The sequence below is a fragment of the Holdemanella sp. MSK.7.32 genome (assembly GCF_024460475.1).
GTDB lineage: Bacteria > Bacillota_I > Bacilli_A > Erysipelotrichales > Erysipelotrichaceae > Holdemanella.
On record NZ_JANFYN010000014.1, the window covers coordinates 1 to 48,190 of the forward strand.

Sequence of the window (48,190 nt, forward strand, 5' to 3'; positions counted from 1 at the left end):
AACAGTTGATAATCGGTGATTGATTATCAACTATAAGCACGACTGCCTGTCGTACAGAAAAGCTTGAGCATGTGCCCAAGCTTATAGTACTTGCGATAAAAATTTGATGGTTCTTGGATTTTGTGGATGTTCAAAGATATCTTCTGGAGTTCCTTGTTCTTGAATAATACCTTCATCCATAAATAATACGCGATCACTTGTTTCACGGGCAAATCCCATTTCGTGTGTTACGATCACAATTGTCATTCCTTGATTTGCCAATTCTTTAATGACTTCAAGTACACCTTTTACCATTTCTGGATCTAATGCACTTGTTGGTTCATCACATAAAATTACATCTGGATGCATAGCTAGAGCACGAACAATAGCTAGACGCTGTTTTTGTCCACCAGATAATTTTCTTGGATATTCATCCTTCTTATCTTCCAAGCCTACTTTTTTAAGCAATTCAATTGCTTCTTTTTCAGCTTGGGCCTTTGGTGTTTTAAGTTCTAGAATTGGTGTGATGGTAATATTTTCTAAAACTGTTAAATGTGGAAATACATTAAAGTGCTGGAAGATCATTCCAATCTTTTTACGATGTGTATCAATATCAACATTTTCAGCTGCAATATCTATACCTTCGAAAATGATTTGTCCACTAGATGGTTTTTCTAATAAGTTAAGACAACGTAAGAAAGTAGATTTTCCTGAACCACTAGGTCCAATAATACTAACAACTTCTCCTTGATGGATTGTTTGATCAATTCCTTTTAATACTTCAAGATCTCCAAAATTTTTATGTAAGTCTTTTACAACAATTAGTTCCTTAGTCACTGACACTCAACTTCCCTTCCATGTATTTAATTAATTTTGATAATGAATATGTAACAATAAAGTAGATCAAACCAACAATTACTAATGGTTCAATGGATTTATAAGTAGCCGATTTAATAACACTGTTAACAGTCATTAATTCTCCAATATAGAATGTACTTGCCAAAGATGTTTCCTTGATCATCATAACGAATTCATTACCTAAGGCAGGCAAGATATTCTTGATAGCTTGAGGAATAATGATTTTAGTCATCATATGTACATTTGACATACCAAGTGATTTGGCCGCTTCTCTTTGTCCTTTATCCACTGACTGTATACCTGAACGAATAATTTCAGCCACATATGCACTTGAGTTAATAATCAACGCAATGATAACACTAACGATCATCGGCATATTTCCATTTGTCAAATAAGAGAAAATATTGATGAACAACCATAATTGTAGTAATAGTGGTGTTCCACGAATCAATTCTACATATACACCCGCAATCACTTGTACGATTTTATTCTTTGATAGTTTTACTAGGGCAAATAATCCACCAATAATTGTACCAAAAATAACAGTAATAGCAGCAAGTCCTAAAGTGATTCCTAAACCTTTTAATAATTGTGGCCAGCAATATTGAACGATTTGAACACATGTTCCAAAGAATCCAGTCGCTGTTAAAGTAAATTGTTCACTACTCTGTTTCTTTGCCGCTTTATACCACTCTTCATATAAACCTTTTTTATTGACTTCCTTTAAAATTTTATTGACTTCTTTCATCAATCTCTTTTCACCTAAAGGAGCACCTACACGATTACCTGCATAATCTTGATCAATATTGAATAATTCATCTAACTTCGCAAGTTCAGAGTTCTTTTCAATATATTCATCAGCTGTACCTTCAGAGCATGCAACAGCTTGTACCGTACCATTCTTTAATAGCGCAACACCATCATCAATACTTGAAATAGATTGTAGTTTTGCGTCCGGAATTTGATCTTCTGTATATTGTTGCTGGATTGATCCTTGTTGAGCAGCCACCTTTAAGCCAGTTAGATCTGTTAACTTCTTATACTTATCTGCATCTTTTTTTGCGATAATAACAGCTTGTCCACCAGTATCCTCTGTCATATTGTATCCAATAGACATTTCCATCTGTTGCGCACGTGCTGGTGTATAAGCCAACCCAGTAATTGCTAAATCAATTTCTTCAGTTTGAAGATTTGCCAAAACTGTATCAAAACTTGCGGCTTTGATTGTTAATTTAACACCCATCTTTTTCGCAATATATTTTGCTAATTCAATATCAGAACCTACATATTGCGCTTGTCCTGTTTTTGTTGAGTCAATAAATTCATTAGGTGGAAAATCAGGAGATGTACCTACAATCAATTCTCCTCTTTCTTGAATCTTGTCTAATAAATCGCCTGTTGTTGATGTGTCTGTTTCATCGGCAAATGCAGGCATAATACTAGACATCATAATCATAAAACTTACTAAAAATGCCGAAATTAATTTAAATCCTTTTTTCATCTCTACCATTCCCTTCTAATAAAAAAAGCCGTCCTTGAATATACAAGGACGACTATAAAATCGCGGTACCACCTTATTTCCTGCACGAATGTACAAGCCCTTAACTCATAACGGGAGTATCCGAAGCTTCCTCAATCTTCGAAAGCTTAGCTCTAAGACACGTTCACCCTGTGCTTACTGTTCCATTTCCACCATCAGGAACTCACTATCAGCAGCATCCACGACTACTTCTTCTTTTCATTGCCTTTACAAAGGATGGCTTTATTATAAACAAACATTTTTTTAAATGCAACAGAAAATTTATGATTTTATCAACACCTGAATTTCATCCACATTTAGTGAACAATATGCAGAAATTTGTTCAAGACTAAAACCGTCTTCATACATCTTGCAAACCATTTGTTTCACTTGTTTATTTGCTGCTTCTACTTTCTTGTCAGCTTTTTCCGCTTGTTTTTGAGCTTTTTCTTCTGCTTTTCGAGCATCTTCTTCTGCTTTTCGAGCATCTTCTTGTGCTTTACGAGCCTCTTGTGTTGCCTGTCTTGCTTCTTCTTTTGCTTTATGAGCCTCTTTCACTTGTTTTTGAGCTTCTTCAAGTTCGAGCTGCAGTTCGATTCGTTCTTCATTTTCATGCAGTTTTCTAAAATCTTCTATTATTTTCTTCCAACGATCATCCGATATCGTTTCTACACGTTTCTCTAACATTTGAATCACCTCATCCTCTTCTACCATCATCTTAATTTTACTATCATCCATTCCTTTATGGCAATTCAAAAAATAATAAATCATCTTTTCCTGTTCATTCATATCACTCAGTGGTTTCTTTAAATCTACTTTTGGCATTTCCACTGTAATTAACTTCATACAATCTTCAGATTCTTTCACAAAAGGTATACCACTCCATTTTCTCATTGTGAATGTGCTACAAATCTCATCATCATCAACAAGAATCAAATTAAAGAAGATCATGACAATGGTTTCCTTTAACTGACTATAGCTTTTCCCTTCCATATCTTGTGAACCATGAAGCCTAGCTAAATAATAATTAAAGCGATTGGGTAAATGATCTTTGGTTTGTCTTAACTGCATTTCTAAATCCACCGTCGTTTGATCATCAAATTCAACCAATAGATCCAATCTCGAATTCTTCATTTTACTATAGTCTTTTACCATTTCTGAATTCTTTACAACTACATGATTCACTTTCCGTTCTAAAAATACCGTAAGTAATGATTTTAAAGCATCATTAGCCTCTTTACAATCTTCGCCAAAGACATACTTAAAGGCGAAATCATTTAATAAATTTGCGCTTCTCATGAGCACCTCTTTCTAGTAGGCATTTCTTACATACTCATATACGAAAAAAAAGATACTTTTTCGAATAATTTTTAGATTTTTGCACAAAAAAAGCGCCTTTCGACGCTTATTCGGCTTCAATCTCCTTAATGAGACACTCATTACCTTGAAGAAGAACTGTATGTTCACTCTTACAATATGGACACTCTCTTCCATATTGAATCGTATCATATGTTTTTTCACATTCATTACAAATCGTAATGGCTTCAATCCATTCATATTCTAGTGTTGAGTTTTCAATTAAAGGAACTTTTTTCTTATAATATTTCCAACAATCTACTAAATACTCAGGAACAATTCCACTTACTTTTCCTATCTGCAAAGTCACTCTACGAATATCTGTAATATTATTTTCTTGTGCAAGTTCTTCTAATGTTTTTGAAATATGTACAACAATTCCTAATTCATGCATACTATTTCTTCTTATTGCGAATAATCTTGATTTGGCGTTTAGCCGCATACGGCAAGATAGCTTTCATTTTATCTTCCGCCTTAACCATTCTTGCTCCATCTTTGATATCACGCGTTAAGTGGATCGCATCAAATTCACATTTTGTCGTACACAAACCACAACCAATGCACTTATTGGTATCCACAATACTTGCACCACATCCAAGACATCGATTGGCTTCAATCTTAACTTGTTCTTCTGTAAATGTCGAGCGTAAATCTCTAAAGGATTTTTCACCCAACCCCTTTTTTATACCAGGTATCTGTCGTTTGGCATGATCAAAATCAATATCAATCAATGCGTTATTCTTATCAAATTCATTAAATAAATGTAAGTTTCTTCCAATTGTTAGAGAATGCCCCTTATGAACAAAACGATGCATAGATTCAGCCGCTTCTTTACCATGACTAATCGCATCAATCGCAAATTTTGGACCTGTGTACACATCACCACCCACAAATACATCTTCAACAGATGTTTGTAGTGTTGTACCATCCGCTTTGATTGTTCCATTTGGATTGACATCTACATCCAATCCTTGAATTGGAATAATACTTTGTCCAATTGAAAGTAATACATGACTACATTGTATAGTTTCCAAAACACTATCATCATAGCTTGGATTAAATCTTCCAGTTTCATCCTTTACACTTACACATTGTTTAAATACAATTGAATCTTCTAAGATTTCCTTTGGACCCCATCCACAATGAAGAAGAATTCCCTCTTCTTTAGCTTCTAATACTTCCTCAGGACTAGTCGGCATTTCGCCTTCTTGTTCTAAAGAACATAAATGAACCTTTTGTGCCCCACTTCTTAAAGCTGCACGAGCTACATCTATCGCAACATTTCCACCACCAACGACAACCACATCGCCAGAAATTAGATTCGAATCTTCTACTTTATTCACCTTTCGCAAGAAATCAATTCCAGATTCAACCATCGCATTATCTTCTCCTGGAATATTTAATTTTCTTGATCCTTGAGCACCAATGGCCACATAGAATGCTTCATATCCCTCATTTCTTAAATCATCCAAAGAAATGTCTTTACCTACTTCTATGCCACACTTGAACTCAATGCCCATAGCTTTTAACACTTCAATTTCCGCCTCAATCACAGACTTTTCTAATCTAAAAGAAGGAATACCATATACCAACATACCGCCTGGTTTTTCTTCCTTTTCGAATATTGTGACAGGATAGCCCATTATTCTTAAATAATAAGCGGCACTCATACCAGCAGGACCTGCACCAATAATGGCCATCTTATTTGTAAAAAATTTGCCTTCGACATTTTCACATAAAGGAATATAACGCTTATGTTCATGAAGTTCTTGTTCGGCAATAAACTTCTTGATTTCATCAATAGCCAAAGGCTCATCAATCAATCCGCGCGTACACTGTTGTTCACACCTTCTATTACAAATAGCTCCACATACGGCTGGAAATGGATTAAAGTCTTTAATTAACTTTAATGCATCCATATAGCGACCTTCTTTCGCCATCTTAATATAGCCTTGTACCGGTAAATGTGCAGGGCATGCACTCTTACAAGGAGATGTTCCCGTTTCATAACAGTTGACTTTAGCTGTATCTCTAAAATTCCAGTTCCACTTTTCAGGGCCCCACTTTACATCATCACAAAGTTCCTGTTTAGGATACGATACAGGTCCATCCTTTGTACAAAGTTTTTGACCCAATTTTGCCGCTCCTACAGGACAAATTTCCACACACTTTCCACACGCAACACACTTTTCACTATCCACATGAGCCCTATAAGCACTGGCCGACATATTAGGCGTATTAAACAATTGACTCGTTCTTAATGCGTTACAAACACCATGTGCGCAGTTACATATCGCAAAAATCTTATCTTCTCCATCAATATTCGTAATCTGATGTACATATCCTTTTCTTTCACAACGTTCTAAAGTCTCAATAACCTCTTCATACGTACAATAATGACCACCCTTGTTTGTCTGTACAACGTAGTCAGCCATATCACCTACCGCAATACAAACATCCGCTTCAACATCACCAGTTCCTTCACCTCTAACACGTTGTTGTCTTCTACATGAACATGGAGAAAGTGCGTATTTATCGTATTTATTCAACCAATGCGAAATCTTTTCTACACTTACCGCTTGCTGATTTGCATGAATCGCCTTTTCTACAGGAATAACATGCATACCAATGCCTGCTCCTCCAGGTGGAACCATTGGCGTTACCTTTTCAAGTGGTAATCGCGTCATCTTTTCAAAGAAATCCGCAACAATTGGATGTTCTTCTACAAGATCTTTATTCATAACCATAAATTCAGCTGCTCCAGGAACAAATTGAGGAAGCACAAACTGTTTATGATGATTCTCATTTTCCCAGTTGTATTCAATCATTCCAATATTGCATACTTCATTTAATACACGATTCACTCTTCCTGCTGGCCACCCACTTCTTTTCACTACTTCTTCAAAAGAAAGTGGTTTACGCACTTCAAAACACAAACATAAATCGCATTGTTCATCATTTAATATTTCATTTAAGCACTCATATTCAGGATCCGTTTCCGATAATTTTTTTACTTTAGCTGGAATACGATCCGTGATACGCCTTGCCAGTTTATCAATATTATCTCGATATGTCATATTATTCTTTCCAGGCCTTTACTTCGTTTTCAAGCCAATTACACCAATCTTCAATTCCCTCACCTGTTTTAGCACACACTTTAAAAATCTTCGCATTTGGATTACGGTACAAAATATTCTTTTTACACTTATCTACATCAAAATCAAAGTATGGCAATACATCCATTTTATTAATTAAAACCACATCACACACTTGAAACATCAATGGATATTTTAAAGGTTTGTCATCTCCTTCTGGAACACTTAATATAGCCACATTTTTAGTGGATCCCGTGTCAAATTCAGCAGGACACACTAAATTCCCTACATTTTCAAGTACAGCCAAATCTAAATCTTCCATACCCATTTCATGCAATCCTTGACGAGTCATATCTGCGTCTAAATGACACATACCACCTGTATGTAGTTGAATCGTGCGTACGCCATATTCACTGATGGTTTTGGCATCTACATCACTATCAATATCCGCTTCCATAATACCAATTCTCATTGTATCTTTTAGTCTTTCTAACGTTCTAGATAGAGTTGTTGTCTTCCCTGCTCCTGGACTTGACATAACATTCAATAAGAACACACCTTTATCTTTACATTCTTCTCTCAATTTGTTCGCATCTTTATTATTATCTTCAAATACACTTTGTTTTACTTCTATAATTTTATACATGATAAGAAACCTCCTAAAATGATTGTAAACGATTTCAAATCAGTAGTAAATAAACACATGTTAGTCTTTGCACACCTTGAAAAGTAGTCACTTTTCGCCTATCATAATCTATATGAAGATCTGTATGTACCAAATGTCTGTTTCAATGGATAACCAACAAAATATAGCTAAACTAAAAAATATTCCAGACTGTGATATTTTAGTTCTTTGTGAAATGTGGAATTGTCCCTATCATAATGATGCACTTAAAACAGCGTATTTGCGTCATGATGAAAGTTTGATAGCTTTAAAAAAACTAGCTAAATCGCATAGGATATGGATTGTGGCTGGTTCCATTTGTGCTGACAAATACAATCGCTGTTACATATTAAATAGCGATGGCGACATTGTTTGTTCGTATGATAAAACACATCTTTTTGAATTCCACAACAAACAAGATTATTGTGAAAATGAAGTGTTTGTACCAGGAAATCACCTACAATGTTTTGATACGCCATGGGGAAAATGTGGCATTTTATTATGTTACGACATTCGCTTTCCAGAAGTATCCAGAGTTCTATCTCAAAATGGAGCACAAATTCTATTTTGTCCAGCCGCTTTTAATGAGCAGGCTACAAAGAAACATTGGAAGCTATTTACTCAGACACGCGCCTTAGAAAATGAAGTCTTTTTGTGTGGGGTTGCCCCAGCTAAGTATACGTATAAGAACTATACTTCAGGAGGCCATTCTATTCTTGTGGATGGTTTTGGCAATGTTGTAGTGGAGTTGGGTGAAGAAGAAGCATACAAAGTTGTAGATATCGATTTAAACGACATTGAAAAAGTAAGGAAAAGGATGCCTTATTGGAAGGTACGTAGAAATGATTTATATGAATTAAAGGAGATCAAAAATGAAGACAATTCAAATCAATGAGATCGAAGGATTTCAAATTGGTAGTGCACAAGATACAGAAAATGCGACTGGCTGTACAGTCATCTTATGTAAAGAAGGAGCTACAGCTGGTGTAGATGTACGTGGTGGTGGTCCAGCCACTCGTGAAACAGATTTATTGAATCCAAAGAACATGGTTCAAAAGATTCATGCGGTTACATTATCAGGTGGTAGTGCTTTTGGTTTAGAATCAAGTAGTGGTGTTATGCAATATTTGAGCGAACACGAAATTGGTTTTGACATGAAAAACATCTATATTCCAATCGTATGTGAAGCTTGTCTATTTGATTGTGGTGTAGGTAATTCTAAAGCGTATCCAAACAAACAAATGGGTTATGATGCTTGTATAGAAGCTGAAAAAAATGATCCAAAACAAGGAAATGTAGGTGCAGGAACAGGGGCTAGTGTTGGTAAATTCTTTGGTCCTCAATATGCGATGAAGGCAGGACTTGGATTTTCTGCCCTACAAATGGGTCCATTAAAAGTAGGAGCTATTGTAGCTGTGAATGCATGTGGTGATATTTTCTATCCAAATTCAGATAAACCAATTGCAGGTATCTATGATCGAAACACAAACACAAGATTGTTTAGTGAAGATGAAATCTTAAAGGCAGCTGAAAAGATGATCAATTCTTGTGGTATGAATACGACAATTGGTTGTATCATCACAAATGCGGATTTAAATAAAGCACAAATGAATAAGATTGCGAGTATGGCACATAATGGATATGCAAGATGTATTCGTCCCGTCCACACTTCAAGTGATGGAGATACTATTTTTGCGATGACATCGAATAAAGTGCCTGCAGAACAAGATCTAGTTGGAATCATGGCCGTAAAAGCAATGGAACAAGCTATTGTCAATGCAGGTACACTTGCAGATAGTGCTTATGGTCTAGCTAGCTATAAAGAAATCACAAAGGAATAATCATTAAAGTATCGCTACGGTGATACTTTTTTCATATCAAAAATGACAAAAGTGCAATATCTGATACGTTAATTGCACTTTTTTTAAGGTTTAATCTAAGATTTTTCCATCAATTGAAATTGTGACAACTTGCCAAGGAATGAACTTTTTGCTTTCCTGCAAAGCTTTTTTTACCGCATTTTCAAGACCACCACAACAAGGTACTTCCATACGTACAATGGTTACACTTTCAATAGAATTCATACGAATAATATCGCAAAGCTTTTCTGAATAATCCACACCATCGAGTTTTGGACATCCAATTAGAGTCACTTTATTTCTCATAAATTCCTGATGAAAATTGGCATAGGCATAAGCTGTACAATCCGCAGCTATTAAAAGCTTAGCATGTTGAAAGAATGGTGCGTTGATAGGTGCTAGCTTAATTTGTATAGGCCAAGATGTTAATTGACTTGTTACATCAATCGATGGACTTGATACAACTGGATTCAGTGTATGCATCATAGATCCAGGGCATCCTGAATGCATGGTGCCTGATTCTTTCATGCGCTTTTCCATATTCTTTTTTACAGCCTCTTCATCATAAGCTAGAGTATCTTTTTCAATAAATGAAATAGCACCTGTAGGACATGTTGGTAAACAATCCCCTAGTCCATCACAATAATCATCACGCATTAATTTTGCTTTTCCATTCACTAAGCCAATGGCTCCTTCATGACAGGCATCCACACAGATACCGCATCCTGTACATTTATCTTCATCAATTTGAATTATTTTTCTTAACATAGAATCATCCTCATTTCTTATGAACTTATTATAGTGTATAATACATTAAATTTATGTTGTTTAAACCACGAAAGGGAGATATTTATGGATTTACAATTTAAAAAATACAAGAAAAATGAAATTATTTATCATATAGAAGATATTCCTCAAGCCATTGGCATTGTCAAAGAAGGAAGTGTTGTCATAGAAACTGTAGACTTTTTAGGCAATGTTTCCTTATTGTCACATATAGGTCCCAATCAAATGTTTGCGGAAAGCTATGCCCTAACCAAAACACCTATGCACGTCTATGTAAGAGCCATCGAGGATTGTACGATTCAATTTTTAGATGTTCAAGCCTTAGAAAAATCCCCAGAATTAAAAGATCAAATGATTCAAATACTTTCAAATAAAAACAAGATGTTGTCACAACACATATTCCATATTTCCAACAAAACCATTCGCAATAAAGTATTGTCATACTTATCGTTTATGAAACTAGAAACACAAAATTCTACCTTTAAGATTCCGTTTGATCGTCAACAGATGGCTGACTATTTAAACGTAGAACGAAGTGCCTTATCAAAAGAGCTTTCTAAAATGAAAAGTGAAGGTTTAATTGATTATCACAAGAACACCTTCACTGTTTACTCTATTTAATTTTCACTGGTACAAAACCATCATTGGTTAATATTTGCAGTTCTTTAAATCCACAAGATTGAATCAAGTCTAAACTGGATTCAAAAGCACAATCCAAATAGTTCTTATCATGACAATCACTGTTTAGACAAATACGCGCATTCTTTGCGCATAAATATTCCAATATATTCTTAGATGGATATGGTGTTTTACGATAGCCTCTGGCGATAGCTCCTGTATTCACTTCAAAAATCTTATCGTTGATCAACAATCGGTCCATGCAATCGCAAACAATGTTCATATAGTCTTTATCATTAAATTGAAAATAAGACTCGTCCTCATTATATTTGGTAATCAAATCCAAATGTCCAATGATATCCACTTCTTGCCAATCATACATATTCGATAAGTCTGAATAGTAGTCTTTACACATCTTTTTATAGTCGCCAGAATACGATTCAAACAAGGAATCAAATACAGGCTTTGAATAATCCACAGCTGCTTCACCTAAAAAGTGTTTACTTCCAATCACATATTCAAATGGAGCTTTTTCAGATATTCTTCCTAACATATCTTCTTCAATGCCTAAATGGATTTGAATAGATGAAGAATATTTCAATTTAATTCTCTCAACCTCTGAAATATATCCTGAAGTATCTCGCATGGAACTTGTATCCACGTCCAAATATCCATGGCCAGAAAAGCCTAGAATATCAAAGCCCTTTGAGATGGCTTCTAAAGTCATTTCTTCAATCGTATCTTTTCCATCACAAAAGATGGAGTGCGTATGTAGATTCTGTTTCATGATAATTTCTCCAACCAGGCTTTACAACCCTCATTAATATCATTATAAGCTGTTTCAAAATCATTACTATACCAAGGATCCGAAACATCTCTTGATAATAATTTATAGATCTTGTGATCTGGATCATTATTGAACATACGATTTAGATTACGCATATTATTTTCATCCATACAAATTAAATAATCATATGACAAATAATCACTCATTGTAGCTTGTCTTGCATAATGTCTAGAAAATGGAATCCCCTTTTCTTTTAGTTTACGCTTAGCCGGAGGATAGATATCATTACCAATCTCTTCACGACTTGTAGCTGCACTAGAGACATATAGTTCTACCCCATTTTTCTTTGCCAAATCTTTCATAATGTACTCAGCACTAACACTACGACATATGTTGCCGTAGCAAATAAAAAGCACTTTCTTCATAGTCAAAAACCTCGCTTTTATATAATTTATCATATCAAAAGAAATTTAAAAAGCAGTTAATCAGCTTCAAATTATACATATATTTATCATTTATTTAACATCTGCCAATCTAATTCATCTCATGACTAAAGTCATGAGTGTTCTTAGATTGCATTATAATCGGCAATGTAAACCATGATTTTTTCACTTCTTCATCAGGAATTATACTTTCGATATATACAAGTAATTCTTTCATACTCGTTTTTCACGTCCTTTCCGCTGCTTTTTCACAGTCTTTTTTTGCTTGCATATCCTTAAAAAAATCTTTCATTTCATCTCTCCAATCTAAAATTTATGCATAGAAAAAGCAGCCAATCTTAAGACTAACTGCTAATTACTACACTATATTCATTTCTTGTTGTGATTAAATTTTCTTTAGCTGTTCACTTATATCACGTCCGCCATACATCACTGTAACGATACGCACAATTTTTTCTTCCAAGTCAGGAATATATAAAACAACAAAGTTATCTATCGGAAGAACTCGCATACCTAAACTGTGCCACGGTTCAGTTTCATAACGGCGGTATCGTTCTGGTAATTCATCAAGAGAGAGAATTGCATCCCACAAACGACTGATTTGTCTTTCTGCGTTTTCAGGTGCATTTAAATCAACCGTAATATAAAGGAAAATATTCCTTAAATCCCTGTCGGCTCTTTCTGTTAATTCTACTTCAAATTGCATATATTAAAATCTTTGCGCATTTCGGCAAATGCCTGTTTTGCGGGCTTTGTTCTTCCTGACAAAATATCCGCATATCCTTTCTCAAGTTCTGCGTTCAATTCTTCTTCACTAAGCGCTCCCATGCAGACGGGTTTTTCATATGGTAAGCGTACTTCAAAAGGAAGTCCTTTTTTTAAGACAATCTGTTTGAAAAACATATCAATCGCATTAGAAGTAGGAATACCAAGTGCAGACAATATTGTTTCTGCCTGTTCCTTTAATGCAGGGTCAATTCTTGCATATACGCTCGCAGATTTTGCCATAATAATAGCTCCTTTCATAGAAATAATATACCTTTTTCTATGTCAATTATACTACATTGTATTGATATGAGCAATACACCGATAACCCAAATTTTCTGCAAGAGTCTTACCAATATCGTGTCCTTTTCTAGTATCAACACCTGATAGCCTTGTCTTTTAAAGCAGGATATCTAGGCGTGATTCCTAAATATGGATTATCTTCCAATAGATAAATATTCTTTTCTAAATCATCTAATTTTTTTAATGCAATATCCTCATCGAAATTTCTTGCGATATTCATTACTTTTTTTCGAATACCAATATCTGCAGTATCTGTACGTACAATAGTATATTTTATTTTCCTTTTAACATAGCTCTTAAATCATTAAAAGTGTCTTGAATAGGTGATACTCTTCCGTTCGCAACATCTTCATCTGCTTCTGCAAGCAATTCCAACAATTCAATTCTTGACTTCATACTTTTGTATTCATCATAAGATAAAGAAACTGTATCACCACGTCCATTTACTGTAATAATTACAGCTTCATTCTCTTCCCGACATTGTTTTGAAATTTCATTATAGTGATTTCTTAAATCAGCAGATGGCCTAATAGATTCTCGTATATGATACATAATATATGTAAATTATGTCATAAAATGACTATATGATCCATTTATATCATCTTCGAACTGCTTGTATTTGTTCGAAAATAAGACTTCCATATTTGCATAAACATTCCTTTATCGGTATAATACAGATACAGAAAGGCTACTGGATACAGTGGTCACTCTGAATTAAGGTCAAAAGACGCTAGTAATCCATTGGTGAGGGTGAACTAGTGTCTTTTACATTTTTCTATAATAATCAATGTGATTTTTAGTAATTCAACTAAAGCCAATAAAACCATGGCAACATCAATGTATAGATAAATATACATACAACACGTTCTCCTAAAAAAATCGAAGGATCTGCCGAGAACTCAAGCAGATTTCTTTTTTTAATTCAGAGGGTTCACCATTACTACATCCAGTAGCACTTCTAATTATAAAATTTCAATGTGAAAACATTGTGAATTATGTTCAATAGTTCCTATTTGATCTAAAACGTGTTATTTTCGTTGAATTAGATACGATTTAGCATTCTAAAAGAACACAAAATCATCCTTTTGCACAATATTAGTACCATCTCAACTGACTTTAAAAAGCAGTTAGCCTAAAATTGACCAACTGCCATATTTATTATTCTTGTGAAGTTCTAGCATCTACACGAGCTCTAATTTCATCCATTTCCGGTTGAATAGCTTCGTATTCTTTTTTGAACTCTTCATCCTGCAATTGTTGCACAAGCAAGTCATCAAATGTTTTCATTTTATTTAATTCTATATTTCGTTCCTTTCCCTTTACCTTCAATAGTGATTACACCTTTTTGTTCCATATCTTTCAATAACTTTGTTGTTTTGGATTTACCAAAAGATATATATGGTGCAATTTCACTCATTGATTTCAACATATTTCTACTCAAAAGTTTATACACTACTTTTTCATCTTCCGTTAAATTCGCATTCTCTTCATATATTGGAAGAACAATTTGAATCGCATTCTCTGATACTTCAAAACTTGGTTTTACCGATGCTTCAGAATAGATTTGTTTGATTCTTGTAATACCTGTTCCAAATATTTCTACAAACCCCAATCTGTAAAATACATTCGCAAGATTTCTGTTTCTTAAAACCGAAAGTTTTCCTGATAAATATTCATCCTCTGTGATTCCAGATGGTAATCCACCTGGAGATACAACTTCTATTCTATCATCAAACATAGATACTCTAATTTGTGAATCCACATCCCATACTCGATGAATTAAAGTGTTCGCAATAGCTTCTCTAAATGCAGCTTCAGGTATCTTTTCCACCATCTTTCGATCAGCTCCTTGAATTACTTCATATTGATAATAATCTCTAAATACACTAAGAGCTTTTTCATATATATCCAAGACGGATGTATTTTCAAAAGTAATCCTCTTTTGTATAATGCTGATATTTTCTCCAAATTTCACAATATCAATTCCGGGAAAATGATTTTTATCCGCTAAAAGACCAGCTGCATTATTAAAGCCATTCACGTCATCATATAGGTTTAATGTCTTTAAAGTATCTTTATTAAAAGTTTCAATCTGAATTTTCTCTTTTAGATTACTTTGCAAAATTTCAAAAGACAACTTTTGATCTTTACAAGGCAATTCTTCAAACCGAATATTTTTTCCTTCTAAGACAAGTCTTGAAAACTCTAATGTATCTACTTCTATTGTTGATGTATCATTTCGTTTATATGCTTTTGATTTATACAAATACGGTTTCTGAAGACCACTCTTTACATTTAATTTTATCGTTTGCTCATTATTTTGGATTTCTAAAGTATAGTTTGGCTGAGACGAAATACTATCATTGATTTTATTTTCAATATCTAAACAAGCTTGTTTCGCATTAGACAAACCTTTTATATTTCCATCATCATCCACACCAAAAAGAATCACTCCACCATCATAATTCGAAAAGGCACTCACTGTTTTTAGAAAAGTATTCGTAATTTTTTCTTTAAATTCTAGTATTCTTGTTTCTCGCATATAGACTCCTTTCCACTTTTATTAATTATATTATATGTATAATCACGCATAAAAACAATCGTATTTATTTATGACTGCTTTTATGCGTGATTTCAATCATATTTTTTTATTTTCGACCGTATTTTTAACTGGAATCAATACATAAATATTGTAAAAGACTTTTATAATTCTTTTTTAGATGAATTGATTTTTTACAATCACGATTTTTAAACCAGCTTTTACAATACTATGAATCCGTGTTAAAACATTAACAACAATCCAAGTATAGACACACAATTTAAATTTTCTCTAATTTGATTTGTTGATGAAGTTATCCAAAAGGTGCATTTAAGGTGCACAAATCCTCTTAATTTCATTTATTATCCTTTATATAAAGTGCCTTATGAAGAATAAAATATCATACCGTGGCAAATAAAAAGCACTTTCTTCAAAGTCAAAAAACTTCACTTTTATATAATTATCATACTCAAAAGAAAATGATAAGTCATGAAGCTAAACAATATTTCTATTTAGTTTATTTGCACAAAATAAAAACAATCGTATGTTTTACGATTGCCTTTACAAATTCTTTAAATAATCCTCCACATTTTTTATTCATAATCTTTTCTTCTCTTTCTTCAACGCAAAAAGAGTTTCTTGTTCATGCCACAGAAACTCTTTTGTACTCTAATGCATATCCATAATCGAAAAAGAGCTATTATCAATTGCTTTAAAATACTATATTGGTCAGCATGTTTACATCTCAAGCTTTCACTGAATTTGCCAATCGATAATGTCAAATTCATTATACATACAAAATTTTAACATGCCATCGTTTTTCTAACTTATATAGTTATTTATTCGATTTAATTATCGTTTTAATTTAAAAACACTATACGCTTTTATAACCACACAACTTCGATATAACTCGAATCAGTATATCTTTATCTAAAGGTTTGGATACATGTGCATTCATACCTGCTTTTTTAGCCTTTATTTTATCTTCCATAAACGCATTGGCTGTCATCGCCACAATTGGAACATTTAAATCCATTTCACGAATCATTCGAGTTGCCTCATATCCATCCATTTCCGGCATCATTATATCCATTAAGATAATGTCAAAAGATTCGGGTGCGTTCTTATAGATATCCACCGCTTCTTTACCATTTGTAGCACAAGTAACTCTAGACCCTTCGTTTTCGATAATAAACCTGGCAATTTCCATATTCAATTCATTATCTTCTACAAGTAAAACGCTAAGTCCTTCAATCGATGCGGAAGCGGATTCTTTTACTCTTTCATTTTTATGTTCTTCATCGATTTTAAATGGAATGCGTATCACAAATTGAGAACCCTCACCTTCTTGACTTGTAAACGCAATGGATCCACCCATCTTTTCGACAAGGCTTTTTGCGATTGGCATACCCAAACCTGTCCCCACATATTTAGAACGACTTCCCATATGTTCTTGGGCAAAAGGCTCAAAGATTTTGTTCTGGAATTCTTTAGACATACCAACGCCTGTGTCTCGACAAGTGAATTCAATTACGGTCGAGTTTGAATGATTTAAGTCCAACTCTTTATAACTTACATAGATAAATCCATTATCCTTATTGTATTTAATGGCATTGGAAAGAACATTCATTAATACACGCTTTACATGGATTGGACTTCCCATCAAATATGGATGGGTAATACTTTTTTCTTCTTCGACAATTTGAATATTACGCTCTTTTGCGAGTTCTTCTACTATTCCAATCGTTTCATCACTCAACTTATCTATATTAAATCCAACTTCTTCAAGGACGATTTCACCCGACTCAAGCTTACTCATGTCTAATACTTCATTCACTAATTCAAGTAATGTATTGGAAGCATCTTTGATCTTTGCACGACAATGGGCCTGCTTTTCAATATCATCACTATAATGATCACCAACTTCAACCATACCAATGATTCCATTGATTGGAGTACGAATATCGTGAGACATTCTTTGAAGAAATTCGGTTTTGGCAACATTAGCCGCCTCTGCCTTTTTAGCTGCCTTTAATAATTCTTCTTGGTGCACCTTCTCTTTTTCTTGCTCTTTAGCCTGTCTTATACGATTATTGCGATGACCAATATATCTTAGTACAAGCACAAACAATATATATACAAGTAAAATCGCAACTAATTTTGTGAAAACACCTTCAAATACCACATGATCTGGAATATAGGCAAAGATATAATAATTACTTTGTTTCAACATAATGCCATAATAGCCTGCACCTTTATTATTAAAATGATACATATGTTGACTATCCTTGTTTCCTTTTAATAATTGAACAATTTCATTCTTCTTTGTCGAAGCATGAAGAAGTGATTTATCATTACTGGCAATGATGTTTCCTTCATCGCAAACAAGAATCGTTCCATCCAATTTTGTACTATATCCTTTCAACAAATTTTGAAGTGTTAAATTATAATTCTGCGCAAAATAAGCGGAAGTATAAAAATAAGAAACGACAATACCAGGTGCATCACTTCTTGCACATGTCGCAATATCTAAATGAGACCCATCATCCAATTCAACGCGTTGTGCATATGTTCTTTCTGGACAATTCATATAATTCAAAACAATATCTTTACGGATATATTGATGAACTTGTTTTAAAATGGAATCATTTGTACTATAGGAACTTTCTATATTCCCATTTTCATCCAATACAAGAATCCCATCCATCCATAATGTACTAAGATTATCCTTTAGAAAAGCTTGATCTATAAGTTTTCCTGCATCTACTTTACTTTGAAGATTCGTTTGAAGCTGACGACAACTCTCAATCGTTCTTAATAGACTCTTCGATTCACTCGCCTCATTATAATGGGTATATGTAGAACATTGTATCTTTACATAATTTACAATTTTTACCAACTTAGTTTCTGTTTCATCTTTTTGTGTTTGGATAAAATAAAATGCAGAAGAAAAAATCATACAAACCCCTAGTAGTACTGTCAGTATATGGTAGTAACAATTTTTAATACGCAAAATCATCCACCTCCAAATACTTTTCTGGATTCGTTAGATATTTACCTATAATCTTTTTAGATGTGCCATCTTGTCTCATCTCATTTAATGTTTGATCCAACTTCTCACAAAGATCACGCTTATCATTTTTTGAGAAAGCTACACCAATGCCTACTCGCATCAATGGCTCTTCTAGAATACGAAAATTCGCATTATAGTCCTTTATATATTGAATAATCGATTCTTCATGAGCGCCAATCGCATCCACATATCCTTTTTGTAGGAATGTAAAGATCAATTCTCTATGGTTTAAACTAATCAAATTACCTACATTATAATTACCCTCTAATAAAATGCCTTCTGGCTTTGTGGTCGATTGTACAGCTACATTTTTACCTTTTAAATCATCCAAAGTATAAATATCACTATCATTATTGACCGCAATCACCTGACGACTTGCGATATATGGACCAGCCCACTTGTAGTCATTCAATCTTCCTTCCATGGAAAAACATGCCATGATACAATCGATTTTTCCACTTTCTAAAAGTTCCTTATTCTTTTCCCAATCAATATAAACCACTTCAACTCTGTATCCCAATCGTTTAAACGCTTCGGTTGCCAAATCCACATCAATACCTGTAGGATTTCCATCCTCATTCAAATAGTTGTATGGAGGATAATTATCACTGCCTAAAGTAATAACAGGTAAATTGGATGCATCCGATTCTAAATTCCTTGTCTTACATCCGCTTAGTAGACAAACAAGTAAAGATAGACTCAATAAACTTGTAATTATTCGTTTCCCTTTCAAATCATATCCTCCTATCTATTTGACCAATCACGCCAATATATTGATCTGTATCCAAACCAGACCACAACGTATGAAATTTTATATTTAACTCTTTAAATTGTAAAGTAAACTCTTTATTTTCCACAGAAGTTTCATTTTATGTTTTTTAACTTCTTCCACCACTTCGTCATTCACATCAAACGACTCAAATTCCGAAACACTCTTTTTATACTTTTTATTTTTCTCTCGATCTATAATAGTTAACTCACCAATTAAAGGATTATAATCAAATAAGACTTTAGATTGACTCAATTCAAAAAAGTCCATCTTTTCCTTTAAAAAATCAATAATGCGCTGTGAATGATCACTGTATGGCAATGTTTCTGATTTTAATATTTCACTAGACAATTTTTTTGCCTCATGATAATCTTTATAATCGTCCTTTTGCGTTTTAAAAGCCAAATACATATCTGTACCCACCTCTTTTAAACACTCTACTAACAATGGATTGAAACATCCACACTTTCCATCCAAAATCATTTGAATGGCTGTTCTATAATCATAGGCCTTTTTATATACACGCGTACTTGTCAGTGCATCAAAAACATCCGCAACCGATACAACTTGGGCAGAAATAGGAATATCATTACCCACTAAACCATCAGGATAGCCCTTTCCATCAAAGCGTTCGTGGTGCCATCTACAAATTTCATAAGCCATTTGAGCCAATGGATTATCATTCGGATATTCCATACTACGAATCATTTTTGCGCCAAGTAAAGTATGTGTCTTCATAATTTCATATTCTTCATCCGTAAGCTTTGTCGGTTTATTTAAAATCTCTTTTGAGATTGACACCTTACCAATATCGTGTAAAGACGATGCCGTCGCAATCAATGTAATATCAGACTCCGTTAAAGGATACGCATCCGTTTTCTCAACTAGCCTTCTTAAAAGCATCTGCGTGGCAATACGAATATGAATAATATGTTCACGACTCTCCTTATTGTATGTTCCTACAACACTACTCAAGATATTGATCATTACTTTATTGTTTTCTTCTTTTTCATACACCTGATTCACTACTACATTGGTCAATCGTTTTTGATTGGCATATAAAACAAGTGCATTCATAACTCTTCGCTTAATAATAAACGCATCAAAAGGACGTTGAATATATTCAACAGCTCCTAGATTATATGCCTTTTCAATAATTGAAGTCTCTTCTTCTGCAGAAATCACAATTATCGGAAATTCTTCAATCCACTGATACTTATTCATATATTCCAAAACTTCAAACCCATTCATTTTTGGCATATTGATATCCAACAACATTAAATCAATTGTCCAATCCTTTTGTAGAATGGAAATGGCTTCTAAACCATCATTGGCCAATATATATTGATAGTTCTCACCCACTATTTCCATCAATAGTTCCTGATTGAATTTGGAGTCATCCACAATCAAAATTTTCTGTCTTTCTTCTAAACTTTTCATAACCCTATTCCCACTTCATCCATTGTTTCTAACACAATTCATACCTAATTTGAATATATTAACACAAACTTACCTCACTTGTTTTCTGTAATATCCTTTTGGGGTACCCCCCCCCCGCCAGATTTTATGTTTTGTACAACGCTTTTCAAAATCTGCATATCGACTGGTTTTGAAATATGTGCATCCATACCTACTGACAAGGAATGTTGAATATCTTCACTGAAGGCATTGGCCGTCATCGCAATAATTGGTATATTTTGATCAAATGAACGAATCTTTAATGTTGCCTCATATCCATTCATGATTGGCATTTGAATATCCATTAAAATCATGTCATATTCGCCTGGTTTGGATTGTTCAAACGTTTCTACGATCTTCTTACCATTTTCACAAATGACACACTTTGCTCCTTCATATTTCAATAATTCCTCAAGAATTTCAGCATTCAATTCATTATCTTCTGCACACAAGAATTTCATGCCAGAAATACTCTCCATACTATTTTCAATTTTTGTGCTCACTACTTCATGATCTTTGACAATCTTTAAATCCAATAAGATTTCAAAACAACTCCCCTTACCTTTTTCGCTTTCCACTTCAATCGTTCCGCCCATCGCATCCAATAAATTCTTTGTGATGGCCATACCTAGACCAGTCCCCTGAATTCGATTTGTCACGCTATTTTCTTCTCTTGTGAACGCATCAAAAATCTTATCTTTAAAACTTTCTTCCATACCCATACCATTATCGACGACTAAAAAGCGATATTTGGCATATACCGAAGACTTTGAAGATAATTCTTCTAACCAAAGCTGAATGTGTCCACCGGCTTGTGTATACTTAACGGCATTCGATAATAGATTATTAAATATCTGCATCAAACGAACACTGTCTGCATGTACCCATTCATGTGAAATGTTTTCCACGTGAATTTCAAACGATTGCTGTTTTTCATCCATTTGAGGACGAAAGATCGTATTGATTTGTTCCACAAATTCTAAGATGGAAAAATCTGTATAATTCAAGGTCGTCTTACCCGACTCAATCTTATTCATGTCTAGAACATCATTGATAATGCCCAATAAATGTTTTGAAGATAATTCAATCTTCTTCGCATATTCCTTCACTTTTTCTTCATTACCACAATCTTTTTGAAGAAGTGTTGTCATACCTACGATTGCGTTCATTGGCGTACGAATATCATGCGACATATTCGCTAAGAAATCGGTCTTTGCCCGATTGGCATTTTCAGCCACTTCTAAAGCTTGTGTAGTTGCACTTTGTGCGATCTTTAAATTCTTATTGATGTTCGCTAATTCCTTTAAGTTTTTTTCTTGAATCTCTTTATTTTTTTCTTCATATTTCATTTTTTGATCTGTAAGCTTCATTTTTGAAACGCTAAAAGATAATCCCAAAATCAAGAAGAAAATCAAAATAACCATAATAAGTGCAATGAACAATACCATGCGTTGATAGCTAACTAAACTATTGTCTACAACATATTTTGAAACAATGCATATAAGCATGGAATCATTATTTTGAATAGGTCGATATCCTAAATAAAATGGTTTATCATTCCCTAATAACTCAACGCCATGTTCATCATTTTGAATTGCTTTTTCAATTTTTTCTGCCTGCTCATCACTGATCGCATCTTCCATTTTTAAATGTTTGATCAACGAATAATTTTGTACCAATTCCTTTTTTGACTGGTTTGTATAAATCACAGTGCCATCTTTATTTACCATGAAAATAAAGGCTTTTCCATCATATCCATTTAAGTTAAGTACGGAATTCAACTTTTTACTATCCATAACAGAACCTATGGCTGTATATGACTCACCATCAATATCATATTTTTCACATGGTACAGCCATTAAGAATCCACTTCCGGATTCTTGTCTAAAACTTAATGGAATTAGTTTTGCGATATTCTTATTATTTTTAAGATTCATTAATAACGGATTGGAAATATCCAATCTACAACGAGTGCCATCCGCCGTTATAGCTGTGCCGTTCTCTTTTATAAATAAGATTTGACTGTCCAATTCATTTTGCCAGCTATTTAGAAACTTTTGATTTTCTACAAGAGATATATTTGAATCATGAATCAAATAATTCTCAATTAAATGAAGTTGACTATAATACGAATCCAACTGAAGGTCATATGTCTGTTGAAGTTGTTCATCCACCGCGTCTAGACTCAATTTTCCATTTGTTTCAATATATGAATTCATCTTCGCAAAAAGAATTTGGGATACAACAACGATTATAATCAACAGCGCAAAAAGAAGTGGTACAAATCTATTTTTACTCTTCATCTTCTGCATAATTTTACTTTCCAATCTCTATATAATCTTCTGGTTTTGATGGTTGATCCTGTTTTGACATAATACTGACCCATGCACTTGCCAAAGAAGGATTCGATACATCCGTACTATCTGAAAGCAGAATCGAATACTTCTTATCAAAATCAATCGATACGCCATCTACCAATATGTCTTTTAATTTATAATTTTGATCATATACAAGCTTCATTCCAGATGCGATTGGTAAAGAGTATTTGTCTTTGACATCCAATTCTTTTACCAACGCATAAATTTCTTTACCACTCATTTTTTTAACATGAACATAAGTATTGGAATCGTGACAAAGCATTAAATCCAATTGACTGGCCGTACAATCCCCTTTATAGATGGATGAAGTAAAATAATAATAGGGTACAAATGCCAACTTGACATCATACGCCTTTCTTATCGTAGTCAAAATCGAAGATGGTGCATCACGACCATTTTTATCATTTAAATAAATGGAATAATCCTTGTCAAAATGAACAATTGCCTTTTCTTTATCACTCTTCGCATTCATGAGTTCGCAAAAAATATCATACGCACTATTTTCATCCATTTGTCCAGTTAATAATCCATGGACAACTTCTTTGGCAGCCGCAAACGATTTTTGTGCTGAATAACGAATATAAATATTATTATTTTTTAAAGATTCCTCGAGTCCTTTGACATCATTCATCATAGATTCAACATCTGGATTAAATGAAATTACACCCGTTCCATTCGCAATCAACTGTTGTCCTTTTTTAGAAATCATACAATCCAATACTTTTAATGCCGAATCTAATTTTGTCTGATCGTTCTCTAAATCTTTATTCAATGCCACATTTAAAGAAGGATGCATATAGATATATCCATCATTTGAAGTTTGTGAAAAATAAGGTAAACGAACAAGTTCACTATCACTCATTTGACTAGAAAGAGTTTTATAGATGTCTGGCGTACCATGAAATATAGCTGATTTTTTCTCAACAAACATATTTGTACCATCATCAATCGATAAATTTACATCTTCGGCCGTAAAATAAGAATCCTTTAAAAATTGATAGGTCTTCGAAAAGATTCGGTGTCCCATATCCTCATCAAAAGAGATCTTATCCTCTGCACTTTCCGCCTTACTTCTCCACTCTAATCCTTCAAGACTTGTGAATTCATCAATAGCTCCACCCTGAATGGCTTCTAGACAAGACCAGTCTTCCCCCATATCCATGGAATTGGGTTTAATGCCTAAAGCATTCAATTTTTGACAAGCCTCTGCATACTCTTCATAATTTGTCGGTAAAGCAATACCATATTGATCAAACAACGTTTTATTTGCGATCATTGTTTGTGGAATTCCACATATAGGAAGCCAGTTAATGGATTGATCCTTATTATAGTAATACTGCAAAGCATACGAATAATATTTTGAAACAATATCATACGAACTTAAATCCAATAAATACGGTTGTAGTTCTTTTGAATCTGTACCCGAAAAGCGACGCACACTCATAATATCTGGTAATTCGCCATGTTCTTGGTAATATTCATATAAATCTGTATTATTATTTCCCGAAATAAATTCAATATCCATATCTGGGTATTGAGAACGAATGTATGGTGCTAAATTTTTTACAAGACGACTCTCCCATAAAAAGACGGTCAGATGATGATCATCCTTCGTTGTATCTGTCTTTGCACAACCAGATAGAATCATCGAAAAAGCAAGCAGGCCCACTAAGCATTTTTTTAATCTATTCATAATGTTTTCCCCATTTTAATAACATATAACCATATAGTTAGTTAGATTAAGTATACATCGAAGAAAAACTTGTTTTCAAGAACAAATGTAAACATTTCACAAGCTTATTTATAACCAAAAAAGCCTGGCATAGTATGCCAAGCAATTGTATTTATTGACCTATTTTGTTCATTGCCAAGATTTCATTTTCAAGTATTTCTTTATAAGAATCTAACTGTTTCGTTCTAGCGCTTTCATATACTTTGATTTCTTCACTTACATCATCTCCATCTTCTTTATTTAATAAAGATGTTGTAGCATTTTTTGTGTTTGTGAAATAGTAGCCTTTATCATTGCCCCACCACTTATTGTTTTCAACTGCCTTATCTGCATGCGCATCAATTTTAGCAGCCGCATTCGGTGAGAATAAGTAATAATTGTATTCACACAAACCATTTAATTGGTATGCCACATCTAGGACATCATTTACTTTGTCTTTCTTTAAATCTTGAATGATTTCATCCATATATTCAATGTTGTTTTGATATCCCACGTGTTTCATCACAACATCACTCGAGAATACAATTCCGACAAAGTTATCTTGTACATATTTAAATAAGTCTAATACTTTCTTATTGTAGGCTTTTCCATCTTTTTGAATCGAAGTAACATCCGATTTAGAGTTCACCGCCTTTACATAACGATTATTAATATCTTGACCCTCTTTATTTAGTGCATCCACTTCTTTTTCAAAAACAGCTAAAGCCTTGTCCCAATCCTTTTTAGAAACACCAGCTTCCAAAGCTAAATCTTCATTAAAGCTTTCCTTTAAATCATCAATGGTAGCCTGCATATTTAAAGACATAGCTGGAAGCTGATCGATGGCGATAGCCATACTTCCAAATACCGCAATATTAGCCTTCATAACCTTTTCACTGTACGTATCTGTATTATCGGATTCTGTATGATAATGCAGTTGTGTCCAAGTATATTCACCATCATCCTTTGTTTCTCCAGAACAAGTATCCGTTGTATTTAAGAAATAAGGAACTCCCGCATTACGATAAGAAACACCATCTTCCATTGTCGTTGTATCATATGTCTTTGTAGAAATACCATTCTTATATTCTTTTACAGCATCATCCAATGCACCTGAATCGACTAAGCTTTTCACTAAAGACGCATATTCAGGAACACAAGTCACCATGAATGTATCTGAACCATCATCATAAGCATCCAATTCAAAGTTAAATAAAGCTAAAGTTTTATTAGCCCACTCAGGATGTACATTGTTGATCAATTCATAAGCCCCTCTTGTCCAGTCAAATTCAGTTCCTGTTGCACCCCATTCTTCAGCACCATGCGCAACAACCACAATATCATTTTCAGGCACATAGCCACTATCGATCATCGTTTTAGCCATCGACATTATGGTTCCAATGGCACTACAGTCATCTTGAAAACCAGTAAAATACATATCATAATGTCCGGCAAAAATAATTTGTTGATCATGTGACTTACCAGGAATATAGCCAACCACATCATAACTTGTACCATTGCCTTCTTCCATCACACTATCCACTTTTAAAGTGGCCATATCATGACCTTGTTTTAAAGCTTTTTTGATTTGTTTGTACTCACTCATTGTGATGATTGTCGTAGGCATAATATCTTCTGCACAAACATCCTGAATCTGATGATCATCATCACTAAATCTTCCATATCCATCCAAATCGTATGTGACTAATGCTTTTGCGCCATGCTCATAAGCCTCATAGATATAGCCGCCAATCCAAGACTCATTAAATTGATCCACACCTACTAGAGCAATCTTACCTTCAACGTCCTTGCCTTCATAGTCTTTCGCAAAACCAGTACCACAATCTACGATTTGTGCTGTAATCCCATTTTCATCTGTACCATTCACCATATACGATACGGGCATCATATCAATATCTGTTCCTTCAATCGTAAGTGAAGCATCATTATACTGCCACTTATCCACATTCACAGGTATCTTTTCTACATTCTTTAAACCAATGGCCTTCATTTCCTTAGCCAAATAATCGGCTGTTCTATGTTCTGCATCGGAACCACTCGTTCTAAATCCAAGTGAATTATCATGTAATGAAGTATCTGTAGACAATGTTTTTGTGAAGTCATACGCATAGTCCATATCAATTTCATTCACGTAGGCATCAATCGAATCTTGATAGATGGCCTCATCTTTTGTCGAACCACAACCCACTAGGCTCAACACCAATACTGCACTAAGGCTTGCTCGTAAAATCTTTTTCATATTCCTCTTCTCCTTTACCAACACAAAAAAAGATAGGCGCACAATATACACCTATCTTCGTCCATCATCTATCTGCATACTTTTCGTAACAGAAATTCCAGCTTATTGACCATTTCATAAGGTATATTGTACTTTATAAAACTGAGCTTTTAACTCAATCAATAAGGGTAAACACCCTTCCGTATTCCCTAAATACGGTTCTTGCTTCTTCAACAAGTCTTCGGCATTTGACCCGGCCGTCCGTGTAGCCTTAGCCTATATCTAGGCGGTCAATTTCTGTACGATTTGTACGCAAAAAAATATACAGGAAAATGATATTTTTTGTCAACTAAAATTTTTAAAAATATGTAACCCATCCACTTTTGTCTCTAGCTTTTTAAAATAATAGGCAAGAATTAAAGTGGAAAAAATGCATACTATTAGATAAATCCAGTCATTTAAATATGGATCAAATAAGTTCATTGAAATTCTTTGAAGTATATAGATTTCAAATACATATTGACCTAAGAAATGAAACAAACTATTTTTAATTTCTTTATATGCACATACATCTACAATCAAGAAACAAAACGCAATCGAAATTATTTCATATGCGAGTATTGGTAAGTGAAGACAATATAAACTAAAAGCTAAAATCATCAAGAAAATAAAGAAAATTGGTTTTTGAATAATGGAACAAACTCGATCTTTATATTTAGATAGAATCATACCTGCTGGAAAACAAAGAATGATATTGTACCACCAAGCCTGATCCTTTATTACATCCATCAAAATTATATATAGTATGGTAAATACTACACATGAAGTCATACTATGTTTCTTACATTGTTTAAACGAAATATATACAATACTATACATAGCTAATATCGCAAATACATACCAATTACTATTTCCAATGGAACTTAAAGCCGTAAATGAGAATACAATACGAACAAAGGAATAATCCTTTCTTAATAAGAATGACAAAGCCAAGTAAATACATAATGCCATACAAAAGTGAATATAAAACTTCAATATTCTTTTTCTTGGCATGCTGTCAATATACACAATACCTCTTCTTTTAATTTGTTCCATAATGCCATATCCCGAATAGAACAAGAATGGTGCAACCATGAGTTGTCCAATTGCCAATAAAAGATTATTCCATGGCATAGTTTCATATTGTCCAAAATGTGATAAGAACACAAACAACACAAAAATTCCATTGATACATGTCGTCTGTTCTTTATTTAATGCCCTTTTAAAATCCATTTCATGCCCTCACAATAAGATATTATATCACCATATTATCTCCTTCAATGGAATATTTATTTTAGTATTTCCATTGATAAAACATTTCAATGTGGTACAATATGAATGAAAAGAGAGCACCCAATAAGGAGTTCTCCTGGAGAAAATTTATAGTTTTGAAATAACTACCTTGGTTTCCTGCAAGAATGATGAGGTAGTTTTTTCTTATGTCTTTTCAGTTTATGTATTTGTTTGTCCATATCTTCAATTATATGAAGCAGATTTAAGATTGCTTCAGCAATCTGAACCAATCTGTGGACAATTACTAACAAAATCGACAAGAATATTGTCACAAATATTAAATATCCATACACAATATCACCTCCTTGAGGCTATGGAACTCAAGTGTTTTCGTAACTTGGAGCCCCTGTGACGGTATTAATACGATTAATACAGCCGTTCCCTAGGAGAACTACCTTAGGTCTATTTGGACCTATCCTATTGTTTACTCTCATATAAATTGTATCATGTAGCATAGATATTCAAAAGAATATTCTTTGTTTAAAAGATATAAGAAATCTTTAATTTCATACCCTGAATAAACCAAAAGTGGACATTTCTGCCCACTATTTATTACGACTAATATAATTTGCGAGTGCACCCAGTAAGTTAGCATCTTGACGATATGTACAACACTTTAAGTTAGGTGTGATGATATCCATACCCATCTTTTCACGAATTATATTATATTCTTCCATTAATCTTTCAACAAAATCATCTCTTTGACTTATCGCACCACCAAACAAGATCATTTCAGAATCTAGTGTATGTTGTACATTAAATACACCTATAGCTAAATTGTGATAGAACTGTTTAATGACTTGTTTACACAATGCATTTCCGGCATTTGCCTCTTCAAAGATTCGAACTCCATCCCAACTTTCATTTGTCGCCTCTTCCATCTTACGAACCATACTTGAAGTAGACGCCATCAAGCTAAAGTTTTGAATGTTTCCTGCCTCATCCTCTACAAGCATCATACCAAATTCACCGCCATAGCGATGTGCTCCAGGACATACTTTTCAATCTCTAATAATGGCACCACCAACACCAGTACCAATCACAAAGAAGGCCATATCTTTAATGTCTTGTGCTTTTCCAAAATATACTTCAGATAATGCTGCACAATTCACATCATTTTCAATTTCACAATGCAATCCAAGCTCTTTTTGAATCACATCTCGCCAAAGAATGCCTTGTAAGAAAGGAAGTGCCCATACGGCATCAATCACTGCATTTTCTACGTCAATAGAACCACAAGAACTGATTGCGACACCATCTAGTTCATAATCATCTTTAAACATTTGATGAAAACACTTCATACATGCCAACAACTCTCCAAAAGTATCTGTCATCGAATATGATTTTTTCTCAATGATTTTCCCCTCACGACTAAGAAGTCCACTCTTCATCGAACTTCCACCAATGTCAAATCACAAATAATTTTTCATAATTTCCTACATTAAGCCAACATCTGCATAGTCTATCAATACAATTATATGAAAGTCCTTTACGTATATTAACCTAATTCATTTCCTAAGCGGATTCGCTATTTTCTATGAACATATGGTACACCATTAAGATACCATTTCTGATATACTAACTCGGTTGGATGAGAAATAATTTACGCCAATGTAAACAAATGGTATTACGCCAACACCCATTTGAGTTCCGCTCATCTAACGTCGATTAGAGAACTAGACTTCTCCGTAATATATGCATAATATCTAGTTCTCTCCTCTAAAATTTGTTGTCCAACGGTTTAGATTCGTGCTAGAATAATATTGTCTAGAGAGTCATTCTAACACATTTGATATCTAACCATTCTTATACTTTCCTGACTCTCTAAATGTGGACCAGTTGTTGCTGGTCTTTTTTTTCGCATTGAAAAAGGCTCAAATCCTTTCGATTTGAACCCACTTTATTATTCCATTGGACAATCACAAACAATAGAAGCAGTATCCACTTCAATTTTTGTCACCACAAATGGCAATTGCGTTTGGTCCACATCCATTCCATACAAGATCAATGATAATGTATGTCCTTTAGGAATTGTATAGTCGTTGCTGACAAAGTCAAATGAATATGTATACCAAGTATCTGGATCAATGGCTTCCTTTGAATAATTATTCAAACGATTTTGTGCATTCATCCAACCTCGCGTAATCACAAAATAATCGGATGGTTTTTCTTCCATTTTAAAGACAAAAGAATGATTTTCATCCCCATCCAAATCAGATGTCAAACGAATTTGTTTTCCCTTTTCCACAAGCATTGCACTCAAAATAGCCGTAGGCTGTTGAATTCGAGCCCTAAAAGAAACTTTGGCTCTTCCCGCAAAACGCGTATCTTCCTTCATTGTTTCTAAATCAAAAGAAAGCGAATGCGCATTTTGAGTTAAAACCAACTCATCTAGCCATGCCTTTGTGTTTTTTTGTTTACGATCATAAATCGTTTGCGACAAATCATCCACAATCATCTGATTTCCATTCTCTTGTACACGATAGGACTTATAAGATTTAGGTGGCCAAACCTCTTCTTCCATCCACAATTTTTGATCTAAGTTATTCTCAATATAAATCTTAGACTCATTTTGAATACCTGTATCAATCCCTTTTAAATAATAATCCAACCAACGATCGATCAATCCTAATGTAGGACTATCCTCAAGATGATACGTATAAATATGTTGTCCTTGATGCAACAACATCATGCGATCTTTACCAAGTTCTTGTAGCTTTTCATACAAACGAATCCCTTGATCTGGTTTTACATTCCAATCATTTAAGCCTTGAAGAATAAATACCGAAGCTTGGATACGATCGGCATGCTGCAAATAATTACGCTCATCCCAAAAGCGATTGTAGTTTCCCGATTGTCTGTCTTCACCTTCTTGTAGAGTCTTTTGATTCTTTTCAAACAAAGGTTTGATCGACGCAAAATCATTTGGATCCAATGCCCGTGAAAAACAATACTTTGCCAAAATATCCAAGTCATCCCCTTGCCAATCCATGGCCGGTAAAGTTAAACCATTATGACGATAATATTCATACCAGTTGGAAATGCCCGCTTCAGGAAGAATTGTCTTTAAGCCTTCTACACCTGTTGTGGCTACCCCAATACACATTGTACCCAAATAAGAACGTGCAGACATCGCAACAGAACCTGTACACCAAGATGCCAAAACTTGTACCGTTCTTGTCTTATCTCTAAAAGCTCGAGCTCTTCCGTTTAACCAATCAATGACCGATTTAAACGCAAGAATCTCCTCTTCACTTCCCGTCATTGTTAATCCGTCGCTTCCCCTTGTACCAAGTCCACCACTAAACACACCAGCATAGCCACGTTCTAGTAAATGAGCATATAAATCTGAAATGCATTCATAAGCGCTTGGATCTGGTTCTGGATACGGACTGCTTTCTACAATTTGTTCAGCTTCTTTTTTAGGACAAACTACAGGATCTTTTGGATGAAACGTGATATCCTCACGCTGAATATTCTGACTTGGATATGTCTGTATATTTGTATTTACATCATACAAATCATACCAATCCTCATTACAGTGCAACATATATGGATTGGCCACAAAAACAGCCGGAACTTTTTCATCTAGCTTTGGACGCTTAATATAAACCGCAATCAAATCATATTGTCCATCTTGATCTGTATCCACTGTAGTTTCCACAAAAACTCTTTCAAATAATGCTTCCATATTAATTTACTTTCGGATGTTTCTTTAAATACGATTTCCAAACCAACACAAACACAGCTCCTAAAACTAACATTGCAACTAAGAAGCCAAAGAATAAACGATATCCACCAACACCTGGATTTTGATCAATCATCATGCCCGCTAAAACAGATACAAAAATTTCTGGCAAATACCCAATTGTAGAAATAATTCCAGCAGCCGTTCCAGAATACTTTTCTGGTACAGCACCCTCATCCATCATAGCCCATGTTTGTGCATAGTTTACATTATAGAAAATATAGATTAAGACAAACAAAACTGTAAAGAGTACGATAGAACCTGCATTTGTTGGCAACAATAAAATTCCCAAAGTACCCAAAGCCATTACCACAAATGAAATCAATAGAGCATTTCCTGTACCAAACTTATCGGAGAAGAAGCCTCCACCAACGTTTCCAAATAAAGAAAACCATCGTTTCATAGCTGCAAGTGTAGCTCCAAAAGTAACTGTGGCTCCTAAAATAGATGTGGCATATGGTGTAAAGTAATACAAAGACAAGGTAAATACATAATTACAGAATGTCACAAAACTGATGATCCAGATGGCTGGCATTTTTAATACTTCCCCAATGCCTTTAAAAGAAATACGTTCACTTGCTTCCATATGTCCATCTTTTACTTTAAAGAAACAGAAGATGCCCATCGCAATTGTCAAAACGGAATAATAAACAATGACTGTTTTCATACCTGCCACTTCGTCATTGATTTGACCAATGCCAATACGGAAAGCTACAACAGCACCCATAGCCATCAATGCAGCACCAACGCCACGACCACCTTCAAAGAATCCATAGGCTTTTCCTTGATCATCCGAATCCGATAGAATACGAACAGCTTTTACACAGGCTGGCCAAAACGCAAATAAACTTGAAATGCCCCAGAATGCATAAAGTGCTAGTAACTGATAGTAATTCAATGGTAATAAGTGTACAAAACCACCCAAGCCTGTTCCAATTAAAGAAACCGTTAAGATCATTCTTGTAGAAAAGCGGTCTGCCACAATACCTCCAAATAAATAGGAAATCATACCAAAAATTCCTAAAATACTTCCAAACACACCCATTTGTGTATTCGTCAAATGATACGTAGCTAAATATGCATCATAGTAATCAAAGCGAAAATATGGCAAGCCATAAATAATCGCCCCTCCAAATGCGACGATAATAATAGCCCAGAAGTTCTTTGCCGTCTTATCGCCAAAACCTAGTTTTTTAAATAATTTGTTCATCTTTTCTCTCCCTTACTTAAAACTATTTCATTTTCTTTATGATTAAAGGTATGAAGTCCCTGATAAAGAACAATACCTGCAATCGCATATAATATAGCGGCTATAAAATAAGCCTGCTGATACCCAGATTGGTGGACAAATAAAATCTTTCCTGTAAAATGACCACTCAATATACTCACAATACCCGCCGTAAAATTCACTACGGAAGTATAAACAGGCCGCAAATCTTTAGGAATCACATCCATCGATAGAGCACTATCCACAGGACTTGATAAATTCGCAAGGCCCGCACGTATAAATAGTGATGCACCAACAACAGGTACAACATATTTACCAAAATAATTTCCATTTCCAATCATCAACATAAAAGGAATGGAGGCCATGACCGTTAAAAAGATCGTTCCCACTTTACCCAATTTTTTTGTGCAATTCGGTGTAAAAAACATAAATAAGACAATCGCAACATAGGAAATGGATACCATTAAAGAACTGGTTGCCTTATCAATATGTAAATTTCGATTTAGATATACAGTATAGTACGATGTAAATAGGCCCATCGCAAAAGAAATCAAAGCCCAATACAATAAATAAGCCCGGGAATATCGATTTAATAAAAGTTGTCTTGCACCATTGATTTTTTCCTTTAAAGAAAGCCTTGGAGTAAGTTCCATTTGATAATCCGATTTCTTTTCCGATATACATAATACAGGAATCAAGGAAATTAACGCAATACACCCCACCACGAATAGAACCATTCGATTCGCATCCATATAAGATTGGTGTAAACCAGATGAAAGATGCGTCATATAGCGCGTTGCCTCTTGGGCTTGCGCATATGAAATGTTGGCCACACAACTAAACGCCTTTACCACAAAGGCTCCACCAAGATACGTTGCCAAGAAATATCCAATATACCCCATATAGTAAGTTCTTGTATACCAATGTATTTCTTGATCTTTAAATGCTTCTGTATAACAAGCAATAAAAGGACTTAACATGATAAAGTGCAGCTGCACACCCGTTAATGCCAATAGGGTTGCGATATATAAAGCCCAAGTAAAATCCATACAGACGGCGCCAAAAAAGGCACAGGCCGTTGAAAGTGAACAAAAAAGTAATAGCTTTTTATAGCCAATCTTTGGCACGAACAACAATAAAGCTGCACTTATGAATGTGGCATATCCATAAAAGGCCCAAAAGGATGTTGCGATAGAAGTTTGTGCTTCTTGCAGATAATTCACAAACGTATCGTACAAAACTCCACTTGCCAAATTATTAATGACATAACTAATTATAAAATAAACAATATTCCGTTTATCTCTTCGTTCTTCCATTTCTTCAACTCCTAAAAACTGTTTAAAATTATACGATTATAAAAAAAACAAATCAATTGTTAATTATATATTTTCAGTAAATCGATGAAATGAAAAAGAGGATGAGTTCTAAGTCATCCTCGGTTCGGGCTCCTCACCCTGCATTTTTGTTTAAATTGAATTTAGCTTCTCGCCATTCAAGAGCTATCGTTCGTTTGCGTTATACCATATATATAATATATATTTAAAGCACTATATTTATGATTTATTTTCAAATTATTTATCTAACATCTGCACATCTAGTTCATCTCACAACTAAAGTCACAAGTGTTCTTAGATTGCACAATAAATTCAGATACCGCACTCATTTGATTGATTCTTTTAATAGAGATCCAATTCAATGTAAATGTAAAGCCCCAATGCAGTATGCTTATACATATTAATTCAATAGTTTTCCTTCTAAATAGGAACATCTTAGATAATCTGGATTACTGTAATAAACATTTGAATTAAACCAAGTAATTTCATCAATGATGAAAGAATTAAATATTTTGCGAATATGTTGTACTAACTGATTTTCTGATGTTAATGTATCCAAAATCAATCTTTGGTAAACTTTACCAATTGCGGTATAAGAGGGTACCTTGTATTTACAATCGGCTACAGAATCATACTTACCATTTTCTATATGATACGTATCAATCCACTCATCACAAACTTGTTCAAATGAAAGACAATGATTTACACTAGCAACATCCAATTCGTGTAAGATTTGTTCATCACTCATTTTAGAAATGATATAGTTTCTGTGATTTTTGGTGATACGTGCTACAAACTCAACCATAGAACAAAAATAAAATAGATCATCTTTATTGAATTTCATGAATTGCTTCACTCCTTTCGAATTTTAGACATTCAAGAGCTTGAATAGAATGAAAACTAATTTGATGGGTTGGATGTTTGAACTTTGCTAGTTCCCAAAAAACAGACCTTGGAATATCACCGTTGATATAATCATTCACATAGTTCCAAATGGTATCATCAGCCATTGGGCCTTCGACAATATCATAGCTATGAACTTTTCCTGACCTACAATCTGTAATGAAATCCAACCATTCATCACTCATTGTTTCAAACTTTTTAATTTTTAAGTCTTTGTTTTCGGTATATTTATAAATATTAACAAACCCATTTTGACTTCTTTTATTTGCCCATTTATAGGCTTGCTCATAATTTATGGTGCAATAGAATCCCCAGGAAAAATCTTTTGTATATTTTGTTTTACGTATTTCTGGAAATTCAACAATCTCTCCACTACCATGGTATAAAAGAATATCTTCCATAGCTGATTCTCCTCTCTAAGTTATACTTTAAATCTACTATATATATTTTACCAATTTGAAGAAGTATTCTCAATCTCAATAAAAGCTACATGAAGCATATTGTTTCTTGATTTAATCAGAGTCTTAGGGATATTCCCTAAACACTTGTCTTTGATCAATCAAAGACGTTGCTTGCTACAACTGTAGACATTAATTGTCTACAGTCTTTTTCTTATCCGGTATAAGATTTTTTAGATCATGATTCATTTTCTAACATTTCTTTTTTCTGATTTTGTAATTTTAAATTTGAAGATATTTTTTTTAATTGTGAGTACCCATATGGCATCCTCATCTAATAAATTAGCATTAAGAATGTTAATAAACAGCTAGTAAATCAGGTAAATATGCTATAGCTAGACAGCATGAAAATGTCTAGGGGTTATCAGATGGGTACTCACAAAGATAAATACAAAATGCAGGCTACTATTACAATAGCCTTTTTGTCGTGCCCTGCAATTCATCTTTTATGATATTTCATCACTTTTTCACATATAATATTTTCCTGTCCCGAAACCAAAATCTTAATATACAAAAAAATGAGGATGAGTTCTAGGTCATCCTCGGTCGGGTTTCTCACCCTGCATTTTAGTTTAAATTGAATTTAGCTCCTCGCCATTCAAGAGCTATCGCTCGTTTGCATTGTACCATAAGGCATCTAAAAGTTCTAACATATAATTCCAATCATGCTTATTCAATATTCATAATTCTTTTATTGATATTTCCGAAGCATCACGCAAAATCTAAAATTAAAATTTAGGGAACTTTTTCGTTATATATTATATCAATAGTTCCCTAAACAATAAATACAAACAGGGAACTTTTATCACACACAACACTTAATAAGTTCCCTATTTTTTATCCTGTTGTTTTATTGTATTTAAAACATCTGCTTCTCGTGATATTTATTTCAAACTGTTTTTGACTATTGTTAATCATTTTATCGGAACATTATAAGATTTTACCAAGCATATACGCTTTTCTCATCTTCTGCAGCCCTTGTATCATGTAGATATCTCGAAATGCATATTCACTTGCATACATGATAATTTCTACATCTTTAATACACAACAACCAATACAATAAATGGCTTTTCTTTGAAATCTAAAACTTGTTGACACAATCACCTTGTGGCATTAGTATAATAGCTAAAGCTGACTTTAGGTCAAGAAAGAGAGGAAATCATGTATTACACAATAGGACAAGTATCTGAAATGTTTGATTTACCCATCTCTACCCTTCGATATTATGATAAAGAAGGATTTTTCCCTCATTTAGTTCGCAAAGGCAATATTCGCTATTTCAGTAATCATGAAATTGAGGCCTTACATCTCATTGAATGTTTAAAGAAATCGGGTCTTGGCATTAAGGAAATCAATCAATTCTTTGCTTTGGTTTCTGAAGGAAGTGCAAGTTTTGAAAAGAGAAAAGAGTTGTTTGAGGCTCGAAAAGAGGCTGTAGAAGCTGAAATTAAAAGTCTTCAAGAAACACTATCTTTATTAGAATTTAAGTGTTGGTACTACTCAAAAGCTATGGAGGATGGTACAGAAGAATACATTCAAGCTATGCTTCCAGACAAGCTTCCAAATGCCATTCAAAAATTATATGATGCAAGTCATAAATAAGAAAATGGAGCAGATATTCTGCTCCAAAGCTATTCAAAACCAGCTGGCTCGTTCTGATTTTGATTGACTGATTCTTAAATTTCAAACCATTTGATTTCACAAGCATCCAATTCAACTTCGAAACTTGTTCCATCACCCTTATACACGGTAGTTGTCTGTGGTTCATATGTATTATTGACAACACAGAAACTGTTTGTAGAAGGATATACGTTGATATCCACATTGTAGTTGTCGGAATACCAGCGTTTCATTTCTTCTTCTTTGTGTGCTGCAAAGAAGATTGCACGATACAATAGTCTTACGTTTTCAAAACTAAATGGAAGACCATTCATATACACGCCGCGACCTTTTCCATATTCATTTACAGCTAAATTGACATGTAGATCTTTTTCAGCCAAGATTTCGGTTTCAGGAAGAGCATATACATCATTTACACATTCTCCCCAATCTTCATGTTCTAATTGTTCTGTAATAAAGTGGTTTGGATGTACTTGCCAATTGTATTTGTCTGTATGCATTGTGAAACCTAATTCTTTATCCACACCCAATACATCGTATAAAGTGAAGAATTTACCGTTGCGGTTGATAGCTGTTGGCTCACCTACACCGATAAATCCACCGCCCTGGTCGACATAGCGACGAAGAGCTGTAATCACTGGTTCATCAAATTCGGCTCCACCACTAAAGCTTGTGTATGCAGAACCAATATTCATCACAACGTCCATATCATCTAAGATGGTTGGATCTTTTCGTATATCATCAAAACTAATGAAATGAACATCAAATGGGAAACCACTCAACGCCTCCATTACACCTGTATATGAATAGATTTGTTTGTACCAAATGGCATGGTGAACCAAGTGTGTTCCCCAACGACGAAGTTCTCCCCAACTATTAATTACACCCACTTTTAATAAGTTTAATGGAACTTGTTGGTTCACATGAGAATATAGCGTACGGAATTCGTCACATACCTTTTCAATATAATCAATGAATTCAGGGAAATCCAATGCCAATTTTAAATATCCACCATAACCAATACGATCGACTGGACTACGTAAAATAGCTCTACGAGCTGTTACCCAGTTCACCTTAGCTTCTTTTAATGGATCTCCATTTTCATGGAAAACATCTGGGAAGAAGTATGGTAAGAATCTTCCTTCTGTATACTTAACACCCTTAATATCGGAAATTAAACGAAGTGTTGTACCAGAACCAACTGATCCTACAACCGCATCCAATCCAATGGATTCAAAATATTTTCCAAATGGCTCTGTACCAATCCAGTGATCCCCTAAGAACATCATGGCTTCTTTTCCATATTCATGACAAATATCTACAAATTTCTTCGCTAATTTACTTACTTCACGCTGTTGGAAATCCATGAAATCACGATATTCCTTAGTTGGAACACAGAAAGTTGAGTTATTAAATCCTTTGTTGATAATATATTCCGCTCTAAATGGATAGCCCACTTCTTTTTCAAACTGTTCCAAAATATATGGAGATACAGAAGCACTGTATCCAAACCAGTCTACAAATTTTTCGCGTGCAAATTCATCAAATTGAAGCGTGAATTGGTGGAAGAACGTTGTAAAACGAACAACATCTACATCATCTCTTTCTTCACAGAATTTTCTAAATTTATCCAATACATACTTTTGTGTTTTAGGTTGTCGAACATCAAAAGTCATTTGATGTTCTTCACCCTTCCAATCATTCGTTAGAGCATTATACATATGCACAGGATCCCAAATCACAAATGCCAAGAAGCTTACTGTATACGCATGATACGGAATTGTATCATGAATAATCACTTCACCCGTTTCTTCATCATAATCCCAATTTGTGATGACATCATCCGTTGTACGATCAATAACTTCCCACCATCTGTGATTGTCTTTTGTGTTTGGCTTTAATTGATCTTTATAGAAATGCTGCATGATTTGAATCTTTAACTCGGTTGACTTTGCCGTCACAAAATCACTCATCAAATACATCTGTTGGATTTCATCTGGATTTGCCTTGGCCCACGCATTATCTTTTCTTGTCGTATAGTAAGTCGCATATTGCTTAATATCCATCTTACGCAATTCTTCTGGCATATCCGTTCCGTCACAGTCACGGATGGCATCGGCTTTCCATCGATTAATAATCTCAATTGTTGCATCAATTACATCAACATCTGTCGGTACAGTTACTCTGCCTGTTTCAATCATTTTATTTTCTCCTAAACTAGTCAATTCTATTTTCAGTTTCTATATCAAAGAAATGTATTTTTGATAAGTCCATTGTTAATTTAATTGTTGAATGTGCTTCTGGTTCCAAACGAGAATTTACTTTGGCACACATTTTTTGTCCATTTAAAGCACCATGCAAAATATATTCATGGCCCAATAGTTCGGCCACTTCAATTTCAAAATCAAAGTTAGCACTCGGATATGTATCCGCCACTATACCCTCACCATGTAAATCTTCTGGACGAATACCCATGATAATTTCTTTTCCTTGGTAACTAGAAAGTTTTTCTCTATACATCAAAGGAATTTCAATCTTCATATCCCCCACATGAAAGAATCCATTTGTATAAGTACCCTTCACAAAGTTCGTTGCAGGCGCACCCAAGAATCCAGCTACGAATAAATTTGCCGGATTATTATATATTTCTTTTGGCGTACCAATCTGCTGGATATATCCACCCTTCATAACAACAATACGATCAGCCATAGTCATGGCTTCCGTTTGATCGTGTGTTACATAAATGGTAGTAGCTCCAATACGTTCATGAAGCTGAATGATTTCCGAACGCATTTGTACACGCAATTTCGCATCCAAGTTTGATAGTGGCTCATCCATTAAGAATACCTTCGCATTACGAACGATAGCACGACCCAAGGCAACACGCTGTCTTTGACCACCTGATAAAGCTTTTGGCTTACGATCCAAATAAGGCTCAATCTCTAAAATACGAGCAGCTTCATGCACGCGCTTATCAATTTCTTCCTTACTATACTTACGTAATTTCAAGCCAAATGCCATATTCTCATATACACTCATATGAGGGTATAACGCATAAGACTGGAATACCATCGCAATATCACGATCTTTTGGTTCCACATCATTCATTCTTTTTCCATCAATGTAGAAATCACCGGCACTAATCTCTTCCAAACCAGCAATCATACGAAGTGTTGTAGATTTACCACATCCACTTGGTCCTACAAACACAATAAACTCTTTATCTTTAACTTCTAAATTAAAGTCAAATACAGCCTGAACATTGTTGTCATATATTTTATCAACATGCTGCAATGATAATTCTGCCATACTTCTTCCTCCTATTTATGTTTTCGATTGTATAGAAACAATAATGTTAGTAAGCCTGTCAATCCAACGATTTCAATCATTAGATTACGAACACTTACCGTCTTCTGTGCCCAAATGATCATACCTAAGAACACAAAGAATAAAACGATCATAATTATGTTCATTACTTTATTTTCATCTCTCATATTAGACACCTTACTCTTTCATTCCACCAATACTCATGCCCTGTGTAATCTTCTTTTGAACACAAATATAAAGAACTAACGTTGGAATCATAACAATTACCAACCCAGCATACATGACACCAAAGTTTGCCTGTGACTTTGCATCGGCCATTAAATATTTAACACCAACGGCCAACGTCGCATTTTCTTTATCCATAAAAGTAAATGCGATAATATATTCATTCCAGAAAGCCAAGAATTGAAATAGGATAACCGTAATAATACTTGGTCTTGCCATGGGAATCATAATCTTTGTCATGGTCTTAAAGTAGCCACAACCATCAATGCGAGCCGCCTCTTCATACGCCTTAGGCAACGTTTTAAAATAACCCGTCAACAAATAGATTGTGAAAGGTAAGGCCGTTGCCGCATACACGACAGAAAGCCAGAACTTACTATTTAAGAAAAAGTCAAATCCAAGCTTAATGTCCGCATTAAATAACATTAAGAAAATTGGCAAAACAATATAGTTCACATTTACGAAAAGTCCAGCCATGAAAAGTCCATTAAAGAATTTCTTTCCCGCAAAATCAAATCGTGCCAAAACATACGATGCAGGAAGAGCAACCACCAATAAAATGACTAATGATAGTGCTGTTACAATGATTGTATTTAATAAATAATCACCCATTCTTGCTTTCACAAAGGCATCCGCAAAGTTTGACCACAATATTTGTTTGGGAAGATCAAATGGATTTCCACTCACCAATTCCAATTGCGATTTTAAAGATGCAAGGAATACCCAAACGATGGGTACAATAATCGAAATAGCTAATGTGATCAGTGCCACATAAACAAAGATCTTGTATAAAGGAAAATTACGTTTCTTCATATCTCATCCTCCTAATACTGTAATATATCACGTTCAGTGACCTTATTTATGATGGCGGATAAGGCAAATGAGAATACGAAGATACATACTCCGACGGCCATACCAAATCCGTATTTACCAGCGAACGCATTGTTGTACATATAGTTCAATGCCACTTCACTTCCTAGATTTCCCTCACTTGTCAATTGAACGAACATAAATGATAAGTTGATTGTAGAAATTACGAAGAAAGTTAAAGTTGTACGAATGTTATCCCAAATCAAAGGTAAAGTAATCATAAAGAACTGTCTGACTTTACTAGCCCCCTCAAGACTAGCAGCCTCATATAGGTTTTCTGGAATACTCGACATACTCGACATATACATAACCATATAATAACCAATGGCCTGCCATACAAGGGCACCAATAATAGAATAGTTAATAACAGCCGGATTTCCCATCCATTGTTGTTGTAAAGACGAAAGTCCAATCATACCGAAGAATGTATTTAAAATACCATTCGTAGGTTGATAAACAGCTGAGAAAATACCTGCAATAACAACAATACTCAAAATATTTGGAATGTAGAAAATAACACGGAAGAAGTTTTTACCAACAAACTCTTCACGAGTTAATAATGTCGCAAACAATACGGCCAACACCAAAGTGATGATCGTAATCAATACAACATACAAGATTGTATTTTGCATAGCCTCAATAAAACGCATGTCGTTAAAAAGAACCTTAAAGTTGAAGAACCCGGCAAAAGTGGCATCACTTACGAAATTGCTCTTTTTAAAGAATGCTGTCTTAAATACATCAATCGTTGGAATCACCATAAAAATGAAGACTAGAATAACGGCTGGTGCAAGACACGCAAATACGAAACGATTTTGTGCTTTCTTTTTATTCATGAGTTTTTCCTCCCATCTTTTAAAAAGCGACGAGCAACAATTTGCTCATCGCTTTAAGTTTAATTATTCAGTTACAGCTTTGTTTTTAGATAATTTAACCCAAGCATCTGCTAATTTGCTTTGGTAATCTTTTGCAGTTAATTCACCAGTAGCTAAAGAGTCAATTGAACCAAATACTGTTGCAGCACGGTCAAAGTCTGGTAAGTTATCTGTGTTGTAAGGAGCAAATGCACCTAATGCAGCAGAAGCAGTGTCATATACTGAGAAGAATTCTTTTGTATATCCATCTTCCATAGCCGCAATAGTGTCTGACATATGTGTAGTTGGAACAATGTTTCCACCTTCAGCCATGATCTTAACACCTTCATCCGAATAGATAAACTTCAAGAATGCTTTCGCATCATCTACGTTTTTAGCTTGAGCAGGAATCCATACTTGTTCAGTCATAGAACCAACGAAACGTTCACCATCTTTTTCTAATGCAGGCAATGGAAGTAATCCCCAGTGATAATCTTCAGGCGTTGTATCTGCCATTTCATTCACTACCCAGTCACCATTAGGCATGAATAATGCTTTTCCATCAATGACAGCCTGCTGGTTCATTGTGAAACCATCTTTCGCATTCGCATTTGAGACTGTATCAGAATATAAATAATCAGGGCTTACTAATTTAGTTAAAATATCGATAGTTTGTTTAGCACCATCTGTATTCCAAGCATCCTTATCATAATTTAATACGTTAGATAATAATTCTTCTCCACCAGTTTCTTTCAACAATGCATTTAATGTGTTGTCAAAATAACCATTTGTTGGATAAGTAAATAATGCGATACCATCTTTCTTAGCTTGATCACCTAAAGCCCAGAATTCTTCCCAAGTTGTTGGAAGTTCATATTTCTTTCCTTCTCCAACCAATTCAGTATTATAGAAGAATCCAGCTGGAGTTGTCTTAAGTGGCATCAAATAAGATTTTCCATCACCATAATATTGTACGATACTACTATTTGCGTAGTTTTCATCCATACCAACTTCTTCAACTACATCTGAAATATCCAATACTTCATGAGTATTTAATTGAGTTTCAGTATATCCAGAAGGCTGACCTAAGTTATAGTAAACAACATCAGAATATTCACCCTTCGCATTTTCTTTATTCAATACATCTGGCAATTCTTTTTCAAAACGCAATTGAACGTCTACATCCGGATTTGCCTTTTCGAAAGCCTTAGCCAATTTTGTGAATACTTCTTCACCATTACCACCAGAGAAAGAATCAAATTTTAATACTCGCTTATCTCCAGAATCAGAATTTTCAGCTGGTTTGCTAGAACATCCTGCTAACATAGATGCTGCCATCGCAAATGATAACCCAGCAGTTATAACTTTTTTCATACTTTACCTCCTCATAAATTCGTATGAACCTCTTTTGACAAGTCTAGTATAGCTTATTTGAAAGCGCTTTATCATAAAAATATAGCTCTATATTTTAGATATATTGCGATTTGGTAAATTTGGCAACAAAATTGATAAACAAAAGAAAACAATATATAATAATACAAAAAGAGGTGTTTTTATGAGTACACAACGCTTTCAAATTGACCAAGTCGACTTCAATAAAGCCCGACCCAAATTACTATATATAACTGAATCCAAGTTCGATCACGAATGGAATTCCACCCTACATACCCATTTATACACGGAAATGTTCTATGTGACAAAGGGCCATGGACTTCTAAGTTTAGACAATAAAAACTATCCCGTAAAAGAAGACGATCTCGTTATTGTCAATCCATTGGTATCCCATACCGAGCGTGGTATTGAAAATGTCAACTTCGAATACATTGTTATGGGAATTGAAGGCGTTACCTTCTTTTCGAAAGAAGAAGACGAAGAACAAGGTTGCAGCATTGCCAACTATTATGAATACAAACACGAAGTACTATTCTATCTAAAAACTATTCTAATGGAAGTTAAGGCAAGAGATGCTGAATATCAATCGTTATGCCAAAACCTATTAGAAGTATTACTGATCAACCTGATGCGTAGGGCCAACATTAGTTTAAAATCTTCACCCGTTAATAAAGCCAACAAAGACTGTGTCTATATTGAAAAATATATTGATGCTCACTTTAAAGAAGATATCACACTAGACACATTAAGTGAACTCACTTTCTTAAATAAATATCACATTGTACATGCCTTTAAGCAATATAAGGGAATCTCCCCCATTAACTATATGATTCAAAAGCGTATTCAAGAAGCTAAAGTTCTACTTTCTACAACCAATCTTCAAATCTCAGAAATATCCATCATCATAGGATTTACAAGCCAATCCTATTTTGCCCAAGCCTTCAAAAAAGCAACGGGCATTTCACCTATTCAATTTAGAAAAAATCATAGTGAACAATAGAAAAAGGAGCACACGCTCCTTTATTTACATAATACAGCACGATATTTTTCAACCATATCCTGATATTCTTCATCCGACAATGTTTTTTCACCAGGATTCATAGCGAATACACCGCCCCATTCATATCCATCCTTATATTTAGGAACTAAATGGAAATGAAGATGATGACCCGTATCCCCATAAGCACCATAGTTAACTTTGTCTGGATTGAAGATTTCATGCATAGCACAAGCTACCCTATTGATATCCTCCATATAAGAAGCTCTTTCCTGGGCCGTCAACTCTGTAATTTCACTCACATGTTTCTTATGAGCCACAATCACACGACCCGGATGAGACTGTTCCTTAAACAAATACACTTTTGAACTTTCTAGTTCACAAATTTTAATTCCGAAAGCAGCTACTAGCTCGCCTTCCATGCAATAAGCACAATTTTGATCTTTCATTTTTTTACCTACTCTTCCTGAAGGTATAATACCACAATTTGTAAGTACTTACATAGTAAATTTAAACTAATTATTTCAAGTATACATTCGATAACAAAGTGCTTTCTTTTCCCATAAAAGCATGTTATACTATGAGTGTGTTGATTAAGTTAAGACTCTAACCCTTTCAATTAACGGCGCAATAAATTTGGATGGGGTTATGTGAATTTGCTCTCCAAGAATTTAAGGGGCGGCATATACCCCAAAACGGTTTATAGCTGATATTGGGCTCAGACAACATTTAGTTGTCTGGGTCCATTTTTTCAACCATTTTAATGCTTCCGTCATCCTTGTCGATTTCAAAATCAATACCTTTTTCTAAGACCAACATACATCTGTTTCTGAATCGTTCCCAATTGCGATAGCCATTAGCTGCTTTTGTAACCAATTTGATGATCGCATTGCGATTCTCCATCAGTGCATTGTTGATTCTTTTCTGTTCTACAGTAATTTCTCCTGTGTCTTTCGATACATTATAATCAGCTTTTGATATACAGAATGAGTTGATGATCTCAACCTTCCAATTACTTAACGTTTTACTGAATGCCACCAGTTCTTCAATATTGCTTTCTCTAAGATGTTTGATAACTGTTTCTATGGCTTCAGGTGCTGTTTTGATTGTATTCGAAACATAAAAATCCGTGACTTCATCCTTTAACTCCCAGGCTTTGTTGATATCCGGATGAATAGATACCAACTTTTGTGCTATATCATATGGATTCAGATAAGCTCTGAAGTGTGCATTATAATATCTTTTTCGAGTTACATCGAACAGTCTCTTTTTGTCTTTGCACATCGCATTGCTGAAATGTTTGAAGAGGAATCGGTTCTGATGTTTAAGCAGGTAATAGGCATCTTTTTGTTCCTGAGTCCTGTCTTTATAATTGATAAATCCATATGGTTTCATAATTCTTAGTCGTATTGAATCTACTTTTCGGTTCAGTTCCTGTGCTACATGATATCGATCCACCACATGAAGTGAATGTTTAAAGTGTTTGTGTATGATTCTTCTGTACGGTTCGTACATATCCGTAGCTATGAACTCAACCTGATCCTTTTCGTATTTTGGAATCTTTGAATAATACTCATCCAGATAATCATAACGTCTACTTGGAAGGATATCGATAGGGCGTCCAGTCTGTTGATCAATTAATACACAAACATATTTACTATGTGTATCTTTTGAATAGAATGCGTAGTTTTCATCTGTAGACATAATTCTTGGCAGCTTGGCTCTTGGAATATTTACTGTCGCATCAAATATAGAAGCTACAGTTGTAGGTGATATATGATATCTTTCCGCAATAGAAACAAATGTTTCACTAGGTTTTGTGAGATCCCTCATTACACATTGAATGACAGTTGAGGTTATCTTCATTCTTTTAAATACAAATGGATTGAATTCATAATAAGTTGTGTGACAGATTGGACAAACAAATCGTCTGGCATGGTATACAAGAATACATCCTTTATCGTTTAAGATGGAATGGTTGATTTTCTTGGCTACATAGCCCTTGATTTTGACAGACTCGTTGCCACATTCAGGACATGGTGGTCTTTTATCCGTCAGTTTAAGGTCAATAACCACCTGTTTGTTTCTAACGATACTCGTACAGGATTCGATACAATCCATTTCAAGACCGAAAGTGTTACAGATGGTAATGATATTATCGTAAGAATCGTTCATAAATCATTTCACCTCCACATATTCTTATCTGATTTCAGTATAGGAATATATGAAACGAAATTCTAATGAAGGTGTGTTGGTGATATGAAAAATCCGAAATAAATAGGTTTTTTAATGTGATTCTTTATAATTGAATGAATTATTGAGAAGAAACGAATAAAAACAGGAAATGGTTCCAATGAAGCAAACTTAAAACGACGCTTTAAATAATCTCTATACGTAATATTCATTTCTGTATCTGAATTCAAAGCATTCTGGATATTAAGTATGATATGTAGAAAATAAGGGAGAACAGTAGTTGGCAAAACAATATGAGTGGATCCACAACCCTTACAATGAACACGCTGAATCAAAAGCTCAATACGAACCATATCTTCATTGATGAAATTTCTTGGATGAGTACCATAAAGAATAAGAAGACCAATCATACCACATTTAGGACAAGGAACTGAAGTAAGCAATGGTATGAAAGATTCAATAAAAGTATTATAAGCCTCTTGATTTTGTGTGACGTTGTCAGTAGTAT

Annotated in this window: 41 protein-coding genes, 1 pseudogene and 1 other annotated feature; of the genes and pseudogenes, 5 read left to right on the forward strand and 37 right to left on the reverse strand. The window is 34.4% G+C overall.

Going from position 1 to position 48,190, the window contains the following annotated elements; all coding sequences use genetic code 11:
- Nucleotides 1-81: 81 nt before the first annotated feature.
- From NE544_RS04815 to hypB, 6 genes are all read right to left on the reverse strand, one after another.
- Nucleotides 82-816 carry an amino acid ABC transporter ATP-binding protein gene (locus NE544_RS04815; RefSeq protein ID WP_118115855.1) on the reverse strand — a complete coding sequence of 245 codons (735 nt, stop codon included), beginning with the start codon at nucleotides 814-816 and terminating at the stop codon, nucleotides 82-84.
- The gene (locus tag NE544_RS04820) at nucleotides 809-2,338 is read right to left on the reverse strand and encodes an ABC transporter substrate-binding protein/permease (protein ID WP_256268530.1); all 1,530 of its coding nucleotides are present in this window, start codon (nucleotides 2,336-2,338) and stop codon (nucleotides 809-811) included. The genes NE544_RS04815 and NE544_RS04820 overlap by 8 nt, the downstream gene beginning before the upstream one ends.
- 41 nt (nucleotides 2,339-2,379) lie before the next feature.
- Nucleotides 2,380-2,588 (reverse strand) — a binding site (T-box leader).
- Nucleotides 2,589-2,638: 50 nt separating this feature from the next.
- Nucleotides 2,639-3,655 (reverse strand): Rpn family recombination-promoting nuclease/putative transposase, encoded by a 1,017-nt coding sequence (locus tag NE544_RS04825; RefSeq protein WP_256268531.1) that lies wholly within the window; start codon nucleotides 3,653-3,655, stop codon nucleotides 2,639-2,641.
- A 106-nt stretch (nucleotides 3,656-3,761) separates the two neighbouring features.
- Nucleotides 3,762-4,106, reverse strand: coding sequence for a hydrogenase maturation nickel metallochaperone HypA (locus NE544_RS04830; protein WP_118115861.1), 345 nt, complete (start codon nucleotides 4,104-4,106; stop codon nucleotides 3,762-3,764).
- A gap of 1 nt (nucleotide 4,107) precedes the next feature.
- Nucleotides 4,108-6,789, reverse strand: a complete 2,682-nt coding sequence (locus tag NE544_RS04835; RefSeq protein ID WP_256268532.1) for an FAD-dependent oxidoreductase — start codon at nucleotides 6,787-6,789, stop codon at nucleotides 4,108-4,110.
- Between the two features lies 1 nt (nucleotide 6,790).
- Nucleotides 6,791-7,453: a hydrogenase nickel incorporation protein HypB gene (gene hypB / locus NE544_RS04840; RefSeq protein ID WP_256268533.1), complete on the reverse strand. Its 663-nt coding sequence runs from the start codon at nucleotides 7,451-7,453 to the stop codon at nucleotides 6,791-6,793.
- A 124-nt stretch (nucleotides 7,454-7,577) separates the two neighbouring features.
- Between hypB and NE544_RS04845 the strand changes: the two genes are divergently transcribed.
- Both NE544_RS04845 and NE544_RS04850 read left to right on the forward strand, forming a co-directional pair.
- Nucleotides 7,578-8,366 carry a nitrilase-related carbon-nitrogen hydrolase gene (locus NE544_RS04845; RefSeq protein ID WP_256268534.1) on the forward strand — a complete coding sequence of 263 codons (789 nt, stop codon included), beginning with the start codon at nucleotides 7,578-7,580 and terminating at the stop codon, nucleotides 8,364-8,366.
- Nucleotides 8,344-9,312, forward strand: a complete 969-nt coding sequence (locus NE544_RS04850) for a P1 family peptidase (protein WP_256268535.1) — start codon at nucleotides 8,344-8,346, stop codon at nucleotides 9,310-9,312. The genes NE544_RS04845 and NE544_RS04850 overlap by 23 nt, the downstream gene beginning before the upstream one ends.
- Nucleotides 9,313-9,402: 90 nt before the next feature.
- Here the strand turns inward: NE544_RS04850 and NE544_RS04855 are convergent, their stop codons facing one another.
- Nucleotides 9,403-10,098, reverse strand: coding sequence for an ATP-binding protein (locus tag NE544_RS04855; RefSeq protein WP_118115873.1), 696 nt, complete (start codon nucleotides 10,096-10,098; stop codon nucleotides 9,403-9,405).
- An 84-nt stretch (nucleotides 10,099-10,182) separates the two neighbouring features.
- Here NE544_RS04855 and NE544_RS04860 point away from each other — a divergent pair, with 84 nt between their 5' ends.
- Nucleotides 10,183-10,737: a Crp/Fnr family transcriptional regulator gene (locus tag NE544_RS04860; RefSeq protein WP_256268536.1), complete on the forward strand. Its 555-nt coding sequence runs from the start codon at nucleotides 10,183-10,185 to the stop codon at nucleotides 10,735-10,737.
- On the opposite strand, the gene NE544_RS04865 is transcribed toward NE544_RS04860, so the two are convergent.
- The 21 genes and pseudogenes from NE544_RS04865 to NE544_RS04965 form a co-directional block, all read right to left on the reverse strand.
- The gene (locus NE544_RS04865) at nucleotides 10,730-11,521 is read right to left on the reverse strand and encodes a histidinol-phosphatase (RefSeq protein ID WP_256268537.1); all 792 of its coding nucleotides are present in this window, start codon (nucleotides 11,519-11,521) and stop codon (nucleotides 10,730-10,732) included. The genes NE544_RS04860 and NE544_RS04865 overlap by 8 nt on opposite strands.
- Nucleotides 11,518-11,946 (reverse strand): low molecular weight protein-tyrosine-phosphatase, encoded by a 429-nt coding sequence (locus NE544_RS04870; RefSeq protein ID WP_256268538.1) that lies wholly within the window; start codon nucleotides 11,944-11,946, stop codon nucleotides 11,518-11,520. Before NE544_RS04870 ends, NE544_RS04865 begins: the two co-directional genes overlap by 4 nt.
- Nucleotides 11,947-12,349: 403 nt before the next feature.
- Nucleotides 12,350-12,670: a type II toxin-antitoxin system RelE/ParE family toxin gene (locus tag NE544_RS04875; RefSeq protein ID WP_256268539.1), complete on the reverse strand. Its 321-nt coding sequence runs from the start codon at nucleotides 12,668-12,670 to the stop codon at nucleotides 12,350-12,352.
- The gene (locus NE544_RS04880; protein ID WP_256268540.1) at nucleotides 12,655-12,972 is read right to left on the reverse strand and encodes a type II toxin-antitoxin system RelB/DinJ family antitoxin; all 318 of its coding nucleotides are present in this window, start codon (nucleotides 12,970-12,972) and stop codon (nucleotides 12,655-12,657) included. The genes NE544_RS04875 and NE544_RS04880 overlap by 16 nt, the downstream gene beginning before the upstream one ends.
- Before the next feature lie 133 nt (nucleotides 12,973-13,105).
- A complete protein-coding gene (locus NE544_RS04885) occupies nucleotides 13,106-13,252 on the reverse strand; it encodes a hypothetical protein (protein ID WP_256268541.1) in 147 nt (48 codons plus the stop codon).
- Between the two features lie 53 nt (nucleotides 13,253-13,305).
- Nucleotides 13,306-13,584 (reverse strand): type II toxin-antitoxin system Phd/YefM family antitoxin, encoded by a 279-nt coding sequence (locus NE544_RS04890; protein ID WP_118320496.1) that lies wholly within the window; start codon nucleotides 13,582-13,584, stop codon nucleotides 13,306-13,308.
- A gap of 606 nt (nucleotides 13,585-14,190) precedes the next feature.
- On the reverse strand, nucleotides 14,191-14,361 hold the full coding sequence (locus NE544_RS04895) for a hypothetical protein (RefSeq protein ID WP_256268563.1): 171 nt from the start codon (nucleotides 14,359-14,361) through the stop codon (nucleotides 14,191-14,193).
- The gene (locus tag NE544_RS04900; RefSeq protein WP_256268542.1) at nucleotides 14,321-15,574 is read right to left on the reverse strand and encodes an ATP-binding protein; all 1,254 of its coding nucleotides are present in this window, start codon (nucleotides 15,572-15,574) and stop codon (nucleotides 14,321-14,323) included. Before NE544_RS04900 ends, NE544_RS04895 begins: the two co-directional genes overlap by 41 nt.
- Nucleotides 15,575-16,445: 871 nt before the next feature.
- Nucleotides 16,446-18,584 (reverse strand): response regulator, encoded by a 2,139-nt coding sequence (locus tag NE544_RS04905; protein ID WP_256268543.1) that lies wholly within the window; start codon nucleotides 18,582-18,584, stop codon nucleotides 16,446-16,448.
- Entirely contained in the window at nucleotides 18,574-19,377 is an 804-nt protein-coding gene (locus NE544_RS04910; protein WP_256268544.1) for an ABC transporter substrate-binding protein, read from the reverse strand. Before NE544_RS04910 ends, NE544_RS04905 begins: the two co-directional genes overlap by 11 nt.
- A gap of 84 nt (nucleotides 19,378-19,461) precedes the next feature.
- Nucleotides 19,462-20,853 (reverse strand): HD-GYP domain-containing protein, encoded by a 1,392-nt coding sequence (locus NE544_RS04915; protein ID WP_256268545.1) that lies wholly within the window; start codon nucleotides 20,851-20,853, stop codon nucleotides 19,462-19,464.
- 74 nt (nucleotides 20,854-20,927) lie between these two features.
- Nucleotides 20,928-23,183: an ATP-binding protein gene (locus NE544_RS04920; protein ID WP_256268546.1), complete on the reverse strand. Its 2,256-nt coding sequence runs from the start codon at nucleotides 23,181-23,183 to the stop codon at nucleotides 20,928-20,930.
- A 4-nt stretch (nucleotides 23,184-23,187) separates the two neighbouring features.
- Nucleotides 23,188-24,942, reverse strand: a complete 1,755-nt coding sequence (locus tag NE544_RS04925) for an ABC transporter substrate-binding protein (RefSeq protein ID WP_256268547.1) — start codon at nucleotides 24,940-24,942, stop codon at nucleotides 23,188-23,190.
- Between the two features lie 151 nt (nucleotides 24,943-25,093).
- Nucleotides 25,094-27,220, reverse strand: a complete 2,127-nt coding sequence (locus NE544_RS04930) for a M28 family peptidase (RefSeq protein ID WP_256268548.1) — start codon at nucleotides 27,218-27,220, stop codon at nucleotides 25,094-25,096.
- Between the two features lie 324 nt (nucleotides 27,221-27,544).
- The gene (locus tag NE544_RS04935; protein ID WP_256268549.1) at nucleotides 27,545-28,471 is read right to left on the reverse strand and encodes an acyltransferase family protein; all 927 of its coding nucleotides are present in this window, start codon (nucleotides 28,469-28,471) and stop codon (nucleotides 27,545-27,547) included.
- A gap of 605 nt (nucleotides 28,472-29,076) precedes the next feature.
- Nucleotides 29,077-29,937 (reverse strand): annotated as a pseudogene (locus NE544_RS04940) (ROK family protein).
- Between the two features lie 497 nt (nucleotides 29,938-30,434).
- The gene (locus NE544_RS04945; protein ID WP_256268550.1) at nucleotides 30,435-32,222 is read right to left on the reverse strand and encodes a CocE/NonD family hydrolase; all 1,788 of its coding nucleotides are present in this window, start codon (nucleotides 32,220-32,222) and stop codon (nucleotides 30,435-30,437) included.
- Nucleotide 32,223: 1 nt separating this feature from the next.
- Nucleotides 32,224-33,489, reverse strand: coding sequence for a nitrate/nitrite transporter (locus NE544_RS04950; protein ID WP_217256439.1), 1,266 nt, complete (start codon nucleotides 33,487-33,489; stop codon nucleotides 32,224-32,226).
- Nucleotides 33,486-34,823 carry an MFS transporter gene (locus NE544_RS04955; RefSeq protein ID WP_256268551.1) on the reverse strand — a complete coding sequence of 446 codons (1,338 nt, stop codon included), beginning with the start codon at nucleotides 34,821-34,823 and terminating at the stop codon, nucleotides 33,486-33,488. The genes NE544_RS04950 and NE544_RS04955 overlap by 4 nt, the downstream gene beginning before the upstream one ends.
- 418 nt (nucleotides 34,824-35,241) lie before the next feature.
- Nucleotides 35,242-35,685 (reverse strand): hypothetical protein, encoded by a 444-nt coding sequence (locus tag NE544_RS04960; RefSeq protein WP_256268552.1) that lies wholly within the window; start codon nucleotides 35,683-35,685, stop codon nucleotides 35,242-35,244.
- Nucleotides 35,672-36,145, reverse strand: coding sequence for a DUF3990 domain-containing protein (locus tag NE544_RS04965; protein ID WP_256268553.1), 474 nt, complete (start codon nucleotides 36,143-36,145; stop codon nucleotides 35,672-35,674). Before NE544_RS04965 ends, NE544_RS04960 begins: the two co-directional genes overlap by 14 nt.
- Nucleotides 36,146-37,365: 1,220 nt before the next feature.
- Here NE544_RS04965 and NE544_RS04970 point away from each other — a divergent pair.
- Entirely contained in the window at nucleotides 37,366-37,806 is a 441-nt protein-coding gene (locus NE544_RS04970) for a MerR family transcriptional regulator (RefSeq protein ID WP_256268554.1), read from the forward strand.
- 74 nt (nucleotides 37,807-37,880) lie between these two features.
- Here NE544_RS04970 and gnpA read toward each other — a convergent pair whose 3' ends face one another.
- From gnpA to NE544_RS05000, 6 genes are all read right to left on the reverse strand, one after another.
- Nucleotides 37,881-40,025 carry a 1,3-beta-galactosyl-N-acetylhexosamine phosphorylase gene (gnpA, locus tag NE544_RS04975; protein ID WP_256268555.1) on the reverse strand — a complete coding sequence of 715 codons (2,145 nt, stop codon included), beginning with the start codon at nucleotides 40,023-40,025 and terminating at the stop codon, nucleotides 37,881-37,883.
- Nucleotides 40,026-40,041: 16 nt separating this feature from the next.
- Nucleotides 40,042-41,133, reverse strand: a complete 1,092-nt coding sequence (locus tag NE544_RS04980; protein ID WP_256268556.1) for an ABC transporter ATP-binding protein — start codon at nucleotides 41,131-41,133, stop codon at nucleotides 40,042-40,044.
- 11 nt (nucleotides 41,134-41,144) lie between these two features.
- Nucleotides 41,145-41,318, reverse strand: a complete 174-nt coding sequence (locus NE544_RS04985; protein WP_199519828.1) for a hypothetical protein — start codon at nucleotides 41,316-41,318, stop codon at nucleotides 41,145-41,147.
- Nucleotides 41,319-41,328: 10 nt separating this feature from the next.
- Nucleotides 41,329-42,189, reverse strand: coding sequence for a carbohydrate ABC transporter permease (locus NE544_RS04990; RefSeq protein WP_256268557.1), 861 nt, complete (start codon nucleotides 42,187-42,189; stop codon nucleotides 41,329-41,331).
- Nucleotides 42,190-42,200: 11 nt separating this feature from the next.
- Complete coding sequence (locus tag NE544_RS04995; protein ID WP_256268558.1) at nucleotides 42,201-43,082, reverse strand: carbohydrate ABC transporter permease; 882 nt, start codon at nucleotides 43,080-43,082, stop codon at nucleotides 42,201-42,203.
- A 63-nt stretch (nucleotides 43,083-43,145) separates the two neighbouring features.
- A complete protein-coding gene (locus NE544_RS05000; RefSeq protein ID WP_256268559.1) occupies nucleotides 43,146-44,474 on the reverse strand; it encodes a carbohydrate ABC transporter substrate-binding protein in 1,329 nt (442 codons plus the stop codon).
- Between the two features lie 181 nt (nucleotides 44,475-44,655).
- On the opposite strand from NE544_RS05000, the gene NE544_RS05005 reads away from it, so the two are divergent.
- A complete protein-coding gene (locus tag NE544_RS05005) occupies nucleotides 44,656-45,492 on the forward strand; it encodes an AraC family transcriptional regulator (protein WP_256268560.1) in 837 nt (278 codons plus the stop codon).
- A gap of 20 nt (nucleotides 45,493-45,512) precedes the next feature.
- On the opposite strand, the gene NE544_RS05010 is transcribed toward NE544_RS05005, so the two are convergent.
- The 3 genes from NE544_RS05010 to NE544_RS05020 form a co-directional block, all read right to left on the reverse strand.
- Nucleotides 45,513-45,938 carry an HIT family protein gene (locus NE544_RS05010; RefSeq protein WP_256268561.1) on the reverse strand — a complete coding sequence of 142 codons (426 nt, stop codon included), beginning with the start codon at nucleotides 45,936-45,938 and terminating at the stop codon, nucleotides 45,513-45,515.
- A 280-nt stretch (nucleotides 45,939-46,218) separates the two neighbouring features.
- Nucleotides 46,219-47,664, reverse strand: a complete 1,446-nt coding sequence (locus NE544_RS05015) for an ISL3 family transposase (protein WP_238095118.1) — start codon at nucleotides 47,662-47,664, stop codon at nucleotides 46,219-46,221.
- 62 nt (nucleotides 47,665-47,726) lie between these two features.
- On the reverse strand, nucleotides 47,727-48,190 hold a 464-nt coding region (locus NE544_RS05020), incomplete at its 5' end, for a DUF6431 domain-containing protein (protein ID WP_256268562.1).

Coding starts and splice junctions, on each gene's coding strand:
- NE544_RS04820 (WP_256268530.1), bottom strand. CDS start 2,338: ATGAAAAAAGGATTTAAATTAATTTCGGCATTTTTAGTAAGTTTTATG.
- NE544_RS04825 (WP_256268531.1), bottom strand. CDS start 3,655: ATGAGAAGCGCAAATTTATTAAATGATTTCGCCTTTAAGTATGTCTTT.
- NE544_RS04830 (WP_118115861.1), bottom strand. CDS start 4,106: ATGCATGAATTAGGAATTGTTGTACATATTTCAAAAACATTAGAAGAA.
- NE544_RS04835 (WP_256268532.1), bottom strand. CDS start 6,789: ATGACATATCGAGATAATATTGATAAACTGGCAAGGCGTATCACGGAT.
- hypB (WP_256268533.1), bottom strand. CDS start 7,453: ATGTATAAAATTATAGAAGTAAAACAAAGTGTATTTGAAGATAATAAT.
- NE544_RS04845 (WP_256268534.1), top strand. CDS start 7,578: ATGTACCAAATGTCTGTTTCAATGGATAACCAACAAAATATAGCTAAA.
- NE544_RS04850 (WP_256268535.1), top strand. CDS start 8,344: ATGAAGACAATTCAAATCAATGAGATCGAAGGATTTCAAATTGGTAGT.
- NE544_RS04855 (WP_118115873.1), bottom strand. CDS start 10,098: ATGTTAAGAAAAATAATTCAAATTGATGAAGATAAATGTACAGGATGC.
- NE544_RS04860 (WP_256268536.1), top strand. CDS start 10,183: ATGGATTTACAATTTAAAAAATACAAGAAAAATGAAATTATTTATCAT.
- NE544_RS04865 (WP_256268537.1), bottom strand. CDS start 11,521: ATGAAACAGAATCTACATACGCACTCCATCTTTTGTGATGGAAAAGAT.
- NE544_RS04870 (WP_256268538.1), bottom strand. CDS start 11,946: ATGAAGAAAGTGCTTTTTATTTGCTACGGCAACATATGTCGTAGTGTT.
- NE544_RS04875 (WP_256268539.1), bottom strand. CDS start 12,670: ATGCAATTTGAAGTAGAATTAACAGAAAGAGCCGACAGGGATTTAAGG.
- NE544_RS04880 (WP_256268540.1), bottom strand. CDS start 12,972: ATGGCAAAATCTGCGAGCGTATATGCAAGAATTGACCCTGCATTAAAG.
- NE544_RS04885 (WP_256268541.1), bottom strand. CDS start 13,252: ATGAATATCGCAAGAAATTTCGATGAGGATATTGCATTAAAAAAATTA.
- NE544_RS04890 (WP_118320496.1), bottom strand. CDS start 13,584: ATGTATCATATACGAGAATCTATTAGGCCATCTGCTGATTTAAGAAAT.
- NE544_RS04900 (WP_256268542.1), bottom strand. CDS start 15,574: ATGCGAGAAACAAGAATACTAGAATTTAAAGAAAAAATTACGAATACT.
- NE544_RS04915 (WP_256268545.1), bottom strand. CDS start 20,853: ATGAAAAGTTTAGAAGAAAGACAGAAAATTTTGATTGTGGATGACTCC.
- NE544_RS04920 (WP_256268546.1), bottom strand. CDS start 23,183: ATGCAGAAGATGAAGAGTAAAAATAGATTTGTACCACTTCTTTTTGCG.
- NE544_RS04925 (WP_256268547.1), bottom strand. CDS start 24,942: ATGAATAGATTAAAAAAATGCTTAGTGGGCCTGCTTGCTTTTTCGATG.
- NE544_RS04930 (WP_256268548.1), bottom strand. CDS start 27,220: ATGAAAAAGATTTTACGAGCAAGCCTTAGTGCAGTATTGGTGTTGAGC.
- NE544_RS04935 (WP_256268549.1), bottom strand. CDS start 28,471: ATGGATTTTAAAAGGGCATTAAATAAAGAACAGACGACATGTATCAAT.
- NE544_RS04945 (WP_256268550.1), bottom strand. CDS start 32,222: ATGGAAGCATTATTTGAAAGAGTTTTTGTGGAAACTACAGTGGATACA.
- NE544_RS04950 (WP_217256439.1), bottom strand. CDS start 33,489: ATGAACAAATTATTTAAAAAACTAGGTTTTGGCGATAAGACGGCAAAG.
- NE544_RS04955 (WP_256268551.1), bottom strand. CDS start 34,823: ATGGAAGAACGAAGAGATAAACGGAATATTGTTTATTTTATAATTAGT.
- NE544_RS04960 (WP_256268552.1), bottom strand. CDS start 35,685: ATGAAATTCAATAAAGATGATCTATTTTATTTTTGTTCTATGGTTGAG.
- NE544_RS04965 (WP_256268553.1), bottom strand. CDS start 36,145: ATGGAAGATATTCTTTTATACCATGGTAGTGGAGAGATTGTTGAATTT.
- NE544_RS04970 (WP_256268554.1), top strand. CDS start 37,366: ATGTATTACACAATAGGACAAGTATCTGAAATGTTTGATTTACCCATC.
- gnpA (WP_256268555.1), bottom strand. CDS start 40,025: ATGATTGAAACAGGCAGAGTAACTGTACCGACAGATGTTGATGTAATT.
- NE544_RS04980 (WP_256268556.1), bottom strand. CDS start 41,133: ATGGCAGAATTATCATTGCAGCATGTTGATAAAATATATGACAACAAT.
- NE544_RS04985 (WP_199519828.1), bottom strand. CDS start 41,318: ATGAGAGATGAAAATAAAGTAATGAACATAATTATGATCGTTTTATTC.
- NE544_RS04990 (WP_256268557.1), bottom strand. CDS start 42,189: ATGAAGAAACGTAATTTTCCTTTATACAAGATCTTTGTTTATGTGGCA.
- NE544_RS04995 (WP_256268558.1), bottom strand. CDS start 43,082: ATGAATAAAAAGAAAGCACAAAATCGTTTCGTATTTGCGTGTCTTGCA.
- NE544_RS05000 (WP_256268559.1), bottom strand. CDS start 44,474: ATGAAAAAAGTTATAACTGCTGGGTTATCATTTGCGATGGCAGCATCT.
- NE544_RS05005 (WP_256268560.1), top strand. CDS start 44,656: ATGAGTACACAACGCTTTCAAATTGACCAAGTCGACTTCAATAAAGCC.
- NE544_RS05010 (WP_256268561.1), bottom strand. CDS start 45,938: ATGAAAGATCAAAATTGTGCTTATTGCATGGAAGGCGAGCTAGTAGCT.
- NE544_RS05015 (WP_238095118.1), bottom strand. CDS start 47,664: ATGAACGATTCTTACGATAATATCATTACCATCTGTAACACTTTCGGT.